This window comes from Portibacter marinus, from assembly GCF_021533195.1.
In the GTDB taxonomy this organism is placed as follows: Bacteria; Bacteroidota; Bacteroidia; order Chitinophagales; family Saprospiraceae; genus Portibacter; species Portibacter marinus.
This window is the reverse complement of the sequence record NZ_JAJNKB010000001.1, coordinates 922743-980413: the sequence shown is the minus strand read 5'-3', so window position 1 is coordinate 980413 and position 57671 is coordinate 922743. Positions and strand designations below refer to the sequence as shown.

Annotated in this window: 39 protein-coding genes and 1 tRNA gene (2 of these 40 cut by a window edge); 20 read left to right on the top strand and 20 right to left on the bottom strand. The window is 40.0% G+C overall.

The annotated features are described in order from the left end of the window. Positions 1 to 457, top strand: partial view of an AraC family transcriptional regulator gene (locus L2567_RS04000; protein WP_235296407.1) — the 3' portion only. The gene continues 359 nt to the left of window position 1, outside the view; only the last 457 of its 816 coding nucleotides appear in the window; its start codon lies off the left edge, out of view; it ends in the stop codon at positions 455 to 457. Positions 458 to 526: 69 nt separating this feature from the next. Further along, positions 527 to 2428, top strand: a complete 1902-nt coding sequence (locus L2567_RS03995; RefSeq protein WP_235296406.1) for a S41 family peptidase — start codon at positions 527 to 529, stop codon at positions 2426 to 2428. Positions 2429 to 2637: 209 nt separating this feature from the next. Here the strand turns inward: L2567_RS03995 and L2567_RS03990 are convergent, their stop codons facing one another. Further along, positions 2638 to 3072 (bottom strand): MarR family winged helix-turn-helix transcriptional regulator, encoded by a 435-nt coding sequence (locus L2567_RS03990; RefSeq protein ID WP_235296405.1) that lies wholly within the window; start codon positions 3070 to 3072, stop codon positions 2638 to 2640. A gap of 155 nt (positions 3073 to 3227) precedes the next feature. Here L2567_RS03990 and L2567_RS03985 point away from each other — a divergent pair, with 155 nt between their 5' ends. Then, on the top strand, positions 3228 to 3692 hold the full coding sequence (locus L2567_RS03985; protein ID WP_235296404.1) for an Lrp/AsnC family transcriptional regulator: 465 nt from the start codon (positions 3228 to 3230) through the stop codon (positions 3690 to 3692). 3 nt (positions 3693 to 3695) lie between these two features. Here the strand turns inward: L2567_RS03985 and L2567_RS03980 are convergent, their stop codons facing one another. After that, positions 3696 to 4478, bottom strand: coding sequence for an enoyl-CoA hydratase/isomerase family protein (locus L2567_RS03980; protein WP_235296403.1), 783 nt, complete (start codon positions 4476 to 4478; stop codon positions 3696 to 3698). 21 nt (positions 4479 to 4499) lie between these two features. On the opposite strand from L2567_RS03980, the gene L2567_RS03975 reads away from it, so the two are divergent. Continuing rightward, positions 4500 to 6548 carry a family 20 glycosylhydrolase gene (locus tag L2567_RS03975; protein WP_235296402.1) on the top strand — a complete coding sequence of 683 codons (2049 nt, stop codon included), beginning with the start codon at positions 4500 to 4502 and terminating at the stop codon, positions 6546 to 6548. Here the strand turns inward: L2567_RS03975 and L2567_RS03970 are convergent. Beyond that, positions 6535 to 7140: a carboxymuconolactone decarboxylase family protein gene (locus L2567_RS03970; protein WP_235296401.1), complete on the bottom strand. Its 606-nt coding sequence runs from the start codon at positions 7138 to 7140 to the stop codon at positions 6535 to 6537. The two genes, L2567_RS03975 and L2567_RS03970, sit on opposite strands and share 14 nt — an antisense overlap. A 40-nt stretch (positions 7141 to 7180) precedes the next feature. Here L2567_RS03970 and L2567_RS03965 point away from each other — a divergent pair, with 40 nt between their 5' ends. Further along, entirely contained in the window at positions 7181 to 7912 is a 732-nt protein-coding gene (locus tag L2567_RS03965) for a sulfotransferase domain-containing protein (RefSeq protein ID WP_235296400.1), read from the top strand. Positions 7913 to 8055: 143 nt separating this feature from the next. On the opposite strand, the gene L2567_RS03960 is transcribed toward L2567_RS03965, so the two are convergent. Next, positions 8056 to 8289 carry a GIY-YIG nuclease family protein gene (locus L2567_RS03960; protein WP_235296399.1) on the bottom strand — a complete coding sequence of 78 codons (234 nt, stop codon included), beginning with the start codon at positions 8287 to 8289 and terminating at the stop codon, positions 8056 to 8058. A 52-nt stretch (positions 8290 to 8341) separates the two neighbouring features. After that, positions 8342 to 8416 (bottom strand) — tRNA-Pro (locus L2567_RS03955). A 194-nt stretch (positions 8417 to 8610) separates the two neighbouring features. On the opposite strand from L2567_RS03955, the gene L2567_RS03950 reads away from it, so the two are divergent. After that, complete coding sequence (locus L2567_RS03950; protein WP_235296398.1) at positions 8611 to 9513, top strand: T9SS type A sorting domain-containing protein; 903 nt, start codon at positions 8611 to 8613, stop codon at positions 9511 to 9513. Between the two features lie 4 nt (positions 9514 to 9517). Here the strand turns inward: L2567_RS03950 and L2567_RS03945 are convergent, their stop codons facing one another. Next, positions 9518 to 10354 (bottom strand): hypothetical protein, encoded by an 837-nt coding sequence (locus L2567_RS03945; RefSeq protein WP_235296397.1) that lies wholly within the window; start codon positions 10352 to 10354, stop codon positions 9518 to 9520. Between the two features lie 172 nt (positions 10355 to 10526). Here L2567_RS03945 and L2567_RS03940 point away from each other — a divergent pair, with 172 nt between their 5' ends. Continuing rightward, entirely contained in the window at positions 10527 to 10919 is a 393-nt protein-coding gene (locus tag L2567_RS03940) for a DUF2541 family protein (RefSeq protein ID WP_235296396.1), read from the top strand. Between the two features lie 69 nt (positions 10920 to 10988). Here the strand turns inward: L2567_RS03940 and L2567_RS03935 are convergent, their stop codons facing one another. Together L2567_RS03935 and L2567_RS03930 are read right to left on the bottom strand one after the other, a co-directional pair. Then, positions 10989 to 11585: a DUF4956 domain-containing protein gene (locus L2567_RS03935; protein WP_235296395.1), complete on the bottom strand. Its 597-nt coding sequence runs from the start codon at positions 11583 to 11585 to the stop codon at positions 10989 to 10991. 1 nt (position 11586) lies between these two features. Then, positions 11587 to 12327: a polyphosphate polymerase domain-containing protein gene (locus tag L2567_RS03930; RefSeq protein WP_235296394.1), complete on the bottom strand. Its 741-nt coding sequence runs from the start codon at positions 12325 to 12327 to the stop codon at positions 11587 to 11589. A 584-nt stretch (positions 12328 to 12911) separates the two neighbouring features. On the opposite strand from L2567_RS03930, the gene L2567_RS03925 reads away from it, so the two are divergent. After that, complete coding sequence (locus L2567_RS03925) at positions 12912 to 25319, top strand: SdrD B-like domain-containing protein (RefSeq protein ID WP_235296393.1); 12408 nt, start codon at positions 12912 to 12914, stop codon at positions 25317 to 25319. 251 nt (positions 25320 to 25570) lie between these two features. On the opposite strand, the gene L2567_RS03920 is transcribed toward L2567_RS03925, so the two are convergent. After that, on the bottom strand, positions 25571 to 26971 hold the full coding sequence (locus L2567_RS03920) for a Gfo/Idh/MocA family protein (RefSeq protein WP_235296392.1): 1401 nt from the start codon (positions 26969 to 26971) through the stop codon (positions 25571 to 25573). A 302-nt stretch (positions 26972 to 27273) separates the two neighbouring features. Here L2567_RS03920 and L2567_RS03915 point away from each other — a divergent pair, with 302 nt between their 5' ends. Next, positions 27274 to 28605: a CotH kinase family protein gene (locus L2567_RS03915; RefSeq protein ID WP_235296391.1), complete on the top strand. Its 1332-nt coding sequence runs from the start codon at positions 27274 to 27276 to the stop codon at positions 28603 to 28605. A 31-nt stretch (positions 28606 to 28636) separates the two neighbouring features. Here L2567_RS03915 and L2567_RS03910 read toward each other — a convergent pair whose 3' ends face one another. The 7 genes from L2567_RS03910 to L2567_RS03880 all read right to left on the bottom strand — a co-directional run bounded on the left by L2567_RS03910 (position 28637) and on the right by L2567_RS03880 (position 37245). After that, positions 28637 to 29365 (bottom strand): NIPSNAP family protein, encoded by a 729-nt coding sequence (locus L2567_RS03910; RefSeq protein WP_235296390.1) that lies wholly within the window; start codon positions 29363 to 29365, stop codon positions 28637 to 28639. A 76-nt stretch (positions 29366 to 29441) separates the two neighbouring features. Continuing rightward, entirely contained in the window at positions 29442 to 30113 is a 672-nt protein-coding gene (locus L2567_RS03905; protein WP_235296389.1) for a YiiX/YebB-like N1pC/P60 family cysteine hydrolase, read from the bottom strand. 137 nt (positions 30114 to 30250) lie between these two features. Continuing rightward, positions 30251 to 32629 (bottom strand): PA14 domain-containing protein, encoded by a 2379-nt coding sequence (locus tag L2567_RS03900; RefSeq protein WP_235296388.1) that lies wholly within the window; start codon positions 32627 to 32629, stop codon positions 30251 to 30253. Further along, the gene (locus L2567_RS03895; RefSeq protein ID WP_235296387.1) at positions 32626 to 34086 is read right to left on the bottom strand and encodes a DUF1501 domain-containing protein; all 1461 of its coding nucleotides are present in this window, start codon (positions 34084 to 34086) and stop codon (positions 32626 to 32628) included. The genes L2567_RS03900 and L2567_RS03895 overlap by 4 nt, the downstream gene beginning before the upstream one ends. Before the next feature lies 1 nt (position 34087). Further along, a complete protein-coding gene (locus L2567_RS03890) occupies positions 34088 to 35866 on the bottom strand; it encodes a DUF1800 domain-containing protein (RefSeq protein WP_235296386.1) in 1779 nt (592 codons plus the stop codon). Next, positions 35856 to 36311 carry a hypothetical protein gene (locus L2567_RS03885; RefSeq protein WP_235296385.1) on the bottom strand — a complete coding sequence of 152 codons (456 nt, stop codon included), beginning with the start codon at positions 36309 to 36311 and terminating at the stop codon, positions 35856 to 35858. The genes L2567_RS03890 and L2567_RS03885 overlap by 11 nt, the downstream gene beginning before the upstream one ends. 361 nt (positions 36312 to 36672) lie before the next feature. Beyond that, positions 36673 to 37245, bottom strand: coding sequence for a HupE/UreJ family protein (locus L2567_RS03880; RefSeq protein ID WP_235296384.1), 573 nt, complete (start codon positions 37243 to 37245; stop codon positions 36673 to 36675). A 142-nt stretch (positions 37246 to 37387) separates the two neighbouring features. Here L2567_RS03880 and L2567_RS03875 point away from each other — a divergent pair, with 142 nt between their 5' ends. The 3 genes from L2567_RS03875 to L2567_RS03865 are packed head-to-tail and all read left to right on the top strand — an operon-like array spanning position 37388 to position 38929. Next, positions 37388 to 37828, top strand: coding sequence for a CBS domain-containing protein (locus L2567_RS03875; RefSeq protein ID WP_235296383.1), 441 nt, complete (start codon positions 37388 to 37390; stop codon positions 37826 to 37828). Beyond that, entirely contained in the window at positions 37825 to 38217 is a 393-nt protein-coding gene (locus tag L2567_RS03870; RefSeq protein ID WP_235296382.1) for a CBS domain-containing protein, read from the top strand. The genes L2567_RS03875 and L2567_RS03870 overlap by 4 nt, the downstream gene beginning before the upstream one ends. 31 nt (positions 38218 to 38248) lie before the next feature. Further along, positions 38249 to 38929, top strand: a complete 681-nt coding sequence (locus L2567_RS03865; RefSeq protein ID WP_235296381.1) for a hypothetical protein — start codon at positions 38249 to 38251, stop codon at positions 38927 to 38929. Positions 38930 to 38969: 40 nt separating this feature from the next. On the opposite strand, the gene L2567_RS03860 is transcribed toward L2567_RS03865, so the two are convergent. Then, positions 38970 to 39764, bottom strand: coding sequence for an anti-sigma factor (locus L2567_RS03860; protein ID WP_235296380.1), 795 nt, complete (start codon positions 39762 to 39764; stop codon positions 38970 to 38972). Beyond that, the gene (locus L2567_RS03855; RefSeq protein ID WP_235296379.1) at positions 39761 to 40285 is read right to left on the bottom strand and encodes an RNA polymerase sigma factor; all 525 of its coding nucleotides are present in this window, start codon (positions 40283 to 40285) and stop codon (positions 39761 to 39763) included. The genes L2567_RS03860 and L2567_RS03855 overlap by 4 nt, the downstream gene beginning before the upstream one ends. Before the next feature lie 119 nt (positions 40286 to 40404). Here L2567_RS03855 and L2567_RS03850 point away from each other — a divergent pair, with 119 nt between their 5' ends. After that, the gene (locus tag L2567_RS03850; protein ID WP_235296378.1) at positions 40405 to 40971 is read left to right on the top strand and encodes a fasciclin domain-containing protein; all 567 of its coding nucleotides are present in this window, start codon (positions 40405 to 40407) and stop codon (positions 40969 to 40971) included. Positions 40972 to 41065: 94 nt separating this feature from the next. On the opposite strand, the gene L2567_RS03845 is transcribed toward L2567_RS03850, so the two are convergent. Continuing rightward, on the bottom strand, positions 41066 to 42523 hold the full coding sequence (locus tag L2567_RS03845; protein ID WP_235296377.1) for a tagaturonate reductase: 1458 nt from the start codon (positions 42521 to 42523) through the stop codon (positions 41066 to 41068). 114 nt (positions 42524 to 42637) lie between these two features. On the opposite strand from L2567_RS03845, the gene L2567_RS03840 reads away from it, so the two are divergent. The 3 genes from L2567_RS03840 to L2567_RS03830 are packed head-to-tail and all read left to right on the top strand — an operon-like array spanning position 42638 to position 45981. Beyond that, a complete protein-coding gene (locus L2567_RS03840; protein WP_235296376.1) occupies positions 42638 to 43405 on the top strand; it encodes an alpha/beta hydrolase in 768 nt (255 codons plus the stop codon). Positions 43406 to 43408: 3 nt separating this feature from the next. After that, positions 43409 to 44800, top strand: a complete 1392-nt coding sequence (locus L2567_RS03835) for a leucyl aminopeptidase family protein (RefSeq protein WP_235296375.1) — start codon at positions 43409 to 43411, stop codon at positions 44798 to 44800. Next, positions 44797 to 45981, top strand: a complete 1185-nt coding sequence (locus tag L2567_RS03830; RefSeq protein ID WP_235296374.1) for an ATP-grasp domain-containing protein — start codon at positions 44797 to 44799, stop codon at positions 45979 to 45981. Before L2567_RS03835 ends, L2567_RS03830 begins: the two co-directional genes overlap by 4 nt. 4 nt (positions 45982 to 45985) lie before the next feature. On the opposite strand, the gene L2567_RS03825 is transcribed toward L2567_RS03830, so the two are convergent. Then, the gene (locus L2567_RS03825) at positions 45986 to 46960 is read right to left on the bottom strand and encodes an AraC family transcriptional regulator (RefSeq protein WP_235296373.1); all 975 of its coding nucleotides are present in this window, start codon (positions 46958 to 46960) and stop codon (positions 45986 to 45988) included. A 205-nt stretch (positions 46961 to 47165) separates the two neighbouring features. Between L2567_RS03825 and L2567_RS03820 the strand changes: the two genes are divergently transcribed. The 4 genes in view from L2567_RS03820 to L2567_RS03805 are tightly spaced (at most 25 nt apart) and all read left to right on the top strand, a layout consistent with a single transcriptional unit that may run on beyond the window. Continuing rightward, positions 47166 to 50273 (top strand): SusC/RagA family TonB-linked outer membrane protein, encoded by a 3108-nt coding sequence (locus tag L2567_RS03820; RefSeq protein ID WP_235296372.1) that lies wholly within the window; start codon positions 47166 to 47168, stop codon positions 50271 to 50273. Between the two features lie 3 nt (positions 50274 to 50276). After that, the gene (locus tag L2567_RS03815) at positions 50277 to 51734 is read left to right on the top strand and encodes a RagB/SusD family nutrient uptake outer membrane protein (RefSeq protein ID WP_235296371.1); all 1458 of its coding nucleotides are present in this window, start codon (positions 50277 to 50279) and stop codon (positions 51732 to 51734) included. Further along, complete coding sequence (locus L2567_RS03810) at positions 51734 to 54838, top strand: LamG-like jellyroll fold domain-containing protein (RefSeq protein ID WP_235296370.1); 3105 nt, start codon at positions 51734 to 51736, stop codon at positions 54836 to 54838. The genes L2567_RS03815 and L2567_RS03810 overlap by 1 nt, the downstream gene beginning before the upstream one ends. Before the next feature lie 25 nt (positions 54839 to 54863). Next, positions 54864 to 57671, top strand: partial view of a LamG-like jellyroll fold domain-containing protein gene (locus L2567_RS03805; RefSeq protein ID WP_235296369.1) — the 5' portion only. 1269 nt of this gene lie beyond the right edge of the window; the window shows 2808 of its 4077 coding nt (coding positions 1–2808); it begins with the start codon at positions 54864 to 54866; its stop codon lies off the right edge, out of view.

Here is a 57671-nt window from a genome sequence, read left to right as displayed (position 1 = left end):
TGGCCACCAGGCAAAGGATTTTTTTAGTCGAGTATTTGAGTTTGAGAATCTGAATACCAGGGGAAGGTGGATTGAATCTTTCTTACTTCGTCATCTTAAAGAGTTTGATCACTCTTTTGTAACGGCATGTATGCATGCGATGCATTCATGTGAGTCACAATGCGTTAGAGATATTACTACAACATTAAATTGTTCAGAGAGGAAGTTGCAAAGGACGATGAAAGCTTACTTTGGAATTTCACCAAAGCAATATTTAAAGATTCTAAGATTTAGAAAGATAATGCATCAAATACAAACAAAGGATACTGGTTATAAGCTCAGTGACCTGGCTTACGGATTCAATTTTTATGATGAAAGTCACATGCACAAGGACATTTATTACTTCACCGGAAAATCGCCAACAAGCCTGGCCAGGGACATCCGGTCCATCGATGATAAAGTTTTTGTTTCCACTTAAATAGGTGTCGGGTTTTTACAATGATGACTAAAGGTAAAAGCTTACTTTGCGACATAAACTCAACTAGATATGAGAATCGTTCTAATCACTACCTTCTTTTTATCAATTGGTTGTATGTCAATGTGTGGGCAGAATCTGGATGTTTTTGATGAAATGGATAAGGGTTATCCTGATATCTTGTTTATCAAAGAATTCGGACGTTTGGAAGTAAATTTGATCAACAACGCTCTTAAATCTTTGAACGGAATCGAATTCAGTAAACAAGTTACTAGCACTTTCAATAGTTCAAAAAAATCTCTGATTTCTAAAACTTCAATCAAACTACATACTTGGGTTGAGGAAAGTGATCAAATCACAATTCAATTGTTAAATGGTGACAAACCTGAGATTGATTCACTTTGGAAAATGGTGAAAGGTATAGGTGTATATAGCGGAAAGCAGTTAGAAAACGGATTTTATTATATGAAGCATGACTCTTTAGAAAACAATATTATCCATGTTTTTTTCAGAGATGATGTTACAGTATTTTCCATTTATGCTCCTCTTTTATTTAAGTATTTGCCTAATGGAAGATTCAATAGTAAAGAGGAGGATAAGGAGGTACAAAGAATTTTTAAGAAATTGAATTTAATAATTGAAGGACTTGCAGATCATCTGATTGCAGAAAAATTTCAAATGTACAGACCCTCAGATAAACCCCTAACTATCACTGAAAGGGTTGTCGGATTTAATCACTTTTGGAATGAAGTGAAATACAACTTTGCCTTTTTCGATCAAGTCCCAGACCTAGATTGGGAGCAGATCTACTATGAATACCTTCCCAAAATAATAAAGGACCAAAGTAATCATGAATATTTCAAGAAGCTAGAATTCGTTTGTGCTCTACTTGAAGATGGACATACCAACATATATTCGCCCACGAAAGATGATGATTACCCATCGATATCATTGAAAAGAATAGGTGGAAAAGCGGTAGTTCAAAACATGTCAAAAGAGTTAGCACCCTTGATACCAAGAGGTTCCATAATAGTGAAAGTAGATGACAAACGGGTAGAACAATACTTGCAAGACAGCATTCTGCCTTATATCAGCTCATCCACTGATTATATACGGTTAAATCGCGGAGTACAGATGTTACTCAAGGGTAATAAGAATTCAGAGGTGAAGATTGAATATAGTACACCAGATGGAAAGGTATCAAATGCTACATTGACCCGAAATAGAAGTAATACTCCTTTCGAGTGGGCACATGATTGGCCCAGAAATACTTCATTGTTAGAATTCAGAGAACTGGATGAGAATTCAGCCTATCTAAATCTTACCAGCTTTCAATCCAGAAGCATCGTAGATAGGTTTGAGAAACTTATTGATTCCTTAAAAGCTTTTGACAATTATATCATAGACTTGAGAAATAATGGTGGAGGTAATTCAAGTCATGGATATCAAATATTGAAATATTTTGCCGATAAACCTTTTGCTACTTCTAAATGGTCTACTAGAGAACACCTAGCTTCTTTTAAAGCCTGGGGAAATACCTATATAAATCAACCGGATTCAATCCTAGATGACTGGCAGTTGAAGGCGAAGCAGGTGGCAATTGGAAACTATTGGTACAACAGCGAACCGGATACCATTCAACCACAAAAGAAATTAAATTTTGAAAACTTTGTAGTATTGATTGGAAACCAAACGGCATCGGCAGCAGAGGATTTTTTAATTGCACTGGATGGTCTTGGTTTCGGGATAATCATTGGTGAGCCTACTTTTGGCAGTACAGGTCAGCCTTTGAAAATTTATTTACCAAGGGGTGGGACTGCACGAATATGTACCAAAAAAGATACGTATCCGGACGGGCGGGAGTTTGTCGGGTTTGGCATACAACCTGATGTATTGATAGAAGAGACCATAGAATCCTTCTTAAGTGGAGAAGACAAAGTGCTTGAAAAGGCAAGAGACATAATTAGGCAGTAGTGGAATGCAAGTTGCAAGGACGCATGAAACATTGACTTTAAGAAAAAATTAAAATTTTAGGAAAGATATTTTTGATGTAAGAGAAGATAGTCCATGGTAGTGCCAAATGATATTTATACGTTAATGGTTGAATCCTTACTGTTTACTTATGGAAAGCATGAAGCTTCAAAAGAACTCATGTTCTTGCCCTTCATGTCGCACTCATTTTCCTAATCCTGACTCATATTTTCAAAAACCTGATTGATGATTCTGATGAATTCCCTATAATCTTCCGTCGACAGCCCATCCCAGGACTTTGATCGCAAATCATTGACCATAGGCAACAATTCCTCAACTTTAGCTCTACCTTCTTTCGTCAAATAGATGATAAACTTACGCCTGTCGTTTTCCGCAGATCTACGCTCAACATACTTTTTCTTCGCCAATACATCTATGATCCTGCTGATACTCGGTGCATCTTTAAAAGACTGTTCGGCCAACTCTGACTGACTTAATCCGTTGCAAGAATTGAGTAAGTCTAGAACCACCCATTGTTCGGGTGTAAGACTCAATCCTTCATTCTTGAAAACCTGGTGAAAATTCAATTTAACCAATCTCGTCGTTCGTTCAAGATAAAACCCAATCTTGTTGTTTTCCGCTTGCATGTCGCAAATATACATTCACTCATCTACAAATTCATCCCTCTCATCCGTGCTTAGAACAATTTTCTTTATCTTGCTCGTTATAATTAATAACTTACTTTATATAAGCCTATTAATAACGATTTTCTTTATTAATTGATCAAAACATCACCCTTAACATGAAACTTGATAAAATCGACTATCAGATCATCGATATGTTACAACAAGATGGTCGGATGACCATTCGCGATATGGCTCAGCAACTCAAGCTATCGACCACACCCATCTTTAACCGAATCAAGAAACTGGAAGCAGACGGTGTCATTGAAAAATACATCGCGAAGATCAATCCAAAAAAAGTAGATAAAGGCCTGTTTGCATTTGTTCACCTGTCCATTAAGGAGCACTCGAAGGAAGCTGTAGATATCATTGTCGCTCAGGTCATTTCCTTTCCTGAGGTGATGGAATGTCACTATGTTACAGGAGGAGCTGACTTCGTATTGAAAGTACTGGTGAAAAATATGGAGGAATACAATCAATTTGTAACTGAGAAGCTGTTTACGGTGAAAAACATCAGTAAGATTGACTCGTTGCTTTCATTGTCTATTCCCAAACACAGTAATAAGATACCATTAGAGTATTAAACTTTATTGGCTTTTAATTTGTGCCAATGTTTTCTTTGTAAAATCGGACAGCACCAATCTGCCACTTTCAGCAGCGCGGTACTCCAGCAGCTGGTCCCAATGATCAGTTCCTTCCCAAAATATTCTTTTACAAGCTTTTCTTGCTTCAGGATTGGTGCGGGCGAGCTCTTTGGCAAATTTTAATATCGCTACATCCATTTCTCTGGCATCATTGAAAACCTGATGATATAGACCCTTTTCCGAACACCATTCATAGTCAAAAAAACGGGTGAACGTCAATGTCAGTTCTGTAAATGCACTGAGGCCAATTTTTCTTTGCACAGCTGGGCCGATGACAAATGGCCCAATTCCTATTCCTAACTCACTTAACTTAACACTTGCAAACTTAGTGGCAAAGCAATAATCTACTGCTGAGGCAATGCCCACTCCCCCACCTACTGCTTTTCCTTGCACTCTACCAATAAACAGTTTCTGACATTTTCGCATGGCATTAATGACATTGGCAAATCCACTGAAAAACATTTTTCCCTCAGAAGCGTCCGTAATACCTAGCAATTCATCAAATGAAGCACCAGCACAAAACGTACGGTCACCCCCACTTTTAAGAATAATCACTTCACAACCATCATCTTGAGATAACTTTTGTATCTCTTCCTCTAATGATGCAAGTAAGTATCCGGGGAGTGAATTATGGGCTGGATGAAAAAATTCTATCGTCCCTATTCCGTTCTCGTCAACGATCGACCTAACATAACCTTCCATAACCCAAATATAAGGTTTATTCATTCTATCTTAGTAAATTTAAGCATGAGAGAATATTTGATTTACGTACTTACCTTTATGGTATTGGTCTCTTGCATACAAGAGAATAGAGAAGCTGGTAATTTTATGCTTTTACCTTCACCTCGTCAAATGGAAATGAGGGGAAATTCTGGCATTGACAAATTAGAAAAGTTAAGCTACTTCTCAGAATCGGAACTGGACGAAGAAATTTTACCCCAGTACTTAGAGAAATCCAATGAAAAGCAAGCCCGGATCATATTATCCATTGATTCAGTCACCATGCCTCATCAGGAAGGTTATCAATTAAAAATTGAAGACGACAAAATCGAGATTGTAGGAAACGGTCACGTTGGCTTGTTCTATGGCTTAATATCCTTAACGCAATTAAGAGAAGATGCCATTGACCAGAAAGTGCCTCTTCCAAATTGCTTGATTGTGGATTATCCAGCTTTAAAGTATCGAGCTGTTCACATAGATGTTAAACATCATATGGAAAGGATGGAATACTATTATCAATTGATGGATAGATTGGCCAGTTATAAAATCAATGGTATCATCCTGGAGATAGAAGACAAGTTGCTGTACGAGCGCCAACCCACTGTAGCTTCTCCAGATGCTCTAAGTAAAGAGTCCTGGCACTCTTTAAGTGAATATGCTTTAGCTAGAAATATTAGGATTAGTCCATTGGTACAAGGGCTGGGGCATGCGTCTTTTATCTTAAAGCACGATGAATACAAAGAGCTAAGGGATGATCCTGAAAGCGATTGGGCGTTTAACCCCTTGGATGAAAGAACCTATGAAGTTCAGTTTGATCTATATCGAGACGCATTGGACGCTTTCCCTCATGGTCAGTACCTACACATTGGTGGAGATGAGGTGCATACGACAGGAAGAAATAGTGGTCAGTCTCCATTGGAATTGCAATTAAATTGGTTGGAAAAAGTTTGTACATATGCAGATCGACAGGGAAGAACACCAATATTTTGGGATGATATGCCTTTGAAGCATGCAGGGGTTTATAGGCCAATGTTTGATAGAACTATTGCAAAGGACCAAGTGGATTCGATCTGGCAGCAAAATGAGGAAAAGTTGATTGAGTTTATCGATCTTTTTCCAAAGAATTGCATCTATATGAGATGGAATTATCAGACTCCTGAAACCTATGGAAATTTAAAGGCTATGGAATGGTTCTCAGATAAGGGGTTTGAAGTGATGGGAGCAACAGCTGGGCAGACGAGGTGGTCTCTTATGCCTCAGAACCAAAGTAATATTGAAAATATTAGGTCCTTTGCGTTGTCGAGTATAGACCAAGAACTTAAAGGTTTATTGTTGACCCTATGGGATGATGATTCACCACATTTTGAGTTATATGGCCGGGGCATAGCAGCTTTTGCTGAGTATGCGTGGGCTGGTGATAGTAAAAGTGTGGAAGAGGTCAAAGAGGTGTTTCGACATCGCACTTTTGGACACGAACTGGTGGATTCTTCGTTTGTGTTTATAGATCGCCTGGAGGAACCTGTGGCATTCTGGAAAAATGCTTTGTTGGAAAGTGGTGAATCTCGTAACAATCTTCGGAAATATGATCGTCCGGGTGAAGAAGCTGTTATTGAATTGCCAGACCCTTCGCAAAAAGGTACCTGGACAGAAAAACATGAGGAACGAATGAATGAAGCGCACCGACATCTTGAAACTGTAAAAGAAGTGGAATTGATCATTGAAAATGCGCTTGAAAATGCACAAAGGAGTTCATACACGCTTGAGGTTTATCAGCAAGTCAATGAATTGGTAAAATTCTCTTTCGAATCCCTCATCCTACTCGAGAATTATGACCGGTCGTCTGCGGATATGGAGGAGCAGGCATTGAATGCGATTAAAAAATTGCCAAAGAATTTTGAGCAATTGCGCAAGGAATTGGAATCTGTTTATGGTCAAGCACGGATCTTGAATAAACCGGATAATTATATATTAGATCAAGATCACCACACGCATAATGCCAACCAATCCTTAAATTTTGACTGGCAATTTTATCCTGAAATTCTATTGATTGAAAAGATAAAAACTAAGTATCTCTAAGGTGTTTGCCACCATCCCAATTGGTTTTTTCCTTAAGCCATTGGTCTCCACTGGCAATAGCATCTTTCTCGATCGTTGTAGCCATCGAATCATTCCATCTGTTTAGATATCCGAACAATGCGATCACACCCATCATTTCTACGATTTCTCCCTCATCCCAATATTTTCGCACGCGCTCACTTATTTCCTCATCTACGGCATTCGGGACTGCGGATGCAGCGATGGAGAGATCTAGTGCCGCTCTTTCAGCTTCGCTAAATGCGGGATGAGACTTATATGACCAGATGTTCTCAATCTTCTGTCTTTCAGCTCCATACCTTTCTGCAGCACGAATGCCATGTGCCTGACAGTATTGGCAACCTGTTGCATGGCTGCTAACGTATGCGATCAATCTCTTCAAGGCACTGGTGACTCGACCTTTATTTTCCATCACCGCTTTGTTCATCTCTACAAAAGCCGCAGCAATCCTTGGTCTTCTTTGCATGGTTTTAATACTGTTGGGGCAAAAGCCCAATGTCTCATTATAGAATTTCACCATTTCCACAATAGAGGAATCTGTTTCCGGAATAGGATCGACTAGTGGTTTTCTCATTGAACTGTTTATTTTTATTGTTGTAAAAGTAAAAAAGCAAATGAAAGGTCAGGGGAAAAATCATGCTTTAGTTTTAGGTTGTGGAAGAAGCGGCACTTCGATTTTTGGAGAATTATTTCAAGATATTGGTGGATTTAAATATTACAGTGAACCTGATATGGATTTGATTATGAATTTAGAGATCAGCAATCACATAGCCATAAAAGTGCCGCGAGAGACTGCGAAATATCCTGGCAAAAATGGACTGTCATTCCCTTTAGATGAGTTTTTAGATAAGTTTGATCATGATGTTCAGGTATTTTGGATTGTAAGGAACCCTTTGGACACCATTTGTTCCTTAAAAGTAGGTATAGCTAGAAACTGGGGTCACCATCCCAGGCCACCAGATTGGCAGAAATGGTTATCAAAACCATTGGTCATGCAATGTGCCCATCACTGGAATTATATTAACACCGTATCTTATGAATCTGCAAAAAGTGTGGCCAAGACGGTACACTTTGAAGACATGATCAGAAATTCAAAGAGCTGGGCCGAAGCTGTACTTAGGCATATTAATTTAGAGAATCCTACTATTGAGCATTGGGCCCAAAGGGTGCAAGATCAAAACAATCAAGCATTTGTTGAGGCCAAAACTTCTGTTGAGTACTCACTAGATGATCATAGTAAACGAGTGGGAAGGTGGAAGGAGAACCTGAATGAAGAGGAAGTGGCGATGATTTGGCCAATGGTTCGAGAAACGGCATCGAATTTTGGATACGATTTAGATGCCTAATGATTCACTTTAAATAATAAAAAAAGCCCATCGAACAGTATCGATGAGCTTAATAGAGTAGAGCTTGTCACGCCAACGGCGTGAGGCGATGGTTTTTGAATGGTATACACAGTTTGTGCTTAATGATCATAAAATGGAGTACATCAACGATCTAGAAACCTAACAGCACCTCTTTTCTTGATTCTTCTTTCCTGTAACAGTGCTTCAGCCCTCGTCGGAAAAGATTGGGAATACACAACGACCCAGTCCTTGGCGCGAGATGTAAAACCTTGATGCTTTTTATTATGATATGTGAGCCTTTCTTCAGCAGATTGAGAAGTGTAGCCCGTATAGTACTTTCGTAGTGCTTGACTGTAAATAATATAGGTGGTAAACATGTTCTATAAAATAAAAAAAGCCCATCGAACAGTATCGATGAGCTTAATAGAGTAGGGGCGATAGGATTCGAACCTACGACCCCTTGGTCCCAAACCAAGTGCGCTAACCGGACTGCGCCACGCCCCTCTATTGCATTAAAAAACACACCTTACTGCTAAGGCGGTGCAAATATAGAAATAGATTTTTACCCAAAGAAAATTATGATAATTTTTATTGATAAAAGATTCTGGCAACTAACTGACATTTCAGACCATTCGCTTTAGCTGGAGTGGGGGGATATATTCAATTTGCTGTCTAGTCATCAAACTAAAAAAAATAAAATGCCTTACCTATACCCTTTTAGGAGGTGTGCGATTGTCACACTTCTAACCGCCTTGGTTTGCCTTGTCGCGAACGGACAATCTTGCCCTGAGCAAGTCAATAGAAAAAACTCTTCCTGCTTATCGGTAACTTACAACACTGTAGAAGAAGCTTTAGCTGCTATTGCCAATCAGGAAGTTATTACAGTTACCAATTCTACAGGTGGATCTGCAGATGGAGTTTACAATGCCACAATAATTTGTGAAACGAGAAGAGTAATCTTTGATAAAGGTAGCTCCAGTTGTAATTGTCAAGGATATAATGGAACGACCAACGGTACTTTTCAATTTGCTCAGACAGGATTGACCTGTAACTATAATGCCGCAGGTTCTGTATTACCGGTGGAATATGCAAAGATTGAAGTTGTACAAGAAGATGAATTTGCACTAATTCAATGGGAAACTGTTACTGAAATCAATAATGAAGGTTTCTACGTTGAGCATAGTATTGATGGAAAGCGTTTTAATCCAATCGCTTTTGTGGATGGAAATGGAAATTCTAGCGAGTCATTGACTTATGAATTCTTGCACAGGAATCCAGCATTTGGCATGAATTTCTACCGCTTAAAACAGGTCGATTTCAATAATGAGTATGAATACTCGAAAATGTTATCTTTTAATAATAAAAGACACAAGGATAAGTTAACAGCTACATTCATTAATAGTAGTGAAGTCTTAATACAAGGATCTTCAGATCACCAAACAGTACAACTTTTCAGTTTATCAGGAGCTTTGCTTCAGAAAATGGATAAACTGCAAGGTGAAACGATATTAAATCTATCTAATTTTCCTAGTGGTATCTATGTCTTGAAAGCATATAACCAAATTGGAGAAACTCAAATTGTCAGATTGGTGAAAAGCTAGGGGCTTAATCAAATTCATAGATAAATCCAGCAGTAACAGTAAGAAAATGCAACCAATTTCTTACATAACCATCTCCGGGGCCCTCAGAATCGGGGTCAGTTCCAACTGCCCCGCCTCCCAGGTAACGGAGATTTAAAAAAGAATGTGCAGGTTCAGCTATTTGATAGGCACCTCGAATACTGGCATCGAGTATGGCACCAACGATCTCATTATCCGCACCATTGAGATAGCTGACCGGCGCATAGATTCCATCCGCTTCTAATGCTGCATAAAACTTAGGTGTAAAATGCTTTCTTGTTCTCAATTTTAATGCAGGTACAATACCTATGTCTGTATTGTTTCGAAAGCGCTCGCCGTCCAGAGAAGTGAAAGAAATATTGGCGTTACGAATTTGAACAGTCAGACCAAAAGCAAAATCGTATCCATCATGATCGGCCATGAATTCTCTTAAATAGCTAATTCTGTAGAATGGGAAATTATATAAAAAATTGACCCCTTGATTGGCTGGGAAGGTCAACTCATCGATGACCAGATCTCTTTCGGGAAGCGCTTGCGTTTCTATGCGTAAAGGCTGATAAAGCAAAACGATGGTATTCTTTCTATTCCAGTCAAATTCCAAAGAAAAGCGGCTGACTGGAAATAAATTGCTCTGACCACCTTCCTTCACATAATTAATATATGTTCCACTCTGACCGAATTGGATTTTATGGTCTAAAACTGCGACATATCCCAATTCTGCTGCAGCTCTGATCTTTATTCCTCCTGACTCACTGACCACGTCTTGCGAAACAATAAAGGTGACGTTGCAAAGCATAAAAAGTGTAAAATATACAAGTCTCATTTATTTTTTATTTTGAAACAGTTCGCATTTGTACAATGTTCGGACTTTCTAATGCTTCTACAATAAAGCGGCTCCATTTAAGAAAGTGTTAAGATAAGCTTATGATGAGTACAGTACCTAAGATTCAACCTCTTCTAAGTATAAATCATTCATTCATCTAAATCGAATAAAAATGAAAACTTTAAATGTGATCTTCGCTTTTTTCCTGGCATCAAGCCTTATGTCATTTTCTCCTCAAAATATCAGATGGGACTTTCTGGGTCAAAGAACCGTAAATTATAAGCTGGATAGAGATGAGATTGTCGTCACTGCAAAAGAGGGCAGTTTTAGGAAAATAAAACTTCAGGTAAAAAAAGCTCCTGTCGAATTCAGAAAAGTGATCGTGCACTATAGAAATGGAAATAAGGAAACGATAGAAATTCGAAATCATATTCCGGCAGGCGGAGAAACAAGGACCATTGACCTCAATGGTAAAAATAGGATCATTAGTAAAGTAGTTTTTTATTACAATAGCGAACTAAAAGTCCGTAGAAAAGGAGTTGTAAAACTCTACGGCCTCCATTGACCTAGCTCATCAGGCTGATCTTTCATAAATTTCAGCCTGAATTTTTCTTAAACGAAATAGACCTAAAGTCTACTCATCATAAAATATCTTAATGTCTGCCAGGTCTCTGAGGAAATCAACATTACCCACTTCAATTCTGTTAATGGTTAGGCCTGTCCTAGCTTCCAAATCAGCTTTAAGCAGTTCCATATTCTCTAACTTGATATTCTCTATTTTTTCATAAACCACCTTTTTAGATTTTTCGTGGTTTACAAATTTGAAAATTTCCAGCACCCCTATGGCTCCTACCACTAACGTATTGGCGCCCAGTATTTCAGCGTAACTCATTTTTTGATTGGCCAGTGAATTGATCACTGATATACCTATAACAATGAATAGGTAGGTCATGTCATTGATTTCCATTGGATTGGTCCGATACCGGATGATTCCGAAAATGGCAAATAAACCAAGAGCCATGCCCAGGTCTAACTCGAATTTCTTTAAGGTAAAACACAAGAAGAATACGATGATGGCAATCATGTAATATGTGAATAGGAATTGTTTGTTCCTCGCGTACTTGAAATAAAAAATGCGAACGATAATGGTGATATAAACCATATTGATCATAAATCTGAAAAGCATTTTCAGAAAATCATCATCGTACAGTGGGATGTCAAATAACTCCATGTTATGCTGTTAATTTTTTCAGTAATCTGAATTTCGGAAGAAGATAATTTTGCTTGAGGTCGGGATTAAGCGCGGCTAAACCATAGCAGTATTTGCTGAATCCGGTGGGTCTTACGTTGTGCTTTTTCAAGGTTTCAAAGACCAGTGATGTTCTGTCGAATTCCTTTTGTTTAAGTTCAATAATAGCGATATTTTCTAACGAAATCTTATTCTTATCATTGTAGAATTGAATGTCAAAATCTATGGTAAGTCTCTCTTCTTCAGTTCTATTGACCAAAGTAAATCTCTTAAATTGATTATTAATGGAGGCTTGTAAATCAGGAACTTCAAACGAATTCTTTTCTAGAAATTCCTTTGTCAGTCTAGACGCATCTGTTACATTTCGAGGTAAAAGCATTCTTTTCTTATCCGTTTGACGCTTCATGTTTTTAGATTTTATCTCGAAATAGGCTTGATTACTATCGAGATATTCTCTTATTCTAACTTTCGATCTTCTGATTTTTCCTCTTTGATGATCGAAATAAAATTGATGATCTGGGGTATCGAAATAATGTGTTTTGTATTGAAAAATAACTTTATTATTGATCTCCAACACACTGAAATGCTGCTTCCAATCCTTTACAATGTCGTTCAAGATGTTTTGATTAAGTACAAACTTGGTATCGACTCTCTTGAGCAGCGCAACTTTAGCTATTTCTGCCAGTGAGATGCTTTCAAAATCTCGAAGAATTTCAGTCAACATTGAATAGTCATTTACAGGATTTGAACGATCCTCATTTAGAAGGTTAAAGATAAAAATAATTGCTTGTCAACTTGCATGCCTTCGAATCAGGACAGTATTAAATCATTAACTGAATATCACATGTTCATATGTGATAAAAGTTATATATCTAAAATATTTATGTTAAATATTATACATATTACGATTTTATTATATATTTGTGTGAGGAATTTTCTAAGATCGAATTGAAAGGCCCTCTACATGCGCGTTTCAGCTTTTATGTTGACGTGAAAAGCAAAAACCTCATTGAGGTTTACAGATAAAGAAGGACTAATGGAAGAATAAGAAAACTACAAAACCCTATTCTCATGATTTGGCCTTTCTTCTACATAGCGTTAAAGTGTGCCATGCGACTGTTTTATGCTTCCCAAAAGCTAAAGATGTCACGAGTTCACGATCGACACCCTTCACTAAAAATAAGACACACATTGGTGCAATGGCACTTCTGTGACCGATTCCCAATTTCCGATGACCGTATAATTTAATTCAACCGAACATCCCAAAACCGGTGGATAAGATAATTATAAACTACAAGGTCATTACAGATGAGAAAACTTCGAATTGCTCCAAGGGCAAAGACTATTGCTATATCCGTATTAGGAGTAGCCCTTATTTCCACATTTCTATATTCGGCAGGACTTGACTTCTATACCTATGATGGGTTTAGGTCAATGTTAAATACGAATAACTATTCAGCACCTCCATGTACCATGGCAGGGGATGAAATAGGAGGTACGGTTTACAGAGAATTTGAACATAATGGGTCAGCCGATGCTTCAGATGCATATCGATTTGCCGAATTGGGTTATGGTGATGTCACTATAAATGTATATGACGATGATGAAATTTTTATCACTACGGTGACTTCCGATCCCGATGGAACTTGGCTTGCGAACGTTGCTTCAGCAACCGGTAGCAGAGTACTGGTGGAATTTATACCTCCAGTCGATTTTAAGTCTGGCCCTAGCGGCTCTAACAACAGCACTTCGGTATTAAGAGTTGATCTGGGAAGCTGTAACAATGATTTCACAATAGGAAAACCTGAGGATCATTGTCAGGACAATCCTACCATCGCAACAGCTTGTTTCCCAGGGCCAAGTTCCCCTGCATCTACTGTGGTGATTATTGATTATGAAGATTCAGAGCAATTTGTTATTAATCAAAATACATATCCCTACAATGCATTTACTGCTGAAGAAACAACTGCTTCTGCTATTGCCGATGAAAGTAATACAGGATTCATATCGGGTATCGCTTGGGATCGGATTCACAACCAAATTCTAAGTGCATCTTTCATGAAATTGACATCTGCTGGTATGAATAATACTATAGGAAATGTCTATACAACTTCTACATCCGGTACAACCTCCTTGTGGTTGGATCTGGAAAGTGTCTTTCCAAATGCAGCAGGTGGTAATTTATTTCAGGACGGTACAGCAGACAATAATGCAGATCCGGATGTACATAATATTGGATATATAGGCTTTACAGACATTGACATTAATGCTGATGATAGTGAAGTTTACCTGTTCAATGCCAGAGATCGCAGTATATATATTGTGCCTATCGATCAGGTTAGTGGTAACCCCGTAACATCTGATATCACAATCGTTCCTATTCCTGCAATATGTGGAGGTAACAATGGAAATGGATTCCCTTTTGCGGCTTCAGGTGGTGTGGGATTCTTCGATGGACGTGTATATGTTTCAACAACTTGTACAGGTCCCACTGTTTCTGACCTACAGGGAGCCATTTATTCATTTAACCCTTCCTCGCCATCCCCTGTGTTAGAATTGACCATTGATTATGCCTCATGGGAAATGCCGGAAATATATATAGGCGGTAATCCTGGATTTACAAATGGAGCAGAATTGCAAAATGTATTGGCTCCATGGTCTACCGGGCTTTCTAATGTTAATCGTGCGCAGTTTGTTGCTGGTGTCTATACTCCAGGGACTGGTTTCAGTGATTTTGCACCGTGGGCTATGGATATCGAGTTTGACATTCATCCGGATGGTAATGTGGGAATGAATATTGTAACTAAGAACAGAGGCATTGACGCTACTGAAACCTTTAACGATCCTTCCAATGGTGGATACATTAGTAAGGCTGCGTTGGTAGGTGGCACATGGGTCATGGAATCCAATGGAGTTGCAGGACCATTTTCAACAGCATTAGCAGAGAGCGTTTCAGCAGCAAATCCAGAATTTAATATTTTCAGAAGAGGTCAGGACGACGCCACTTTTTATCACGGCGAAGGACTTGAAGGACCTAGTTTTAATGGAGGAGCACTAGTTATTCCCGGATTCAAGGAAGTGATGAGTTCGAACACAGATGATATAGAAGGAGACTTTGACTCAGGATTTACCTGGCATGACGTTTCAAATGGCTTAAAAACAAGAGCTGTTAACTTACTACAAGGCGCAGATGTTGGCTTTGCAAAAGGTAATTCGTGGGGTGACCTACAGGCGTTGTGTGAAATTCCACCGATTGAAATTGGAAATTATGTGTGGTTAGACGATGATTTGGATGGATTTCAGGATCCGAGCGAAACTCCACAACCTGGAATTGAAGTGGAGTTGTGGAAGGATACAGATGATAATGGTCTTGGAGATCTTTTCATAGGATCAACAATGACAGATATGAATGGCTATTATTTCTTTGGAGGAGTTGGCGATGCCAATGTTTCGCAACCTCTTGCTCCATTCATGACTTATGAGGTAAGAATTTCCTTAGACGCAGTTCAGGGTGTAAATCCTGAAGTTGACCGATTTACAATAGCGAATAACACTTCAGATCAATTTGATTCTGATTACATAGATACCTTAATTGGTGGTAATCAATATGCTAAAACGATAGTTACTACCTCTAATACTGATCTGGTATTTCACCAATTGGATGCTGGTTTGTTTGCACCCAACTCTGTCGGTGATACCGTATTTGTTGATGCCAACTACAATGGATTGCAAGACGGAGGAGAAGCTGGAATAGAAGGAGTGACCGTTACTTTATATGATGCAGCGACAGGAAGCCCTGTTACAGAAGATTCCTCAGGTGATCCTATTACACCTCAACTGACTGACGCAACAGGAAGATATAAATTTGAAAACTTATTGCCAGGAAACTACTATGTTCAGTTTGATGTGACAACTAATACTGCTGGGTTAACGTATGGGTCCACTATTGAAAATGTAAATGGCAACTCATTAAGTCCTAATGACAGTGATATAGATGAATTCGGCCGATCTGATACTGCTTCAATCGTAGGAGGACAGATGGACTGTACTCTAGATGCAGGGTTTTACGAGCCAGTGAGTGTTGGAGATACCGTTTTTGTGGATGTTAATGGTAATGGATTGCAAGATAATGGCGAACCCGGAATTCCGGGCGTGGAAGTGACCTTGTATGATAACAGCGGAAATCAAATAACCGAACTATTTGACGGTACACCTATAGGTACCATTACCACGGATGCCAATGGATTATATAAAATTGACAGTTTAATTCCAGGATCATACTATGTCATATTTGATGTAACTACAGCTACAGATGGAGAAGCAGGAAATTATGTTCCAACTTTTCAAAATGTGAACGGTACTACCCTGGATCCGGATGACTCAGACATTGACATCAACCAAACTTCGGACACCACGGCTTTTATTCCAAGTGGAGAAATGGATTGCACCCTGGATGCGGGTTATTTTGTGCCGGTTGCTATTGGTGATACGGCATGGGTCGATGATAATGGCAATGGTATTTTGGATGGAGATGAGGATATATTGGCGAATGTTGGAGTAGAACTATTTAAGGTAGAAGCCGGTGTGCCGGTTGCACAAACAGAGGACTACTTGGGCAATTTGCTTCCTACACAAACGGATGGCAATGGACGATATAAATTTGAAAATCTAGCACCGGGAGATTATGAAGTGAGGTTCACTTCTCCGACAGGAACTGATTATTTGATTACCCTCTCCAATGAGGGAATGGATGATTTCATAGACAGCGATGCTGTCATTGATGATAGTGCAGTTAGAACTGCTGGTACGACAGCTTCAGTGACACTGGAAAGTGGTCAAATTGATTGTACTCTAGATGCGGGATTCTATGAACCGGTAAGCATTGGAGATACTGTTTTTGTTGATCTGGAAGGAAATGGTCTTCAAGATGCTGCAGATCCTGCCATTCCTAATGTGCCCGTTGCCTTATATGATACATCAGGTACACAAATTATCAATGATATTTTTGGTAATCCATTGGCCACCACTACAGATGCCGATGGCAGATACAAATTCGAAAATCTGGCACCCAATGCTTATTATGTAGTATTTGATATAGAGAATGCAAGCGGATTAACAGATGCGGCAGATTATGTGAGCACGATACAAAATGTATTGATGAATTCCTCAGACGTATTGGATAGTGATATCAATTCTGATGAAGTTTCAGATACCATTGAGCTGGCCAGCGACAGTATTGATTGCACGTTAGATGCTGGTTACTTTATTCCGGTCTCAGTTGGAGATACTGTATTTGTCGACAACAATGGTAATGGAATTCAAGATGGAACCGATTTTGGACTTGGTGGTATCGTAGTGACCCTTTATAAAATAGAAGGGATGTCCGGCGTTATCCAGAATACAGATTATTTAGGAAACGATATTTCTATGGTAGTCACCAATATGGATGGCAGCTATAAATTTGAAAATTTGGCTCCAGGTCAATATTATGTAGAATTTGATCTGGACAATGCAGGAAATGGAACAAATTATTATTCCACCTATGAAAATATAAATGGCGCCCCAAATGACTCTGAAGATAGTGATCTTGACCAGTTTGTGCAGACGAATCTGGTAAGTGACACTACAGCGGCACTTTTATCTGGCGGGATGGACTGTACATTGGATGCTGGCTTTTTCGAGCCGATATCCATTGGAGATACCGCTTTCGTGGATGCTAATTTGAATGGTCTTCAGGATGACGGTGAACCTGGTTTAGCGGGAATCACAGCAACACTTTATTATGAAGATCCAGTGACTGGAGATTGGATAGAAGTAACCTCTGATATTGATGGGATAACTGTGACTCCATTGGTTACCGATGCTGATGGTAGATACAAATTCGAAAATTTACCTCCGGGAAATTACTATGTCAATTTCGATAGTGGCGGAATTCCACCAACACTTCAAGACGTAGGGTTGAATGATGCTGTAGATAGCGATATCGATGCCGCCGGAAATTCTGATACATTGATTGTTTTGTCTACGGATGTGATGAATTGCACTTTCGATGCAGGTTATCAAGGTTTGGATTATGGTGATCTACCGGATGGATACGTTACCGCAGACAGCACCAATGCAGGCAATGCTCCGAAACACGTCATGAGAGAAGGTAAATACCTGGGAGCACTTGTAGATCTGGACGCAGATGGCGGACCTTCTGCGGATGGATTAGTAGATGATGCGACAGGAAGCAGTTATGTAATTCCGGCTGGAGCAATGGGAGATGACGAGGATGGAATTGAGTTCCTGTCTCCAATGTTACCTGGCCAACTTGCTTATGTGAAAATTACATATACAAGCACAAGTGATGCTTTCCTCAATGGATGGATAGACTTTGATGGTAGCGACAATTTTACTGCTGACGATTCACTGAATTGGGTGGAAGTCGATGGCGCTTCGATTGCTGAGACCAGAAATCTACCTTTGGAGGTAGGCAATGATACGACGATTATAGCTGCTTTTGAAGTACCGGAAACCGCGGTGTTTGCCACTGGAAATGCCTATGCGAGATTTAGAATGTCATGCGATGGTGATTTGGAACCGGATTCAGGTTTGGCTTTGGATGGAGAAATAGAAGATTATGTTCAGCCTTTAGGTAAGCTAGGGAATTATGTATGGTTAGATGCTGATTTTGATGGCATTCAGGATCCGGTCGACGGCGATGAAGTTCCATTGCAAGGAGTCCAGGTTGCCATAACTTTTGATACCACTGTAAATGGACTGTCCATCAGTATCATTGATACGGTTGTTACAGATGCCTCAGGATTATATAGCTTCTGTGGATTAATAGCTTCAGATGGAGGCCAATACCAATTGACATTAATCACTCCAGATGGGTTGGCCTCTACGATGGCCAATCAAGGCGGTAATGACCAGCTGGACAGTGACAGTGATATCCTGATTGGTGAAGAAGGTAGAGACAGTATACAGACGAATCCGTTTATGATCATAGATGTGACAAATCTACCTATGGGTGAGAATGGAGAAGCAGATGATCCTAATGCGGTGGGTGGATTTCCTGACAATCAGGTAAATCAGACGTACGATTTTGGTTTGGTTCCTTTAGATTTTGGAGACTTGCCTGAAATGGATTTTGGAGACTTGCCGATCAGCTATCAGACCAGTGAAGATGGTTCTGTTGACCCACCGCGCCATATTGTGACAACGAACAAACGTTTAGGTGCATGTGTGGACAGTGAGCCAGATGGACAACCGGATGAAATGGGTATGGGTGATGATGATAATATGGATGATACAGATGAAGAATTTTCTTTCGGTGATTGCTCAGCAGGAAGTGATGAAGACGGGATCGAATTCTTGACACCGATGATTCCAGGCGATTCTGCCTACCTTAAATTGACCTATACTTTACCTGCACCTGCCGTTATGGGTGATCCTGCAGGTTACGTGACTGGCTTCATAGATTTCAACGGGGATGGAAGCTTCGAACCAGGGGACCAAATCACTATTTTCTCCATCAATGGTTCAGATTTATCATCAGATTTAACCAGCGTACCGCTTGGAGAGGGTTCGGACAGTATGGTAATAGTAGGTTTTCTGGTTCCGGAAACCGCGACATTCAATGGTGGATTAGCATTTACCAGATTTAGATTAGCTTGTGAAGATGGTCTGGGACCAATAGGCGTTTTGTCGGATGGTAGCATTCCTGAAGGAGAAGTTGAGGATTATGTAGTGCCATTGGTTAAAGCCGGAAACTTAGTCTGGTTAGATCAAAACTATGATGGTATCCAGGATACAAGTTCCACTTCTGTTGAGGAAGGCGTAGCAGATGTTGCGGTCAATATAACCTACACATACATGAACAATGGAATTGATCTCACGATTTCATTCGATACTATTACAGATGCCAATGGCAAATACAGTTTCTGTGGATTACTGCCTAATGATGTGGGAGAATACAAAATTTCAGTGATCTCGCCGGAATTTCTTACACCGACATTGGCCAACAATACCTCTGTAACAGACTCTCTAGATAGTGATCATACCATCAATATGGGTGACACCATTGTCATGACGGATGTTTTCCAGATTACGGATGCAAGTATGATTCCAATAGGAGAGGATGGAATAGAAGATGAGCCTAATAGTGAAGGTATGTTCCCGGACAGTTTATTTAATCAAACATTCGATTTTGGATTTGTTCCTTTAGATTATGGTGATTTAGATTCTAGCTATGTGACAGCGGCTGAGGATGGAGGACCTATACATGTGATTACTGAGAATAAATACCTGGGACAGTCAGTCGATGCAGAAAGAAATGCAGCTGTTGATAGTATAGCTGGTGCCACTGTAGACGGGGACGATAACAATATTGGATTGACACTTCCGGATGGTTCCATGAGTACCGATGATGAAGATGGAATTGCCTTTATTACTCCATTGATTCCAGGTGCGAAAGCGACAATTAGTGTCAATTATACACTAAGTGAGGAAGATGGGTTCTTGAATGGTTGGATTGATTATAACGGTAATGGTACATTCGAAGCTGAAGAAGCATTGGAGTTCTATAGTGAAGGTGTTACACCGGATACGGATGGAGCACTCGCAACAGCAAGTGATACCATAGTTGAGCTTTGTTTCAATGTACCGGAAGATGCGGTTTACAATGAAGGCGATGTTCATGCAAGATTTAGATTGAGCTGCGATGGCGGATTGGATCCCACAGATGGTTTTCCTGTTCCGGATCCGACTGGTCCACAGGCACCACAGGGTGAAGTAGAGGATTATTTTGTGCCGCTGGCTAAGATCGGAAATCTGGCATTTTTTGACAATAATCTCAACGGTTCTCAAGACAGTACTGACGCAGTAGTTGTTGAAGATGGTGTTCCGGATGTGAACCATATTTTAGCGTTTGCTGGTCCGGATGGTGTTTTTGATTCTACAGATTATGTTTACAATTTTAGTACAGACAGTGATGGTAACTACTTTGTATGTGGTCTGATAGAAGGCAATTATAATTTGATTCCTACGAAGTATGATACTTCTTCTGTGACCCCTGAAGATACCATACCAGTGAGGTATATATTGACTGCGGCAAACTGCGATGAGAATGATAATTTGGATTCAGATTTTATGCCCAATGTGATGTTTTCTATTCCTGATCTACTGTTCAATGACCTGGTAACCGGGGAAAATGGAGACACAGATAATCCGGGAGGAGAAGGATTTCCAGATGAACAAGATCAATTGAACATCGACGAAGGATGGATACCTGAACCAAACATAGAGGCCATTGCCAATATTGCCGGTGTAGATTTTCCTGAGTCAGGTCGATGTGGAAACTTTAATGTGATCGCTGATGTCTGTATCCAGAACACAGGATTTGTTGATATGGGAGGTGAATTGGTAGGAGCAAGACTGGAAAACATTGATATAGAAATCAACCTGGGAGAGCAGTTCATGGGAGCCTTCGTGGGTGTCATAGGAGATCCCATGATCTTAGATACGGTAGAATATGAGGATGCATTTATGTTGGTGGATGATGAAGACAGGCCAAATGAGAACCCGGATTTTGACGGGAATGATGATATCGATGGATCGTTAGAAGATGGAATTCTGGAGCCCGGTGAAATTGTGTGTTTAAGAATCACTTTTGAGATCAGACCGGAGGAGCTTCCGGAAGAAGATGCTATGAATCTGGCATTCAATGCGGTAGTAAGTGGGATGGCTATCAATGATGCCGGAAAGGAACTTCCTGATTATTTCAATGGTGGTATGCAATATGTGGCGGTCGACAGCTCAGACAGAATGTTCATGTTTGATGGAACCTATGATGATCCAAATGATCCAGAACCTCTGGGTGATTGCTATGAAACATCATTGGCATTAAGCCAACAGCCCATTAATCTGAGCTATGATGAGAACTGTGAGGCATTGGTAACTCCTCAAATGGTATTGACCGAATTGGATGAAGACTGTACAAATGAAGTTTATCCACTAGGAGGGTACTATCGATTACAATTAGAGGATATGAATGGAAATATCCTAATTCCTTATACAGATAGTCTGGTATTAGACGACCCGGCATTTATTGGAAATATGTACAATATCAGAGCCACTTCTGTTGCCGACGTTTGCAATAGCAGTTGGGGTAAAGTGACGGTGGAGAACAAGTTGAATCCTGTAATTATGTGTATGAGTGACACCATCACTTGCGGTGAATTATTGGTATTGGATCCTCCATCAGTTGAAAACAATTGTGGTGAAATCGATTTGCGACTAGTAAACAGAGTGGTCACTGACGTTTCATGTGAGGATGATGAATTACAGACGGTGGTCGTCGAGACCTGGGAAGTAAGGGATTTATCAGGTGTCAGAATGAGTTCTTGTCAGCAGACATTATCTATAGAGCAATTTGATATTGACGATGTAGTTGGCCCAGAAACCAACGATACCACGTTAAGTTGTACGGTAGGAGAAATGCCATCACCTGAGGAGCTAGGTGTACCAACTTTAAATGGTGAGCCTTTGTACCCTGACAACTTTGTGGATTGCGGTATTTTTGTAGATTTCGAGGATGAGTTTTTTGATTTTGGAAATGATTGCACTAACGGTGTGCAAAGGACCTGGACGGTGACCAATTGGATTTGTGGATCAGATAACTCAACTACTTTTACTCAATTAATTACACTCCAAGATACAGCAGGTCCGGTATTATCCGGTTTGCCAAATGATATGACTGTTTCTACCTCAGGATTTGAGTGTCAAGCGACTGTTATCGTCCCTGCAATTACAGCTGTGGATGATTGTAATCCGGATGACATCAGAATAGACATCAGCTACGAAGGTGGTTTTGTCATGGATCAGAATGGTGCCACGATTGAATTACCTGTGGGTATTTCTACGGTTAGTTATATAGCCTATGACGTTTGCGGAAACTCTACTACAGCTAGCTATAACGTGACAGTTCAGGATTTAGCTCAACCCGTGACCATCTGTGATGGGTTCACGACCATAAGCTTGAATTCAGAGGGACGTGCCTCGCTTAGTGCAGTAAATCTGGACAATGGCAGTATGGATGAATGTGGTCCAGTAACTCTTGATATAAGAAGGATGGATGACGATCTTGGGTTTATGGAGGCTGTTGATTTTACTTGTGATGACATTGGACCTGATAACATCATGGTGGCGCTAAGGGTGACTGACTTAGGAGGTAATTCTAATCAATGTATGGCTGAAGTGACCATTCAGGACAAGGTACCTCCAGTATTGGTGGCAGGATTGCCAGACATAACGATTTCATGTGACTTTCCATTTAGCATGGATGATCTAGGTGTCTTTGGAACTCTTGTCAATGATCCCGATTCGATCCAGCCTATCATCATTGATGATGAAGCTGCAGTATTTAGCGGTCCTGCACAAGATGGACTGATATTGGACAATTGCTCCACTGCAGCAATGAGTGAGATTACAAGTGGTGATCTGGATCAATGTGGAAACGGGTCCCTTATTAGAACATTAACAGCGACAAGTCCAAACGGTGAGACAGTTAGTGTGGTACAGCGCATCACTTTGGTCAATCCTTCTCCATTCCTGGAATCTGATATTGATTGGCCTGACGATATTACACTGAATCAATGCAATGGAGATGATTTGAATCCCAATAACTTGCCGGAAGGTCAGAATTTCCCTCAGTACGAGGAAGACAACTGTGATATGGTCAGCTCAACCTTTGAGGACAGGATTATTGATGGTAATGGATGCCTGGTGATCGAGCGAACCTGGTTTGTCAGTGACTGGTGCCAGAGGGAGAATAATGTGTTCGTCATATTTGATTCAGTTCAAACAATAACGATTAATAATGATGTAGCTCCTGTTTTAACCGCAAGTTGTGAGGATATCACCGTGGAAAGCCTGGATGCTGATTGTGGAGATGTATTTGTGCCATTGACTATGAGCGCTACGGATGACTGTTTAAATTCAGAAGATTTGATTTACGGATATGAAATTGATGCATTCAGTGATGGTAGAATTGACATACAAGGTGAAGGAAGTGATGCCAGTGATTTGTATCCTGTGGGTAAGCATACGATCTATTGGGTGGTCGGAGATGGATGTGGCAATTTAACAGGTTGCGAGTACACTTTCGAAGTCGTGAATAACAAAGCGCCTAGTCCTAAGTGTTTCCAGGGTATAAGTACCAATCTGACACTGATGGATACAATGGGCGTGGTCACACCACTGGTCATGCTGACTCCGGACTTTATTGATGCAGGTAGTGATCATCCTTGCTTTGATGATTTGACCATAAGCTTTTCAACCGATGTAGAGGATACCTTAAGAACATTTGGATGTGAAGATGTAGGTCAGCAAGCACTGCAACTTTATGTCACTGCGCCTAACGGAGCCCAGGATTTCTGTGCGACCTTCATACTAATAGAGGACAACGATGGCCTGTGCATTGACGGAGCATTCCTGGATATTTCGGGTACTCTTTTTACAGAAACTGATGTGGAAATTAGTGATGTAGAGGTGGCTCTGGAGGGCACTGATATGAGACAGTTTACAGATGAAAATGGTCAATATGTGATGCCTAATATGCCTTTGGGAGGAGACTACCAGGTCAAGCCGCGTAAAGACGACGAGTACATGAATGGTGTTTCAACACTAGACTTGCTCTTAATACAAAGACATATTTTGGGAATTTCTGAATTAGGCAGTCCATACAAGCTGATTGCTGCGGATGTTAATAGAGATGGAAAGGTAACTGGATCGGATATTCTTCAACTCAGAAAGATGATTTTAGGAATTCAAGATTCTTTCTCCAATAATACGAGTTGGAGGTTCCTAGATGCCACCTACCAATTCCTGGATCCACGAGACCCATGGGCTCAGGCTATACCAGAAACGTATGAAATCTATGATTTAGCGAGTAATATGGTTGTGGACTTTTTAGGCTTGAAAGTGGGTGATGTCAATGGGAATGTGGAATTGAATGGCCAGCCAATTATCGCCGAAAAACGCAGTGGTGAACTACCATTCGAACTTTCATTCCATGATAGATTGATCAAAAAAGGTGAGATGGTACAAATTCCATTTTATGGAGATAGCATCAAAAATATCGCGGGATATCAGTTTACAATGAGCATTGATCCTGCGGTTGCGACCATCCAGGAAGTGACAGGATTGACTCATGGAATCTCTGATTCTAATTTTGGAAAAAGGTTTTTAGAGAAGGGATTCCTTGCCTGCAGTTGGGAAAATGCAGTAGGCCTGGAAATGAATGGAGATGAAGCCTTGTTTGGAATTACATTGGTTGCTCAAGAGGACATCATGCTGTCTGAAATAATTTCTTTGAACAGTGTGATCACTACGAAAGAGGCCTACACTTCGGAGGGAGAGCTACGGGACATAAATCTAACCTTAAGAGACGGAACCATTCATGGAGTGGGCAAGCCGAAGTTGTTCCAGAATGAGCCGAATCCTTGGATTAGAAATACGGTAATATCATTTAGTTTACCGGAAGCAATGCGAGCAAGATTACGAGTGTTTAATGCAGCTGGAAAGTTAATTGTGGATCATGAAGCGGATTATGAGCCAGGAATACACAAGTATGATGTGAATGCTGGTGAGTTTGGTGCTCTGGGCGTATATTACTATGAATTGATTACGGATGGATATAAAATGACAAAGAAAATGGTGTTTATCCAATAGAAAGAAATAGCCTGCCAGTGCAAAGGCATTGGTGGGCATGTAGTTTATTAAATGCCTTATGGCGGTCGAGCAGCTCTTTAGTCGAGAGCTGCTTTTTTTTGCCTGGCTAGGTAATTACAAAGGAACTTGAGTGAAACAAATGAAAGGAAGGTTGTGCTATCTGGCAAATGAAATTTGACAGTCCCAGAGTCTCGCGTGAAGCATGTGGAAGGAAGGTAATGTTATCTGGTAAATGAAGTTTGACAGTCCTTTCAGACTTTTCTATCAACTGCCGGTTTTAAATCCGTTAAATCTTCTATTCTAATTTTTTTACCTTCCTCGACGCTCTTTCGAGCTGCTATTCCGATCAAAATAGACATGGCACCATCTCGGACTGAAGCCATATGCTTATAAGGATCAGGCGCATTCGGCGTCTTCATCAATTTGTCCTGCAATCGCTTATCACCTCCACCATGGCCACCCCTGTCATAGGAAACATTGGCCACCTTATAATCCTTCCAATTCTTATGTACAATAATTGGTTTTACAGATATATTCTTGGTATTTGCCTGCGACATCTCCGCAGCATGCAGGTCTGACTGTGATATGGCATCGTCATCATTATAAGGTATATCCTGCCAGGCTTCTATCCGACCATCCATTCCATTAAATGCGATCCGCCAACCTTCAAATGGTGAATACGTGGTCAATGAATAATTGACCACCGTATCATTCATATACTTGATCTGTGCAGACATTTTATCGTAGATATCAATTTCTTTACGGAAAAGACAATTATCTCTGATATATCCGTCGTGCTCTTCGTGCGCAACGTATAGGTCCATATTTCTCTCACTTTTGGTGATGTCATAGTAGAATTTACAGGAGTCTTTTAAAGTACATTTTCTACAGTTTTCCCCCCTAAATTCATTGGCGGCGCCATAATGTTCTAAAGCTCCATATGCAAAAACCTCTTCTGGATCAGAATCCAGCCACCAATTCAGCAAATCAAAGTGATGTGTCGCTTTGTGGACCCAAAGTGTACCACCTGAATCCTTCAAGCCATGCCATCTCCTGAAATAAGAGGCACCATGGTAGGTATTTAGATACCAATTGAAATCTACTGAGGTAATTTTGCCAATGGCATTTTCGGATAACAACTTCTTGACTTCAGTGGCATAGGGACTCCATCGGTAGTTGAAGCCTACTATTAACTTTTTATTCGAGGCCCTTTCCGCATCTAAAATATCTTGACACTTCATTTCATCGGTGGTCATCGGCTTTTCTGTCAACACATCCACTCCTGCTTCCAATCCCATGATGATGAATTCATGGTGCGTAGAATCTTTAGTAGTGACAATTAATAAATCTGGGTTTGTTGTGGAAAGCATTTCAGCACAATTGGCAAAAGTAGGGCAATCTGTACCTATGTATTTTCGGCCGTATTCCAAACGTCCGGGATTGATATCACTTAGACCTACAAATTCTAGGATGTCTGAGTATTCATCAAGCAGTCTTTTACCCCAGAAACTTGTTCCCCTGACTCCTGTTCCCACTAGTGCCACTCTCAACTTTCTGCCCATGTTTAAAAAGTTAAATGAACTTAGTGGCATAGCGGTAGAAGCACTAAGTAGAGAAATAGAGTGCAGGAAGGATCGTCTGTCAATTTTCATCAGAAGTAATTTTCAGTTGCAAAAGGTAATTATTTTTCCTGATTTTGAAGTAAAACTTTTCACCAAGACACCGCAAAGGTCCTATTGGCTTCCAATATAATTTCTGCAGATAACAGCAATTCTCACACTCAAATATGGCATAGACTTCCTTACTCAATTACAATCCTGATGGTTGAAAGAGCGAACAATTAAGCCTGACTTTCGGTCACATTGGAGAGTCATTATACCTTAAGTATCTCGTACTTGAGAATGGACAATTTAAAGAATGCAACTTAATTATGTACGACCGATATTTCCAAGTCTTGATCTTTTCTTGGTTTGCTATGGCCTTGATATATGGACAAGTCGAATTTACTGATTCTAATTTACCCATCATTGTCATCAATTCTAACGGCCAAAAGATTGTAGACGATCCCAAAGTAACGTGTGATATGGGTATCATTTGGAATGGACAGGGCCATCGAAACTTTATTGATGACGATTTTAATGACTATGATGGTAAAATCGGAATAGAAATAAGGGGCTCAACCTCACAGAAATATCCCAAAAAAAGTTATGGGCTCGAAACCCGTGATTCATGCGGGAATAACCTAAATATAAGTCTATTGGGCTTACCTGAAGAAAATGACTGGGTGCTATATGGCATTTATTCGGATAAATCATTAATGCGGAATGCCATCACTTATTCCTTATATGGTGATATGCAACCATGGTCTCCCAAATTTGTATACTGTGAATTAGTGATTGATGGAGAGTATATGGGTTTATACATGCTTATTGAAAAAATTAAAAGAGATAAACACAGGCTCGATATCGCGGAGATAGAAATGGACGACATATCTGGAGATAAGCTGACCGGAGGTTATGTCATAAAAATTGACAAACCCACTGGAAGCAGTAGCATTTCCTGGAGTTCTAAACATCAAAAAAAGTTAGAATTCTTATATCATGATCCGAAGCGAGAAGAACTTAACGAAATACAAAGAAATTATATAGAAAACTACATAGCAGATTTTGAAAAAGCAGTTTACAGTCGCAACTTTCAAGACCCCGATTCAGGCTATCGCGCTTATATAAATGTAGGATCATTTATTGACTTTATGATCATGCAAGAATTTGCTAAAACTGTCGATGGTTATCGTTCAAGTAGTTTTATGTATAAGGACAGAAACAAAAAGTTGGCCTGTGGTCCGGTTTGGGATTTTAATCTTTCCTATGGAAACGCAGATTATTGTGGTGGTTTTAATCCGGAGGGTTGGCAATACGAATTCGCGGATGTATGCGGTTTGTTTTATTCCAGTCAACCCCCTAACTGGTGGAAAAGATTGCTTGAAGATCCCTACTTCACCAATGAATTAAAGTGCAGATGGCAATACCTTAGGTCTGATCTTTTATCTATTGATCATATTTACAATATGATAGACGCCACTGGCTTACAACTAGCCGAGGCCAAGGATAGAAATTTTAAAAAATGGACGGTGTTGGATGAATACGTAAATTGGAACTACTTTATAGGAGAGACTTATGACGAAGAAATTGGGTATCTAAAATGGTGGATTCAAGAGCGTGTGGATTTTCTGGACGAAAACTTACCTGGAACCTGTGATGATTCATGGACCTATTCGACTGATTGAAGTTCAATTTCTATACGTTGAAAAAAATTCTTTAATAGTCTGAATAAGAGGTTGGATAAAGAAAATGAATGTCAATGTGAGAGACATTTTTTTGATACTTAGGCATGCTGCTGATTTCTTTCCATTTTGGAGCATCGACAAATGCTTTCCAATTGTCATCACGGGCTTTCTGATTTGCATGAGTAGTCATATACATCAGATTAGGCATATTTGATCCTGCGATTACCTCGCCATAAAAAACCGCATTGAATCCTAACTCTTCGAACAGGATGACTTCACCACCTGCATTGAACATATCTACTTTATTTATGTATTTCTTGTCTGTAGGAGATTCATAGCTTCTGAGTTCATATATTCTATCTTTACGAGGTCCGGAAAGCTCTGAAGGTTTTAGCATGGGCATGTCCTGAAAAGATTTTAATAATACGTTTTCTACTCTTGCATAATGTTTTTCCTCAGGGAAAATATCCAGTATTTCTATATCAGTATCATATAAGGTGGTTGGATTGGGAATAGGTAGTAGCAAATACAGATAAAGTGCAGTATCACTTTCTTCCGCATGATTTCTGAATACACCTACTCTCGAATAACCTTTTTTCTTCAATTCAGGTAAATAGATGTTTTCAATGAATGCTTCGGTCTGCTGAAGTTGTTCAGTCTTATCGAAGGTGTACTTTCTCAGCTGTATGTATTCCTGAGCTTGTGCAAATACCATATTCATGGCAAATGTCAACAAGACTGATAAAACTAATGCTTTCATTCTTATGAAGTTGAGCAGGTAAGATAATGTATAACTAGATATATTTATAATCTTTAAAAATGTGTCATATCCTTAGCTATTGCGAGAAGTATTCATAAACCACTTCCAGCTTTTCTGAACGGCTCATTAGTCCGGGGTTAATGCCTGGCTGACCTTCCGGAATGTGCGAGTTAAAACGTTCGAAATAATCGAGCCAAATGGGAAAGTATTCGTTGGTCTCGGGATCTTTAAAGGTCATCGGTTCTAAGCTGAATATTTGTTCACTAGCGTGATTATTGAAAGCGTCATGAATCAATTCGGAACAGTAATATTTTTCATTTCCATAAATAAAAAGGGTATCGTAAGGCTTGTCCATTTGGCTGATTACCCAGTCATTGATCGAAGGAATAGCATCTTGGAATTGGGCCTTTATTCTGCCAACTGCGATGTTAGGCTTCAAACCTGTAGTCAAACTTGCATTTAAAAAGGTATCTAATGGTGTTAAGCCAACACCTCCAGCCATCGTTGCTTCAAAAACTTTAAGTTCACCGGCATCTTCAATGACCATCCCCACATGTGCAAAGTCGTGGCCATCGTATCCTTCTGTAACAGCATTGATCGCTTTGGCAAAGTCAGAAGCTTCCCATTTTTGAAAAAGCAGATCACCTTCTTTTAGTTCGAAGGAAGACACATCAGAGCAGCTGAATATGGAAATTAGTACCAACAAAAAAAGCAGATACATAGATTTGGTAGCATAGAATCGTTTCATCCTGGCAAAGTAAAAGAATACTTTTCAAACTATAAAGATTACGGTGACAACCACTAAATGATTATTGACTTACGAAATCGATTGCTACCTGCTAGCAGTCGTTCTAAATTGTGTCATATCACGCTATCATCCTCTTTCTATGGCTGCATCAAATATGATTTTTCCAAAACCTCTTCCCCTCGATTGAACCTCACGAATAGCTCTCCTTTGGCCAGCTTTTTTGATCTGAATAATTTGCGGTACAAACCCTGATTGGTAAACTCATGATTCATTAACGTAAACAGCTTATGACCTGAATTATCATAAATCTCAAGACTGGCGCGGCCCGGTTCTTTTACGAAATAGGAGACCTCTATAATATCATCTTCTAAATTTCTAACGGCTAGACCTTCGATACGATCTTTTTCCCGTTGTGCCCTATTGGCAAGAATAGCATCAGCTCTACTGACCATCAGCGCCTGTACTTCTGGCGTTTCACATGGATCTATGCTCGCTAAAAAATAAGTTTGCCCGGTTGTTTCAAATCCCGGCTCTAAAATTATTGACTTTCCACCCACGAATGAAACGCGACTATTGGCTGCTACATCACTGATGGATTGAACATTTTCAATAGCGCTAAATTTATTGGTTCCTATCAAGGTATCTCCCAATAAAACCTGTAATTCTCCACAGTCATTGACATCAAATGCAGAACCTTTGCATTCACAATTATTATCATATTTGTCATTAAAAGAAAGCGGATCTCCATCATTGCAAAGTGTACCCGCTTGAGGACAATTCACAGTCGTAAAAGCGACTTTGCCTATTCCTTTGCAAGCTGAACCGGCATCCAATGATGTGATCAAAACATAATTCGCATAGATACCTTGAAAATCTGGTCCCGTAAAGCCGCCATATCCATCACTACCTGGTGCCAGAGCCCAATTATAAGTCCCGAACTCTGTCCACTGCTGACCATCTTCAGAGTAATCAATAGCCACAGATGTCATTCCTTTTTCTGTTTCACCTGCCTTGTTATAATTCCAAATCTGGGTCTGATGCAATTCGTGCCGATTGCCTAAATCATACATGATCCAGTGACCATTGCCTCTTGAGGAGTTAGGATTCGCAGTCCTTGCACAAGAAATCCAGGAGCTCCTTTCATTGTTATCTAAACTGCTACTAGGAGCGCACTTTTCTTTTGGAATGTAATTAGCCAGCGGGCTATCACAATCAGGTCCAGAACACGGAATTCCTTGACATTCACAACTATCATTATATGTATCGTCATTCGTGAAGGGATCTCCATCGTCGCAAATGGTGCCTTGGGGAATGCATGCCACTTCACAATTGTAATCAAAGAAGTATATCGCTGGAATCCTTTTCCACACTCCCAAATCCGTGAATGGTGTTTGCCAGAATGCTGAAAAATGTTCGCCACCACCTCCATCTTTTTGATTGATTTCAATATAGTAGTACTGTCCTCTTTCCAGATAAATAAATGAGGTACTTTGATAGATGTATTTATCGTGTTCAGTCATATTCGTCCAGCCTGACACCAACATCTGATGTGCTTGTCTATTTTCAGGGTTATGATCTGAACTGATGAATAAGATCGTGTTATCATCACCGGTAACATTAAACTTATAAAGACCACTAACAGGAACGGTCAGATATGCCTGCATTGCAAAGCCAATATCATTAAAGTCATTGGTGTCTTCTCGTCCAAAGATAGAGCAGGACTCGCTAGTAGTGGGCATGCCTGGAAAATGAGGAGCTTCATAAAGGTCATTGAGTGAACCTCCGGGAATACCATCGTATCTGTAGGCAGTCAATGCCCCACGCTCACCTACACAAACATCAGAAGTAGAGGGCTTCCCAAAACAATTGCAATGACCATCCTCTACATCATCTGAGGTATTGTTGTCTCCGTCATCACAAGGAGTGCCTAATTCAGGGCAAGGTTCATCTTTGCATCCTACTCCGAAAAGATAAGCTGCTGTGACCACATTCCATTGAGTACTACTCACAAGATCTGTCTGCCACCAAATGGAAAATCGATCAGAACCCCATCGATCAACGAGTAAAACCTCAAAATAGTAGTACTCACCCGCGATTAAATTAACCGGAGCAGAGGTCTGTTCGGGATAGGTATTATGCTCTAGTTCGCTAACTGGCTCGTATACTCGAGCAATCAACTGCTTATTGGCTGGATTTTCATTTGAACTTAAATAGAATTGGACATAGTGATCTCCGGTTACATTAAAGGTCGCAGTGGTGTTTTGTGGAACAGATATAAAACCTTCCACTCTTGTACCATAGTAGTCGTTGTAATTACTTGGACTTTTGAGTCTGAAGATATTTTGCACCACATCTGGGTTTCCCGGGAAATCCGGATCTGCACTTAACTCCGAGAATTGACCATCAAACAAGCCCTCCCATGCCTGCCATTCCAGTTGTCCAGCTGTCCCTACGCATATCTGGCCATTGACATAAATCCCAGAGATGACACTAAGTAAAAATATGATAGTTCTCATGATGCAAAGATTCCGATGGGTCCATAATTCGCCGGTACAGGTGCAGGACATCCTGATGTCGAGTAAAAGTTACAGAGATTAGGCAGGATATAGTCCAGGTCATTTGGGGAAGCTCCGAACCATAGGGCGAGCTCAGCATAAAGTTCATCTACAGAAATCTGTGGAATAATTCTTCCTCTATCTGATACATTCAGTTCATTGTTGTCTATTGCTAGTGATGGGTATTCGCCGAAGATTCGACCGCCGTTTATTGCATTACCCATAATCATCTGGTTACCTCCCCAGGCATGATCTGAACCCGTCCCATTAGATGTAAGCGTTCGCGCGAAATCCGAAATGGTCAGTGTCACTACATCGTCAGCCATCCCGATCTCTTCGAGGGCATCCTGAAATTCTGCCATGGCATTGCTCAGTTGGGGTAGCATACCATTCTGCTGATTGAGTACATCGTCATGGTGGTCCCATCCACCAAACGTTGTAAAGAAAATCTGTCGATTGGCACCAAGTCTTAACCGAACACTAATCACTTCCGCCATTTTTTTCAGATCCAAAGAAATATTGGTATCACTAAATGAAGTCTGAAGGGGAACCACATTCGCAAATGCGTTTTCAAATATCTCAATACTTTCGGAAGTCTGTTGTGTCAGTCGACCAATGGTTTCATGGAAAATATTAGAATATTCCTGCTCGACCATGTTATTGATTGCCCCATTTTTTACGGCATTCATGGCACCGCTGTTGCTCCACCAGGAGGGATGACCCTTGAAGCCGACGTTATTTTCATCAGTATTATTCTTTATAGAATATTCATTGTAGTTATTGCCGGTCTGGAAACGATTTTTGCCATCTAGAGAAATATTCATTGAAACATTAGGGATGGTATTCATGTCGTGCAAGATATCAGCCATTCTTCCGGCAAATCCTACCGCAGATCGATTTTGAGGAACTGAGGTTTGCCACTGCATGATCTGGTCACTATGCGAATACAATCCCAGAGGCAATTTTTTCGCATTGCTTTGGTATTCAGCTTTAGTCGAAATCGGTTCTACGAGTGTGCCAATGTTAGCTATGAAAGATAATTTTTGCTGTGTGTATAGGTCTAAAACCCTGTTCATGCGACCATGAATGCCATAAGTTTTATCCCCTACAGTCCCTGGAAGTGCAAGTACTTCTGAGGGATTGTCCTTATCCAGAGCAAGGTTTCCTCTTGTCGCCAGATAATGATTGTAATCTGAAGTTGTTGTAGGTATTAAAACGTTATGTGTATCTGCTCCGCCAGCCAAAAGTATGCATACTATGGCTTTGTAATCACCAGAATTTTGAATAATGTGAGGTCTCGCTGCTAAGGTGTTAATCAATCCCATATTGAGCACCGAAGAGAGAAAGGCAGTGGAGCCCAGTGCGGCACAACTTGCCTGACCGATAAAAGCTCTTCTACTGATAGATTTTTTCGTCATTTTATCTATTGATTAAGTATTCAGGTGAAGACATGATCAGGTAAATTGCCAATTTTACCCTGAGCTCCTTATCTTCTGCCGACTCATTATCGTATTGGATCAAGGCATTTTTGATGATGGCCAATGTTGAGTCAGTAATTCGACCTTGAGCAAGAATAAGATTCAGTCTGTCTAACAGTATGTGTATTTCGTCATCATTCGTATAAATGATATGGGGGGAAAAATCCAGGGAGGATACTTCATCCAGATAATTGGATTCTGGTTCACCGTCATAAATTTGCCAGACATCTACCACCTCCTCATTGATTAGCCACTCGTATAATCCATTAATCCAGCCCGTTATCGTTTGAGAGTCTGTAATCTGAAATTCCGGAGCCACCAGATTTCTCTCTTCAATGGGCCCAATTGGTTGATAGTCAGGTTGAAAAAAGTTGAACACACTAGGCGCTGATAGTGGTTTTTGGTTAAACTGCCTTTCGATGGAACGCATTACATTTTTATGTTCTCCACTCAATGTAGATGCATTAAAGGCTTTATTGATATGGAAATACCTTATGAACGGTTCTCTAAGTTTACCAAACGTATCATCATCTGCGGAGTTGCAGTTGTTCGCTACTTCGTCTAAAAGAATGGCTTTGATGACTGCTGCCATATCGCCACGCACTCCTGAACCATTGTCATTGAAGACATTTGCTACTCGGTTTATATAAGCAGGAGATGGGTTGGATGTAACCAACCTCTGGATCAATAATTTCGAAACAAAAGGCCCCACATTCGGATGATTGAATAAATTGTCAAGTGCATCACTGATATCGGCGTTGCCGTCTACCGGATTTCTATCAGGGATCTGTTCGCCACGCAGAAGATTTTTGACTCCAGGTTCATGATATTCTTCCCACATCACCAGATCTGAAAGGTAGCTTGTATCATTTCTTGCTCCTCCAAAAAACCAGTTGCCATCTGCCCACGTTAATCCCGTAAAGACCTTTGAGTATTCAGAAATATCATCGTTGTCATAAGTAGGGATAGGTTGACCTTCGCCATCGAGTTTCCTGGTTCCGTCATTGTTTAATTCAAATAGACCGATGGTGAAGAGTTGCATGATTTCCCTGGCATAATTTTCATCGGGATATCGATTTTGAGATACATCGGTTTTTGGATTCCCTGTGTAGGTAAGGTAAACACCCATGGAAGGATGATACGTCACCTCTTGTAAAATGTCTCTGTAATTTCCAAAAGCATTTCTAAGCAAAATATCGTAGTAGTCAGCCAGAGCAAATGCAGAATTACCAAAGTTTGATTTTTCAGAAATGACTAGAATCTCACTGAGGGCCATCGCTACTCGTTGGCGCAAAAGATCGTCATTGGTCATGTGATATTGCCACCAGGAATACTCCCAGTATAAATATCTGGAGGCACCATCGTAGGTCCCCAATGCCGAAAAAGTTTCATCAAGGTATCCCTGTACAATGGAGGTCAGATCAGTACCAATGGGCATAGCTAATTGTGCATCGATCCAATCCTCTATCCCCGTATGGGTCACTTCTACAATGTTACTTAGGCTGTAACCTAATGTGGCTTGAGATAGGAATCTGGCAGCAGCGTTTTCATTAGGTAGGTATCCAGACTGGTCAAGGGTGGATCTGGGATTACTTGCAGGGTCACTACTACTTATCGCAACACTCTCAAAACCTCCAAATCCAATAACCACTGTATCTGGTTGGCACCACAGGCCAATGGAAAAAACTAAAAAGAAATATAGACATAGACTAATCCTCATCTCTCTTCGAAGTCTTTATGCCATCAAGTTCTGCTCGCAAAGCTTTGTTTTCTTCAGCAAGGCTGATGAGATGTTGCCAAAGCCACTCTATCTGTTCCGTCAGATGGGCATCCATTTCTCTTACGTCGTAACCTTGTTTCACCAATTCTTTTGATGAAGGCATGTTGTACAGGTGAGATTTTGTAGCAATCTCCTTTTCAACCTCTTGTAGAGAGGGTGTTTTTCCGAAAGAATTATCCCTCCAATCTGCTTCGGTCTTAACAGCGACTTTTACCTTTTCGGTCATGACTCCATTTTGAACATATAGGTTGTAAGTACCGGGAGTGGTAATTTGAGTGGTGTCACCAATCACCACCTTACCGCTGGATTTAAGGATCATTAGATCTTGAGCATTCACATGACTAAATCCAATGATGACACAAAACAGGGTCAATAATATCTTCATTTTAATAATTTTTACTTGTGTTTTACATTCTCGTTTGTACCTCAATGGGCAATAAAGGGTGTGTTTATTCTAAGGTTAAGAGCGTATTGAAAGGATAATGATCAATATTAACACATGGCTGGCCTTTTTCAAAATCATCATAGAAAACCAAGCTGATAATATCTCAAATTGTCGTCTACGATAATTATTAACGAACAAGGACTTCTCAGATTTCAAAATTCTACTGATCACATGTTACCGTACATTTTCGTTTCGCAGAATCTTATAAACTTTTCTAAAAAAAAAAAAAGAGAATTGACCCTCTGATGGTCAGACCTGCAGCGGACTACTGCTAATATATAATTGGAAGCAGTAGCTCGATTTAATTAAGAACTAGATTTAAACTTATCAATGCGATGATGGCCGACACCGTGATTACCCAATTTCGGTGTTGAATTGAAATTACTTTGGTCAGGAAAAAGTACAATAAAAAATACCCCGCTACAATTAAAAGTTGACCGATTTCTATTCCCAAATTGAATGAGAACAATGGAATGGTCAGGTTAACCATGCCCATTAAAAGCGACTTTAGATAATTTGCAAACCCCAGTCCATGAATCAAACCAAAAAATAGTGCAAAGGAGTAGTGAAGCCAAACATTTGTCTGTACACTTTTTCTTAAAGCCAATATGACATTGGAAAGGCATGTAATAATGATGGTGATAGGAATAAGTTTTTCTACAAGATCCTGGTCCACTATTAATAAGTCTAAAACAGCGAGCGCTAATGTAATGGAGTGACCAATGGTGAAAGCTGTCACCAATAAGAGCAACTTCCTCCAGTCTTTCAATTGAAATATGGCGCAAAGGCTGATGATAAAAAGCATATGATCATATGCTTGCAGATCCGCAATGTGCTCCAGACCCAGGGTAAGATAAAGTGTAAAATCTGACATTGCACAAAGGTATTGATTCTAGATTACACCTCTTGTCATTGACCTGCATCAAGAAAAAATGGTAAATGCAACTTTTATTTGAAAAATATTGTGTCATAATATCTAAGAAATAGTCACCATAACAAAATAATATTTTAAATCAATGAATCTAAATGCACCAGTCTCAACCATCATGGACACTGATTTTTATCGTATATCGGCCGATCTTTGCATCGGTAAAGCTGAAAAAATCATGAATAAAAAAGGCATGAATATATTAGCCGTAGAAGAAAATGGCGAATTTAAAGGGTTGGTCACCAATTATGATTGTCAATATTTTCGTCAATCTTTAACTCGTGATGGAATTGAAGGCCCAGATGAAAGCCTCCGATTAAAGCACCATAAAGTAAGCGAAATTATGAATACCAAATTGGTTAAACTCTTACCAACAGATGATATTAAAATGGCCAGTGAAATCATGAAATCTATCATTCTCCAAGTCATTCCGGTGGTTGAGAAGAGAAGACTTGTGGGTTTGCTGACGCCACAGGTGATTAGGAAATGTCAACAAAGACAGCAAAGACTTAGAACCTCGGAAAGATGAAGAAGCTAACTTTTAAAGAATCCATTCCAGTTTCTCCACACGAGAAACTAGATCATATCAGATACCTACTATATCAGCAAGACCACTGCGAATTGCCTGTTGTAGATCAAGGTAAAGTAATAGGTGTCATCAATAAATCAGAGCTTTCCTCCAGATTTTTAAAGTGGATTGAAAAGGACAGCTTTAGTATGGTAGATTTTTCAAATGTCGAAGTGTCGCAGATTATGCGAACAGATCCAATTAAAGTTTTAGATACAGATGATATCGATCAGATCATTCATAAATTTTTGCATAATGACGTTCAAAGTCTCATTGTTGTAGATGAAAACGATGGATTAAAAGGGCAAATTTCAAGTTTTGAAATAATGGAATCACTTCTGGCAGCGTAGGTATAGAATTTGTTATTTACTTTCGCACGTCATGAAAGTTAATCTAATCAATGAAGTAAAAGACGCGTATAAATCTGACTTGAAAAATAGTTTTGCAAAACCAGATTCTCTATATCGAAGATGTATTCTAAATTGGCAGACTCATTTTGACATAGACCAAATGCGTTTAGGGCCTGTACTGGCAAAATCACTAAAAAACGATGTTTCAGGAAGGTTTTGGGGAGGAGAAAGATACTCTATCAAGGAATCCTTGATTTTACTTGCGAATCACAATCCTGACCTTTTCTGGGAGTCTATTAAAGACTTACTTAATGAGGAGAAAATGTTGGTGATGAGAACGGATCGATTCCTTCATCATTGTGATATAATCTTCAATGACTACCTCAAAGCAAATCCGAATAGTAAAGAGGATACTCATCGGCAAGGACATTATTCAGCCAGCCTTTTACTCTCGCTACAATTTCCAATGAGGTATGCACTGTTGGAATATGCAGTCTTTGAAAGATTTTGTGAAAGTATCGAAGTTAATGACACGCCTATCAGAACTGATTTAGAAAGATTTACAAAGATTGTCAACGCTACCTATAAGGTTATTTCAAAGGATGAGGATTTTATGACGGCCTATTATCAAGCTTTAGAGCATGAGATTTATCTGGGACCTTCCCTCGATGTGGTTAGTAACTTAATGCATTTCAACAGTAAAAAACTTTGATTTTCGAAGCATTTGTGATGCTGTGGAAGTCAATGTATAATTATATCTTTAACAAATTCTGACTACTGACGAGTCGTTCTACATTAGGATGTTCGCTTCCTCCTTTGGGTTCAATCGTAATATTTAGTGAGGTAGCATTTTCTAAGTATTTCAATTCGACGGGTCCTGGTTTCTTGGGTAATAAACCAGCATTAATCATTCTTCCATCTACATCTGCCCAAATCTGGTAAGTATGGTTTTCATCGATTTCACCTGGTTCATTAATATACAAGATGGCTTTGCCTGCTGTATCATTCCAGAACGCAGTAGAACTAAATTGGGGACTAAGTTGATTGCCAGCTAAGACAATTCGCTCTGTTTTGCTATGTCCCGATAGTGCCAACTTATCACGCAGAAAGTTGACTTCAGCGAGTGCGTCCTCCAGCTGACTTTCAGCCATGTTTTTCTCTGCATAAATCTCCATGTTAGTATACCGAAGATTTTGCTTTTGAAGATAAAAAACGATACTGGCTACTATCCCTATAAAGGCCGCAGCCCAAGGTAGATACCTCATAGAATTGGTGGTCTTAACTTTTGACAGATTGGTTTTTACTTTGTAGTCAGATTCATCTTCTAAGCAAGATATAATAGCTTCCTTCAATCCTTTCGGCGAGTTAACAGCTAATTTATAAGACATTTTTTCAATGTGCTCCTGAAGTTCATCATATTCTCTCTTTACTTCCGGGTAATGATCGATGTAATACTCTACCCGTTTCACTTGCTCTTGATTACAAGTGCCCATCAGGTATTCTTCGAGCAGTCCGCTCTCCAGAAATGTTTTTACATCCTCTTTCATAATTGATTGACTAAGCAAATCAAAATTACAGGTAAATAAATGCGCCTTAAAGCGGTAAGTCCTAATCGCAATCTACTTTTTACGGTTCCTAAAGGTATTTTTAAGGCTTCACTTGTTTCAACGTGAGTCATTCCCTGCATATATATTTTCTCTATCACTGTTCTAAATTTAGAATCGAGTCCTGCCAGGTGTATGGACAAATCCATTTCGTCAGGCTTGATTTCATGATGACTCGACATACTTACGATACGACTTTGGTTTTGGATGTCTTTTGCTTCTTTATTTTTACTTTTCCTCAATTGGTCAATAGCTGTGTTTCGAAAAATTCTGAGCAACCAAGTGAAAAGCTTGGATTTTGAAGAATCATAAGTGTCGATATTTCTCCAAACCTTTGAAAAACTATCCTGCATGACATCTTTCGCTTTTTCCTCATCTCTGACTATCCTGGTTACAATCCCATAGAGCGCATCGCTATAATAATCGTATAGCAAGGAAATGGCTTCCTTATCCCTGGTTTTCATTAGCGCAATGATGTTCTCTTCGATGGTTTGCAAATTATTTTCTTTCCATTGTGATCCAAAACAAATTCTGCTTCGTAAGTATCCTCGAAAAAATTATTTAATCATTAAAATTTTCGATTATGCAAACAAGAACATTATTTTTCTCATTATGTTTAGCCATTCTGACATTTCAATTGAGTGCTCAGCATTCATATTCTAATCAAAAAAACAGCCAAGCAAAAACTGTTTCTTATCAAAATCCTTCAGATATCGTTGATATCGCTGCTTCAAATGATCAATTTTCAACTTTGGTTGCTGCAGTTAAAGCAGCTGGGTTAGTTGAAACGCTGAAAAGCGAGGGACCATTTACAGTATTTGCACCGGTAAATGCAGCTTTTAGTAAGTTGCCAGAAGGTACGGTATCTACTTTGCTGAAGCCAGAATCTAAAGATAAGTTGACTAAAATACTAACATACCATGTCGTAGCTGGTGAATTTTTCGCAAAAGACATTATCAATGCTATCTCAAGTTCAGGTGGTGCGATTGAATTGGAAACGGTTTATGGTGATAAAATCGTAGCCAAATTGGTCAATGGGAGTGTAATTATCACCGATGAAACTGGTGGAAAAATTACGGTCACAAGTACTGATGTTGAGGCCTCTAATGGTGTCATTCATGTGATTGACTCTGTTTTGATGCCCCAATAAAAAGTTTTCATTTTAAATTGTGAAGAGGCAGTCTCAAGTAGGCTGACCTCTTTTTTTTGTGTTTCAACAAGATTAATGATATGGTAAATCCACATTAGTCATCATTCAACTCCTGTATGAGTAAACTTAATTTACCGTTAAGTATGGCGGAAAGATACTCGCTCACCAGATCTGTGAATCCAGTAATTATAGTGAGGTCCTCTTCCCACAATAGTCCGTCAGAAAGTAAAGCTTGCAAGGTGATAGGTGAAATAACGCCACTGTTTCCCATTTTGATCCAGTGTTGTGTCATAGCCTCTTCCTGATCTGCCTTATCATTGGTTTCGAAGACGATGTCTTTAAGTCTACCTTTGTAAAAGATCAATAAACATGCAAATGCAAGAATGCACCGTTTGGGAAGACGATGATATTTTTCTGTAAATGCTTTGATGGATGGTTTCAGTCTATGATTAAACTTAGAGATAGAATACAATGCGATATCACGTAAATAATGATCTAAATAGGGATTTCTGAAACGATCAAACACCTCTTCAGCATACTTCTTGCTTTTGTCTTGGTCGAGGTTCAAACAAGGAATGATCTCCTCAAAGACCATCTTTTCTATGAATGGTCCCAGATCTTCATGATCAACTACTTCTTTTACTAAAGGAATTTCCAAGCACAATCCGATGGGTACCATAGCCGTATGTGCGCCATTTAAGATCTTGACCTTTCGCTCTCTATAGGGTGTAAGGTCCTTCGTATAGATAACATTAAGTCCAATTCTATCAAGGGGTAATTGGGCACTAAGATCATAATCTGTCTCTACGACCCATAAGTGATAAGGTTCAGCCTTTGTCATCCATAAGTCGCAGTAGCCACTTCTTTCCTGATAGATAGGGAATTCACTTTTTGAGATCCCGGGTACAATTCTGTCTACCAAGGTATTACAAAACGTACAATGAGTATTCAGCCAATTTTTAAAGCCTGGTTTAATACCAAATTTTTTAGCATAGCGCAAAACAGTATTCTTTAAAATTTCCCCATTTTCTTTTACAAGTTCGCAAGGGAGAATGATACATTTTCCGGCTCGATCCGAGCCAAAATACATCCATCTCGCCTCTAACCATCGACACAATTGTCCCGGAAATGTAAAGGGCACATCATTTTCTGAATCATTGGGATCGAACTCAAGTCCAGCTTCTGTAGCATTGGACACCACAATATTTAATGCTGATTGCTGAGAAGAACACAGAAATGCTTCATATTCTTGATGAACTTCCAAAATTCGGGAAACGCAAGTAACCAGTGTCTTTTCGTCAACGGTCCGTCCATTGATGTATCCTTTTGTAAATAAATGGAATAAGCCATCCTGATTTTTCCAATCTTGATAACTGCCTTGTTTTTGAACTTTTGCCACTAGGACACCCATCTTCTCATCATTAGACTGTCTGTTGTATTTGTCGATGATCCAATCAACAAAGCCTCTGAGAAAATTTCCACCTCCGAATTGAAGCACTCTCTCAGGGTATACTCTGTTTAGATTAGACGATTCCCGATTTAGTGTTTTCAATTTTCTTTCATTTTTGTTCTAAACAATAATAAGCTTTAAATTTTAAATATTCAGTAGACGTTTTAATCCTCAAAAGCGTCAATTTATTTATTTAAGTTTGCCGCAAAAAAGGATTTGAGTACATACAGTCCTATTATAGAGGTCATAGAAGAAGCATATTATATTGCTGAGTTCAACACCACGAGGAAGATATCTGCACTTCTTCCTTATGATTACTATGAATCGAAACACTACTATCCTGTGTTGTACTTGCAAGATGGACAAAACCTCTTCAACCCCAACGCACCGTTTGGGGACTGGGCTATTGACAAATCATTGGCTAAACTTGCGGAAGAAGGATATAAAGACATAGTGATTATCGCAGTAGACCATGGCGATGATAAGAGGATCAAAGAATATTTACCCTATAGACATGCGCGATATGGTAAAGGACAAGGAAAGTCTTACATTGATTTCATGCGTAAAAAGTTGATTCCCTATGTTAAAGAAAAATATAGGGTTTTAACCGACTACGCAGATGTGGGAATAGGCGGAAGTTCAATGGGTGGTCTGATCAGCCTGTATGGTGGTCTGGCTTATCCTGCGATTTTTGGAAAAATGATGATTTTCTCTCCGAGTTTGTGGATTGCGAACAAAATCTACAGAAAAGCAAGGAATTTTGCGCCATTACCGGATACTAAAATTTATTTTTATTCTGGGGGACAGGAGTCCAAGACTCATTTGGCTAATGTAAGAAGACTGGAAACAATTTTCAGGGAGAAGATAGAGGATGATGCCTATTTCGATATGGAGGTCGAAATCAACATGGCTGGTCAACACTCAGAAATATATTGGGCACAGGAATTTCCCAAAGCCCTTAAATGGTTATTTTACGATAAATAGAAAATGAAGTATAAAGTAAAAGAAAAGGTCGATCATTCCAAGGATATCATTATTCCCTTCAGAAAATCTGAGTTGCAAAGCGAGAAAATAGCAGATTTTGACGGTGAATTTGGAAGTTATCAACTCCTATATAGCAATGAGGGTTCCCGTATCTACCTCTTGGGACTTGGTGAAGATAAGCATACCAATAGATTACAAGAGGTTTTTCGAAAATTGGTATTTAAAGAAAAGGATAAGTGGAAAGGAGATGTCCAGATTGATTGCTCTAAATTAGAAGATAAGGAGATTATGGCGGCGGCTATAGGAATGGAAATGGCCATGTATAAAATTGGCCAGCAAAAAACGAAGAAAGAAGATAAAATTAAGTTTGATTTTATTTTTCTAGCTCAGAAATCTACTAAAGCTGCTGTAGAGGAAGGGAAGGCGACCGGGGAGACCATCAATTCAATCAAGGCCCTTGTGGATGCACCTCCAAATGTTAAGACCCCTGCCTATTTAGGTCAATGGGCAGAAGCGTCCGCTAATAAATATGAATATCAATGTAAGCTTTGGGACGACAAGGCATTGAAAAAAGATGGATTTGAGGCCATTCTAGCTGTGGGTAGAGGTTCTCAACACGAATCCAGATTGATCAAGTGCAGTTATTTGCCGAAGCCTGATGCAGATATAGATATTGTATTGGTGGGCAAGGGTATCACTTTCGATACTGGTGGCATTTCGATCAAAGGATCAACCAATCTTCATTATATGAAGAGTGATATGGGAGGAGCTGCGGCAGTCCTCGGAGCTGTAGAGCTCACTGCTAGACTAGGCCTGCAAGTCAATGTTGTTGGTCTGGTAGGTTCTGCCGAAAATGCGGTGGATGGGCGAAGTTATCTTCCTGGAGATGTCATCAAATCTTATTCGGGAAAAACAATAGAAATTATCAACACCGACGCTGAAGGTAGGTTGGCATTAGCGGACGGACTTAATTATGCAGCTAAAAAGCTTAAGCCGGAAGTATTATTAGATATGGCAACCTTGACGGGTAGTGCTGTGAGAACACTGGGCTATTCTGCAGCAGCAATGTTTACCAATAGTGAAGCACTAGCGCTACGACTCACCAATATAGGGGAGAGTATTTATGAACGGGTTTGGCGCTTACCCATGTATGAAGAAATGGAAGAGGAATTACATTCAGACGTTGCAGATGTCAAGAATTTAAGTGAAAAGCCGGTCGCCGGTGCCAGTATTGCAGCCAAATTCCTGGAGTATTTTACGGAGGAACATCCGGGATGGGTTCATTTGGACATAGCAGGCGTGGCTTTTGGATCCAACGAATATGCCAAGATGAAAAGTGCTTCTGGCTATGGTGTCAGATTAGCCGTTGAATTTATTAAAACATTGCAATCATGAATTTTCTCTGCATTTGCACCTACTTTAAGGGACAGGATTTTTTCAGATATTGTAAGCGGGAGGGCAACAACGTTTATCTGCTTACCAGGAAGAAACTGGAAAATGAAGCGTGGCCCTGGGAATCCATAGATGAGGTATTTTATATTGAAGAATGGAATCATGCTCATGTTGTTAAAGGGATTGCCTACACATTCAGATCTATCAAATTCGATAGGTTTGTTGCGCTTGATGATTTTGATGTAGAAAGGGTAGCCTTATTAAGAGAAGATTTTCGAATGCCCGGGATGGGAGATACGACCGGCAGACTTTTTAGAGATAAATTGGCCATGAGAAAGGAGGCCAAATCCAAAGGTATCAAGGTCCCGGAATTTACAGCACTATTTAACGATGAAGAGGTAAATCACTTCATTGACCGAGTCGAAGGACCATGGTTGATTAAGCCACGAAGCGAGGCATCAGCTGCCGGGATTAAGAAAATTCATTCTAAAGAAGAGCTTTGGCAAGTGCTTCATAATCTAGGGGATGAGCGGCACTTATTTGTTTTGGAGCATTTTGCACCCGGAGACGTTTATCATGTAGATAGTCTTAATTTCGATAATAAAGTGGTATTTGCGCGAGTAAGCAAATATCTGGACACGCCGTATGAAGTAGCTCATTCAGGAGGTATCTTTAGATCGATGACGCTTCAGTCAGGCAGCGAGGAAGAGAAAGATTTTCTTCAGATGAATGCTAAAATTATGAAGGCATTTGGATTGAAACATGGTGCTTCTCATACAGAGTTCATAAAGTCAAAATCTACAGGAGAGCTCTACTTTCTGGAAACATCCAGTAGGGTAGGTGGTGCCAATATTGCCGAAATGATAGAAATTGCAAGTGGTATTAATTTATGGGGTGAATGGGCCCGAATAGAAACTGCTGCCTTAAAAGGTAAAACATACGATGTGCCAAAGCATCATCAAGGCGTAGCGGGAATTGTCGTTTCACTTAGTAGATATGAGTACCCCGATACATCAGCATTTAATGATCCAGAAATTAAGTGGAGAATGAACAAAAGATGGCATATCGGATTCATTGTCCAACACGACTCCGAACAAAGAGTTAGAACACTTTTGGATGAATACACTGAAAGGATCGCTCGGGGTTACCATGCGAGTGCTAAAGTTCCAGACAAATTAGAGTAGTGATTTAAATATGTGTCAAACGAGTAGAATAATCGTGTGGCATGATCATGCTATCCCTTTTATCACCCGGTATGAATTGCCATGGGGTTTTTTGATCCTCCCAGTCGAATCGTGAATTCTCGATGTATCTTGCTTTAAATGCTTTTGGTGTGCACTCCTTATACTTTTTGAATAATCGATTAAAGTTGGAGATATTGTTAAAACCAGCTTTTACACTAATCTGTGACATGGTAAAATCACTGGAAAGCAGCATTTTGCAAGCATCGCTCAATCTTAGATCGATAAGGAAGCTAGAAAAACTCCGGAAGGCGTGCTTCTTAAAAAAATGACTGAATGCCGAATTACTCATGTTTAGAGAAGAGGCTATCTCGCTGATTTTAAAGTCCGGTCTGGTATAATTCATCATAATGTAATTATAAGCTTTTTGAATTCGGTAGTTTTCTGTTACACCCTGTTTCCGACTATTGAGTGCTGTGGACAGTAAAGTAAAATTTTTACTGCCCGCAAGTAAATTGAGCAGCTCTAGAAAATGCATAACATTTTTAAATCCATGACTCTGTGTAAGATTGATCATAAGAGGTACAGCTTTCTCAGCTGTGTTGTCATCGAAAAGAATTCCTCGTTTAGAATTTTCCAAAAGTGTTTGAATCTCAAAAAAGCACTCTTTTGAAAAAAATCTCATCGAAAAGAGATGAATATCAAATTGAACAGTGATGACTCGATATTTTCTTTTTTGATGAATCGCCTCCTCACTTTCATCCCATTTGTGAGGCAGATATGGTCCTATTAATACTAGATCAAGATCTTTGTAGAGCTCAGTACTGTCACCTACAATCCTGGTTCCGCTGGTCCCCATTACTAGATTAATTTCGTATTCAGGATGATTGTGAACGGGATAGTCGAATCCATTGTTCACCGAATCCAATACAACGCATAGGTCTTGATTTCTTAATGGTGTTACTTCTCTGAAAAATTCCATAAGTTTTTAAAGATCATTGATTTTCGACATAATATTCCAATAATGAAGATTTCGATAAAATATTGATGGTGATGTGTTATTGTAAGCAGATTTAAATCATTTTAAAAGACAAAATTATCATAATAATACTATTAATATGCTGAATAGTATCAAAAAATATGCTTATTCAGACTTAATTTTATGCAAACTTTGATTAATTATTACTGTGAAGCCATTAACTAGACCATATTATTTTATCCTCTTCTTATTTGTGATTTCTCAATCGACTTGGGGACAAGTAATCACAGGAGTCGTTACTGATTCAGAAGACATACCTCTCATTGGGGCTAATGTGATCGTTAAACAATCAGATGTTGGTACCATCACAGATATTGATGGCAGCTATTCTTTGGAATTACAGGGTTTGGAAAATCCCATTCTTGAAGTCAGCTATATTGGGTATGTGACGCAAAGTATTCCTGTAAACGGTCAAACAGTAATCAATGTCACACTATCTGAAGATTCAGAAGTGATTGAGGAGGTAGTCATTACCGGCTACAAGAAGGAAATAAAAAGTGATGTATCCTCTGCCATTACCTCTATTAAAACAAGAGATATCGAAAATCTTGTGGTGGTGGGAATAGACCAGGCCATGCAGGGACAGGCACCCGGTGTTCAGGTCACACAAGTTACTGGTGCACCGGGAGATGATGTCAAGGTAAGGATCCGAGGAACAGGAACTTTTGGGAATAATGATCCGCTTTATGTCATTGATGGAGTTCCTACCACTGGAAATATCAATATGTTTTCGCCATCAGACATTGAATCAATTGAAATTTTAAAAGACGGAGCAGCTGCGGCCATATACGGGTCAAGAGCAGCTAACGGAGTTGTTTTGATCACTACGAACAGGGGGAAAGCAGGAGAATCCTCCTTTGAATTTGAAGCATATACAGGACTGCAACAGCCCATTGGCCTTCCAGAGCTATTAAATAGTGAAGAATATCTTACCATTCGTAATGAGGCCATTAACAATGCCAATGTTCTTAGAAATCCTGCAAATCAAATAGACACGTATGATCCCGCAATCTTAGATGATCTTCCAGATACAGATTGGTTGGATTTGGTTTTTAACCCCGCTATGATGCAGAGATATGCTTTAAGCGGAAGTGGTGGTGGGCAGAACGGAAGATTTTATATTTCAGGAGAATATCTTGATCAAGATGGCATATACCAAGGACAGGGATTTGAAAAGTATCAGGTTCGATTTAATGGCGAAATCAACAATGATTGGTTTAGGGTAGGAAACAGCCTATCGTTTTCTCACACCTTCAGGGACGTAATCAATAGCTCTGGTGATGGATTTGGGCCGGGTAATCAGCCTAGTGGAATTCGATACGCTTTAATAGCAGCACCGGTAGTCTCTCCTGAATATCCGGATGGAACCCAACTGAACACCACAGCAGAATTAGATGACCCTGTACTCTACGGCGACGGAAATCCTAATCCGGTTGCTTTCAATGAACATACTGATTGGACCATTGGCAAATACAGAGTCTTTGGAAATGTATATGCAGAACTAGACGTGATTCCGTCATTGACCTTAAGAACAACGCTAGGTGGGGATTTTCTCTTCGAACACGAAAAATTGTTTGTAGAAAGATTGTCTGCTGCCATATACTCGCCTACTGCTCTTACAGAAGGCAGAGTTACCAACAGGAATCTCATATGGAACAATACAGCCATCTTTGAAAAAGAGATACAAAGGAGTAGATTTTCCACTTTATTAGGCATGGAGGCCATCCAAAACCGAACAGATTACTTAGGTGCATCTGCCAACAATTTTTCACGAACAGATCCTTTGTTCAGATACATTAGTGCCAGCAACCCGCTTGAAGTGAAAAATATTGGAGCTTCAGGAATCGCAACAGAATGGGCCTTACTTTCATATTTTGGACAGGTTAGTTATTCATTTGATAGCAGATACGTCATTAACGCTACATTGCGGTACGACGGGTCCTCAAGATTTGGTGAAAACAATCGCTGGGGACTGTTTCCTTCTGTTTCTGCGGCATGGAACATTTCAAACGAGCCCTTCTTTGAAAACATTCGGAGTATTTCCACTTTAAAGTTGAGGGGAAGCTGGGGACAATTAGGCAATCAGGAAATTGGTATATACCCGTTTAGTTCACTGGTAAGCAATGGAGATCGTGTGTATGTTTTTGGAAACAACAATGTCGTTACAGGCGCATCTATAGTAGAAGCTGGAAATCAGAACATCAAATGGGAAGTGAGCACTCAATTGAACTTTGGTCTGGATTTATCTATCCTAAGAGACAAGTTATCAGGAAGTATTGATGTGTTTGACAAAACCACTAACGATATATTGGTCAGGGTCCCTCTTCCTCAGGCTGGTGGTGACACCAGACCACCATTTGTAAATGCGGCAAAAATTCAGAATCGAGGTCTTGAAGTGGGTTTATTATGGAAAGATAAGATAGGTCAAGTCGGATATAATATCGGGGCTAATTATAGTATGGTACGCAATAAAGTCATAAGCCTTGCGGATAGCGAGCCTATTTTAGGTGGATATGGACTTTCAGATGGAGCATTAACCAGAACAGAAGTTGGACATTCAGTGGGATCCTTCTATCTATGGAGAATGGAAGGCTTATTCCAATCTGAAGAAGAGATAGAAAACAGCCCATTCCAATCAAATTCAACCAGACCGGGCGATGTAAGATTTGCTGATCTTAATGACGATAATGTCATTGATGATAAAGACCGGGAACATGTAGGCAATCCTTTCCCTGATTTTACTTATGGTGTCAACCTGGGGTTAAATTGGAAAGGTTTTGATTTATCAACCCTGATACAAGGTGTGCAAGGGAATGATATCTACTTTCTATATGGAAATTTTGCCTATGAAACTCAGGCCAGAGGTTTTAATTCTTATCGAGAAATTCTAAATCGATGGACACCTGAAAATCGCAATACGGACATACCAATAGTAAGTCTGGATGATAGGAATGGTAATAGAAGAATTTCCACCCGTTTTCTAGAAGATGGCTCTTACTTTAGATTCAGAAATATAACGCTTGGTTACAATCTGAAAGAAATATTGAATTGGTCTACTGTGAACAGTTGCAGAATTTATGTGACTGCACAAAATGCGCTGACATTCACTTCTTACCCAGGACTTGACCCTGAAATTCAGGCCAATGCCAATGATACCAGAGGCCTTGGTATCTCTTCAGACCTTGCCGTGGGGATAGATTGGGGCACCATTCCTGCCCCCAGAACATTTATTGGTGGACTTCAAATAAAATTTTAGGCCATGATATCAAATAGAAAAATCAAGTACCTACTACTTTACAAATATTTTGCACTTGCAATTGTTCTAATTATTGTGTCCTGTACTGATATATTAGATAAGGATCCCATTGCAACACTAGATAGTTCTTCTTTTTTTCAGACTGCAGAGGACGCTGAACAAGCCATTAATGCTGCTTATAATCCCCTATTATTTAACAACCAGAATAATAACTTTTATTGGGCATTTGCGGTATTGACCGGAGACGAAGCCATACCGGGTGGAGATGGATCGAGAGCTGGCTTGATAGAAATGGAATCCTTCACCTATACCCCTAGAACTGAAGAATTAAATACATTTTGGAAGTTACAGTACAAAGGTATCAATCAATGTAACCTGGTACTGGATAATATAAACTCGATTGAAATCAACGATGACGCAAAAGACCGAATAACTGGAGAGGCGCTTTTTCTGAGGTCATATTATTATTTTTCCCTTGCCCAGGTTTTTGGTGGGGTTCCTTTGTACCTGACTGTCTTTCCTCCAGATGAGTTAAAAATACCTAAAACTTCCAGGGAAAATGTGTTTAGGCAAGTTATTGAAGATTGCAATGAAGCTGCGGTTTTACTTCCTGCTGAATATGAAAACATCAATTTAGGAAGAGCGACAAAGGGGGCAGCATTGGCCCTTGCTGCTAAAACGCTTCTTTATCTTGAAGAATGGCAACAAGTAGTTGATAAAGTTGCAGAAATCAAGGACCTGAATGTTTACAGCCTGGTAGACAACTACAACGATAATTTTTCCTTGAATACCCAGAATAATGAAGAATCTGTTTGGGAAATTCAGCATGCAAGCCTTCAGCTTGGTGTGGGTAATTTCTTAAATCAATGGTGGGCTTCAAGAAAAATAGATGGTTATGGTTTTGCTGAAGTCACGCAAGATTATATGAGTAGCTTTGAGGAGGGCGATCCGCGTCGAGCATTTACTGCTGCCAGTAACAATGAAGATTATGTAGGAGTTACATACAAGAGATCCTTTAGCACCACCGGGCATAGTCCTCAGAAATTTATACAACCAGATAGTACTACAGAACAAAAGGCGGATGGAGGAATCAATTATCCTAATATCCGCTATGCTGAAGTTTTGTTGTGGGAAGCTGAAGCTCAGGCGGAATTAAATAATCTAACAGAAGCAGAACAGGCATTGGAAACGGTGCGATCTCGCGCTCGACAGCAGAGTGATGATCCCGAAAATACTTTGCCATTAATTATTGCCGAAAGTCAGGACCAGATTAGAAATGCGATCAGACATGAAAGAAAGGTCGAATTGGGACTTGAAATGCATCGTTTCTTCGATCTGGTCAGGTGGGAAATCGCTACTGACATTTTACCCGAATTTGAGCAAGGGAAACATGAAGTCTTTCCCATACCACAAATCGAAATTGATCTGAATAATGCCTTAATTCAAAACCCTGGATATTGATGAAAAGGACGATTCTTGCCCTATTGATGATTTTTACTGTGGCTTCATTCCTTAGCTCACAGAGCAATCAAGTAAGCATTTCCAGAGTAGATCAAATGCCATCGATGCCTAACCCGTATCAAATGCGGGATTGGAAACAAGTGGCGATCAATTACGACCGCTTCATTTACGATCCGGGCCTCACTGGTGATTTTCAGCCGTTTCTAAAGATCGTTGATCAAGGGGAAAATTACCCTGAAAATAAATTTTTCAGCCTTCCCACCTACGTTGGCTCGATCGGTCAAACGACCGGCGAAGCTATAAACATCTTACCTAGCCTTGTCGGTGCAACATTAGTAGGTGTGGATAAAAGCAGTCAGAATGGATATAATTTCATTCTTATGTCCCAGGATTTCTTTAATAAGGCCAATGGAGAAAACTTGTACTTAAACTTAAACGCGACCAGGAGCGGTACAGATTGGTGGTACGATATGATGCCCAATGTGTTTTTCTACCAGCTTTTTGATTTATATCCTAATATGGGAGGAGAGGCGGAACAGCAGTTTCAACTTATTGCTGAGAACATGCTCGATGCGCTGAAAACAATGGGTGGAGATGCGGCACCCTGGTCCGTACCTTTTATGACTTATCGCGCCTGGAGCTTTACGGAGAACAGGCCTCTAATAGAAGGAGTCCCTGAGCCGGAAGCTGCTGGTGCTTTTGCATGGCTGCTATACAACGCTTATCAAGTTTTGGGTGAGGAGAAATACCGAATCGGAGCTGAATGGGCTATGGAATATCTGGTGTCCTTAAATGGAAACCCATCCTATGAATTACAGCTTCCATATGGTACGTATGCAGCTGCCCGGATGAATGCTGAAATAGGTACCAAGTATGATGTAGAAAAACTTGTCAATTGGTCTTTCGACCGAGGAAATCTGCGCGGATGGGGAACGATAGTGGACACGTGGAATGGCATCGATGTAAGTGGACTGGTAGGAGAATCTGAAACGGCTACTGATTATGCGTTCCAATTAAACGGTATTCAGCAAGCTGCGGCACTTGTTCCTATGGTAAGATATGAGAAACGATTTGCCAGAGCCATTGCAAAGTGGGTTTTGAATTTGGCCAATGCCAATCGACTGTTTTATCACAGTTTTCTCCCTTCATTTCTACAGGACGGCTCTGATTGGTCAGAACAGAACGATCCTTTGAAAGTTATCGGATATGAAGCCATACGAGAGGATTTTAATGGTCTTTCTCCGTTTGCAACCGGTGATGCGGTGAAAGGAGGTTGGGCCGAGACCAATCTTGCACTATACGGTTCATCTTCAGTTGGATATCTTGGGGCCATAGTCCAAAAAACAAATGTGGAAAAAGTCTTGCAAATTGATCTGCTAAAAACAGATTTCTTTCGAAATGAAGCCTATCCAAGCTTTCTTTATTACAATCCATACAATGAAGAAAAAGAAGTATCTCTTGCCGTAGGAGCGTCAGTAGTAGATATCTATGATCCCATCTCAGAATCGTTGATTCACACCGGGGTAAGTGGCGAAGTAAGTTTGAAAATTCCGTCACAGGAAGTGATCATGCCGGTCATTGTTCCTGCATCCGGCGAGGTCCAATTAAAAGAAGGTCAATTGTACATCAATGGTATCATAGTGGATTATGATCGATCTGATGCAGAGCAAATGAGTGATCTAAGAATTAAAGCCTTAGCAACGGCGAAAGACATTTATGAAATTGACGAAGCTTTTGAAGTTTATAGCACTATCGAGCGATCCGGAAATATACAAGAGGTGATGTATTCATGGCAAGTGAATGGAGAAGTACAAGAAAATACGGATTCGATATTAACGGTGATGCCGTTCGAAGCTGGAGAATACCTCATTGAGCTGGAAATATCTTCTGATCAGGTTTCAGACAGTGCACATTTTACAGTAACGATTGTACCTGAAATACAGCAAGCTCCTGAAATCATTGAAATTCATATCGAAGAAGCTTATTTTGCTCCAGGGCAACAAGTTGAGTTAGAAGGTATGGCAACCGATGCGAATGGAGATCCTCTCATCTTTGTCTGGTCTGTAGATGGAGGTGAAATTGTGGGAGATAGCAATAAGGCAATTTGGACACTGCCATTGTTGGAGGGCGTCTACGAGGTGGGGTTAGAAGTCATTGACCCTGAACAATTGAAGGCTAGCAAAACCCGGCAGATTCTAGTCAGAGACTTTGAGCAAGTTGAGGGGAATTTAATAGCTTATTATCCGCTAGCGGGAAATGGACAGGACTTTTCAGGAAATGAATTAGATGGTCAAATAGTAGGAGGTGTTTCGACCGAAGGCTACGATGGCATGCCGAACAATGCCTACTTTTTTAATGGAACATCCCATCATATGCAGGTTGCTCCAAAGCCGATTTTAAATTTTACGGATGCCGTTACGATCAGCATGTGGTTAAAACCCGGAAACCTGCCGGAAAGAGAAAGTTTTCTTGTTTCACATGGAAGTTGGCAGAACAGATATAAAGTCTCGATTATCCCAGATAAGAGATTGAGATGGACTTTGAATACGACATCAGGCATCAAAGATTTAGACAGCACAGCGCCATTAGTTGAAGAAGAGTGGATTCATATGGTAGCTACATTCGATGGCGACTATATGCTGCTTTATGTCAATGGCCAGCTGGAAGGTTTTACGGCATTTGGTGGAAGCATTAAAACCACTAATAACCCATTACTATTGGCTCAGTCCTTACCTGATGAACAGGAATACAATTTTAGGGGCACATTAGACGAGATCAAAATATATGATTTTGCAATCACCCCAGAGCAAGCTGCTTACTTATATGAGTTGGGAGATATTTCAAGTTTAACAGATGAAGTCAATGGGTTAGAATTGACAATCTTCCCAAACCCGACGACCAGCAATTTAGAATTGACTGGGAAAGGAGTAGAGCACATTGATTTACTGATGATTTATGATTATTCAGGTAGAAAAATTAAAGAATTTAGAAATTTTAGTCCAAATCAACCTATTAAGATTGAAAACATAGATCCTGGATTCTACATACTAGTAGCATGCCAGGAGAGTAATCCTTTGAAGACCATAAAATTTATTAAGAATTAACATTTTTTAAATTGAATTACTAATTATGAAAACATTACTAAAGTGCACATGGACACTTCTGATAACGATGCTTTCACTATCAAGTGGAGTATCACAGGATGTCTTGGTTTCGTACGATTTTTCAGGAGACCTGAAAGACGGTACAGCCAATGAGAATAACCTGGTCATTACTGGAACAAGCCTCACCACAGACCGATTCGGTCAAGCTCGAAGTGCAATTCACTTTGATGGGGATCAGGACCAGGCTGTTGCTGAAAATTCATCACAATTAAATACGCCATTTACTACGGTGAGCTTTTGGGTGAAGATGGACGAATTACCTGGTCAGGGTGAAATCTATCTCATTTCATATGGAGGGTGGCAAGAGCGCTTTAAAGTCTCCCTTCCTGCTCACGGCAAGCCCATCTGGACAACCAATAGTACCAACGGAATTTCAGATATGGATTCCGGAGATGGTAATGAACTCTCGGTTGGAGAATGGACCCATCTGGCATTCACTCATGATGGTGTGAAAGACAAGATTTTTATCAACGGGGTGGCTGTCGCAGAAAAAGAGGTGACAGGAGAATTAAATAATACTTCTTCTCCCTTAGGGTTGGGATTTGATCCTATGTCAGGTTCGAATGTTCTTAACGGAGACCTGGATGAAGTCGTCATTTTTGATACAGCTCTGGATGATGCAGCTATTCTTGCCCTTTATGAGTTACAAAGTACAACACCGGAATACACAGAACAACTGGTCGCATCCTATCCTTTTGATGGGAATGGTAAAGATGTGTCAGGATTTGAAAATACGGCCACCACTAACAATGTTGATTACGTACCTAATCGTTTTGGTTATGGCCAATCTGCAGTTTCTCTTAATGGAGAATCAACGGTCACCGCAAGTGCTTCCAGTCATTTAAATTCGCCCACAACAACGGTTGCTTTTTGGGTTAATGTTGACCAATTACCTGAAGAAGGTGAATACTATCTGATGTCTCATGGTGGTTGGCAGGAACGATGGAAAATATCCCTTCCGGGACATGGAAAACCAGTGTGGACAACGAACAATGACGGAGGAATTTCAGACATGGATTCCGGAGATGGTAATGAACTGATACCTGGGCAGTGGATGCATTTAACTATGGTTCATAATGGAAGTAAGGATCAGATTTATGTCAATGGTATTCTTGCAGCGGAGAAAGATGTCACCGGAGATATGAATAGCACCACCCATCCACTGGGCATAGGATATAATCCTATAGATAATAGTAATTACTCCAGAGCATCATTTGACAATGTAATGATATTTAACCATGCGTTGGATGCCGAAGCCATAGAAGGTTTATATATTGACCAGTCGACTCCTCCAGTACTAGGTATAGGAATGGTAGCAGATTATCATTTGAACGGCAATGGACTTGATGAAAGTGTCTACATGAACCATGCAGAACCGGTCACAGAAATTACGGCTGTGGAGAATCGACATGGATGGGGAGGAAATGCTACATCTGGAGCGCTGGTTGCACCTAACTCTCCAGCATTGCAATCTGAAAATACTTCAGTAAGCTTTTGGATTCGCCCGAACAGCTTCCCGGAATCCGGTGAAGTTTTCGTACTTAGTCATGGAGGTTGGCAAGAACGATGGAAAATTTCTTTGCCTGGCCATGGTAAGCCGGTATTTACTACGAACGCTACTAATTGCTGTAGTGACATGGATACAGGGACGCCATTGGAACTGGATACCTGGACACATTTGGTGATGGTACACGAAGGAGATAAGGATTTGATCTACATGAATGGTGAGTTAGCCAACGAGAAAGAATCGTTGGGACCTTTAAGTAAGACAGGATATCCTTTAGGTATTGGTTTTGACCCGATTGGCGGTGAAAGTTTCTTTGATGGAGCTTTGGATGATGTTAAGATTTTTAATATTGGATTATCAGCTGAAGAGGTAGCCGCCTTGTATGATTTGGAATCAACAACTCCTGATATAGATGGAGATTTAGTGGCGTATTATTCCTTCATGGGAAATAGTATGGATGAGACCCCTTACGACAATCATGCATCTTCAATCCTTCTGCGTGATGATCGATTTGGAAAGTCCAATATGGCAGCACTTTTCACAGGTAGTAATTCCAGTACTGCTGCAAATTCTCCTCAGTTGAACTCGACTACTACCACGCTTAGCTTTTGGACTTATCCTGAAGCCTATCCGGAACAAGGAGAAGTTTATTTAATTTCTCACGGTGGATGGCAGGAGCGCTTTAAAGTTTCCCTTCCCTCTAATGGTAAAGTGGTATGGACTACCAATAATACTTCAGGAATTTCAGATATGGACTCCGGAGAAGGAGGAGAGTTGCCATTGCAAACATGGACACACGTCGCAGTGGTTCATGATGGAGTAAATGATCAAATATTCTTTGATGGTATCAAAGTAGCAGAAAAAGCAGTGGAAGGCGATTTAAATGTAACCAATCATCCTTTTGGAATGGGTTACAATGCTGTAGATGGTGGTAACGTTTTTACAGGATCACTAGATGAAGTACAAGTATACAACAGAGCTTTATCTGAAGCTGAAATTCTAGCGTTATTTAACGAGCAATCCACTGAATCAGAAAATGAAGATAGTGAGGCGCCATGCGTACCTCTTGATTTAGCGGCTGAGGTAGCATTTACAAATGTATTATTGAGCTGGACAGCAGCAACTGATAATGTCGGAGTGGTCGGCTATAACGTTTATCAGGATAGTATAAAGACGGCCATTACTGAGGATACAGAGTTGTCCATTTCGGGTCTGGCACCTTTGACTGATTACCACTTCGGTGTCAGCGCAGTCGATGCAGCTGGA

Excerpts from the sequence above, each read along its gene's own strand:
- L2567_RS03995 (WP_235296406.1), top strand. The coding sequence starts at position 527 with ATGAGAATCGTTCTAATCACTACCTTCTTTTTATCAATTGGTTGTATG.
- L2567_RS03990 (WP_235296405.1), bottom strand. The coding sequence starts at position 3,072 with ATGCAAGCGGAAAACAACAAGATTGGGTTTTATCTTGAACGAACGACG.
- L2567_RS03985 (WP_235296404.1), top strand. The coding sequence starts at position 3,228 with ATGAAACTTGATAAAATCGACTATCAGATCATCGATATGTTACAACAA.
- L2567_RS03980 (WP_235296403.1), bottom strand. The coding sequence starts at position 4,478 with ATGAATAAACCTTATATTTGGGTTATGGAAGGTTATGTTAGGTCGATC.
- L2567_RS03975 (WP_235296402.1), top strand. The coding sequence starts at position 4,500 with ATGAGAGAATATTTGATTTACGTACTTACCTTTATGGTATTGGTCTCT.
- L2567_RS03970 (WP_235296401.1), bottom strand. The coding sequence starts at position 7,140 with ATGAGAAAACCACTAGTCGATCCTATTCCGGAAACAGATTCCTCTATT.
- L2567_RS03965 (WP_235296400.1), top strand. The coding sequence starts at position 7,181 with ATGAAAGGTCAGGGGAAAAATCATGCTTTAGTTTTAGGTTGTGGAAGA.
- L2567_RS03960 (WP_235296399.1), bottom strand. The coding sequence starts at position 8,289 with ATGTTTACCACCTATATTATTTACAGTCAAGCACTACGAAAGTACTAT.
- L2567_RS03950 (WP_235296398.1), top strand. The coding sequence starts at position 8,611 with ATGCCTTACCTATACCCTTTTAGGAGGTGTGCGATTGTCACACTTCTA.
- L2567_RS03945 (WP_235296397.1), bottom strand. The coding sequence starts at position 10,354 with ATGAGACTTGTATATTTTACACTTTTTATGCTTTGCAACGTCACCTTT.
- L2567_RS03940 (WP_235296396.1), top strand. The coding sequence starts at position 10,527 with ATGAAAACTTTAAATGTGATCTTCGCTTTTTTCCTGGCATCAAGCCTT.
- L2567_RS03935 (WP_235296395.1), bottom strand. The coding sequence starts at position 11,585 with ATGGAGTTATTTGACATCCCACTGTACGATGATGATTTTCTGAAAATG.
- L2567_RS03930 (WP_235296394.1), bottom strand. The coding sequence starts at position 12,327 with ATGTTGACTGAAATTCTTCGAGATTTTGAAAGCATCTCACTGGCAGAA.
- L2567_RS03925 (WP_235296393.1), top strand. The coding sequence starts at position 12,912 with ATGAGAAAACTTCGAATTGCTCCAAGGGCAAAGACTATTGCTATATCC.
- L2567_RS03920 (WP_235296392.1), bottom strand. The coding sequence starts at position 26,971 with ATGAAAATTGACAGACGATCCTTCCTGCACTCTATTTCTCTACTTAGT.
- L2567_RS03910 (WP_235296390.1), bottom strand. The coding sequence starts at position 29,365 with ATGAAAGCATTAGTTTTATCAGTCTTGTTGACATTTGCCATGAATATG.
- L2567_RS03905 (WP_235296389.1), bottom strand. The coding sequence starts at position 30,113 with ATGAAACGATTCTATGCTACCAAATCTATGTATCTGCTTTTTTTGTTG.
- L2567_RS03900 (WP_235296388.1), bottom strand. The coding sequence starts at position 32,629 with ATGAGAACTATCATATTTTTACTTAGTGTCATCTCTGGGATTTATGTC.
- L2567_RS03895 (WP_235296387.1), bottom strand. The coding sequence starts at position 34,086 with ATGACGAAAAAATCTATCAGTAGAAGAGCTTTTATCGGTCAGGCAAGT.
- L2567_RS03890 (WP_235296386.1), bottom strand. The coding sequence starts at position 35,866 with ATGAGGATTAGTCTATGTCTATATTTCTTTTTAGTTTTTTCCATTGGC.
- L2567_RS03885 (WP_235296385.1), bottom strand. The coding sequence starts at position 36,311 with ATGAAGATATTATTGACCCTGTTTTGTGTCATCATTGGATTTAGTCAT.
- L2567_RS03880 (WP_235296384.1), bottom strand. The coding sequence starts at position 37,245 with ATGTCAGATTTTACACTTTATCTTACCCTGGGTCTGGAGCACATTGCG.
- L2567_RS03875 (WP_235296383.1), top strand. The coding sequence starts at position 37,388 with ATGAATCTAAATGCACCAGTCTCAACCATCATGGACACTGATTTTTAT.
- L2567_RS03870 (WP_235296382.1), top strand. The coding sequence starts at position 37,825 with ATGAAGAAGCTAACTTTTAAAGAATCCATTCCAGTTTCTCCACACGAG.
- L2567_RS03865 (WP_235296381.1), top strand. The coding sequence starts at position 38,249 with ATGAAAGTTAATCTAATCAATGAAGTAAAAGACGCGTATAAATCTGAC.
- L2567_RS03860 (WP_235296380.1), bottom strand. The coding sequence starts at position 39,764 with ATGAAAGAGGATGTAAAAACATTTCTGGAGAGCGGACTGCTCGAAGAA.
- L2567_RS03855 (WP_235296379.1), bottom strand. The coding sequence starts at position 40,285 with ATGAAAACCAGGGATAAGGAAGCCATTTCCTTGCTATACGATTATTAT.
- L2567_RS03850 (WP_235296378.1), top strand. The coding sequence starts at position 40,405 with ATGCAAACAAGAACATTATTTTTCTCATTATGTTTAGCCATTCTGACA.
- L2567_RS03835 (WP_235296375.1), top strand. The coding sequence starts at position 43,409 with ATGAAGTATAAAGTAAAAGAAAAGGTCGATCATTCCAAGGATATCATT.
- L2567_RS03830 (WP_235296374.1), top strand. The coding sequence starts at position 44,797 with ATGAATTTTCTCTGCATTTGCACCTACTTTAAGGGACAGGATTTTTTC.
- L2567_RS03825 (WP_235296373.1), bottom strand. The coding sequence starts at position 46,960 with ATGGAATTTTTCAGAGAAGTAACACCATTAAGAAATCAAGACCTATGC.
- L2567_RS03815 (WP_235296371.1), top strand. The coding sequence starts at position 50,277 with ATGATATCAAATAGAAAAATCAAGTACCTACTACTTTACAAATATTTT.
- L2567_RS03810 (WP_235296370.1), top strand. The coding sequence starts at position 51,734 with ATGAAAAGGACGATTCTTGCCCTATTGATGATTTTTACTGTGGCTTCA.